The sequence below is a fragment of the Nonomuraea sp. NPDC050733 genome, assembly GCF_040654215.1.
Classification (GTDB): Bacteria; Actinomycetota; Actinomycetes; order Streptosporangiales; family Streptosporangiaceae; genus Nonomuraea.
Window position 1 is genome coordinate 1 of sequence record NZ_JBFAHO010000031.1, and the last position, 55,340, is coordinate 55,340.

General features: G+C 73.0%; 55 protein-coding genes and 1 pseudogene (1 of these 56 running past the window's edge). 27 read left to right on the forward strand and 29 right to left on the reverse strand.

From position 1 onward, the window contains the following. Positions 1–203: 203 nt before the first annotated feature. The 3 genes from AB0H64_RS33390 to AB0H64_RS33400 all read right to left on the reverse strand — a co-directional run bounded on the left by AB0H64_RS33390 (position 204) and on the right by AB0H64_RS33400 (position 1,289). On the reverse strand, positions 204–509 hold the full coding sequence (locus AB0H64_RS33390) for a hypothetical protein (RefSeq protein WP_357632603.1): 306 nt from the start codon (positions 507–509) through the stop codon (positions 204–206). 160 nt (positions 510–669) lie between these two features. Next, a complete protein-coding gene (locus AB0H64_RS33395; protein WP_357632605.1) occupies positions 670–1,056 on the reverse strand; it encodes a type II toxin-antitoxin system VapC family toxin in 387 nt (128 codons plus the stop codon). After that, positions 1,053–1,289, reverse strand: a complete 237-nt coding sequence (locus AB0H64_RS33400) for a toxin-antitoxin system (protein ID WP_357632607.1) — start codon at positions 1,287–1,289, stop codon at positions 1,053–1,055. Before AB0H64_RS33400 ends, AB0H64_RS33395 begins: the two co-directional genes overlap by 4 nt. Positions 1,290–1,356: 67 nt before the next feature. Between AB0H64_RS33400 and AB0H64_RS33405 the strand changes: the two genes are divergently transcribed. Then, positions 1,357–2,127, forward strand: a complete 771-nt coding sequence (locus AB0H64_RS33405) for a GNAT family protein (protein ID WP_357632609.1) — start codon at positions 1,357–1,359, stop codon at positions 2,125–2,127. Positions 2,128–2,183: 56 nt separating this feature from the next. Here AB0H64_RS33405 and AB0H64_RS33410 read toward each other — a convergent pair whose 3' ends face one another. Beyond that, a complete protein-coding gene (locus tag AB0H64_RS33410; protein WP_357632611.1) occupies positions 2,184–2,774 on the reverse strand; it encodes a hypothetical protein in 591 nt (196 codons plus the stop codon). Between the two features lie 616 nt (positions 2,775–3,390). On the opposite strand from AB0H64_RS33410, the gene AB0H64_RS33415 reads away from it, so the two are divergent. Then, positions 3,391–4,104, forward strand: coding sequence for a hypothetical protein (locus AB0H64_RS33415; protein ID WP_357632613.1), 714 nt, complete (start codon positions 3,391–3,393; stop codon positions 4,102–4,104). 161 nt (positions 4,105–4,265) lie between these two features. Here the strand turns inward: AB0H64_RS33415 and AB0H64_RS33420 are convergent, their stop codons facing one another. Together AB0H64_RS33420 and sigJ are read right to left on the reverse strand one after the other, a co-directional pair. Next, the gene (locus AB0H64_RS33420; RefSeq protein ID WP_357632615.1) at positions 4,266–5,117 is read right to left on the reverse strand and encodes an alpha/beta hydrolase; all 852 of its coding nucleotides are present in this window, start codon (positions 5,115–5,117) and stop codon (positions 4,266–4,268) included. Positions 5,118–5,267: 150 nt separating this feature from the next. Continuing rightward, positions 5,268–6,206: an RNA polymerase sigma factor SigJ gene (gene sigJ, locus AB0H64_RS33425; RefSeq protein ID WP_357632617.1), complete on the reverse strand. Its 939-nt coding sequence runs from the start codon at positions 6,204–6,206 to the stop codon at positions 5,268–5,270. A gap of 170 nt (positions 6,207–6,376) precedes the next feature. Between sigJ and AB0H64_RS33430 the strand changes: the two genes are divergently transcribed. Beyond that, positions 6,377–6,994 (forward strand): LUD domain-containing protein, encoded by a 618-nt coding sequence (locus AB0H64_RS33430; RefSeq protein WP_357632619.1) that lies wholly within the window; start codon positions 6,377–6,379, stop codon positions 6,992–6,994. A 73-nt stretch (positions 6,995–7,067) separates the two neighbouring features. Beyond that, positions 7,068–7,742 (forward strand): type 1 glutamine amidotransferase, encoded by a 675-nt coding sequence (locus AB0H64_RS33435; protein WP_357632621.1) that lies wholly within the window; start codon positions 7,068–7,070, stop codon positions 7,740–7,742. An 8-nt stretch (positions 7,743–7,750) separates the two neighbouring features. Here AB0H64_RS33435 and AB0H64_RS33440 read toward each other — a convergent pair whose 3' ends face one another. Continuing rightward, positions 7,751–8,287 (reverse strand): HXXEE domain-containing protein, encoded by a 537-nt coding sequence (locus AB0H64_RS33440; RefSeq protein ID WP_357632623.1) that lies wholly within the window; start codon positions 8,285–8,287, stop codon positions 7,751–7,753. Positions 8,288–8,472: 185 nt separating this feature from the next. On the opposite strand from AB0H64_RS33440, the gene AB0H64_RS33445 reads away from it, so the two are divergent. After that, entirely contained in the window at positions 8,473–11,460 is a 2,988-nt protein-coding gene (locus AB0H64_RS33445) for a bifunctional [glutamine synthetase] adenylyltransferase/[glutamine synthetase]-adenylyl-L-tyrosine phosphorylase (protein ID WP_357632625.1), read from the forward strand. Between the two features lie 64 nt (positions 11,461–11,524). Continuing rightward, positions 11,525–12,571, forward strand: a complete 1,047-nt coding sequence (locus AB0H64_RS33450; protein WP_357632627.1) for a hypothetical protein — start codon at positions 11,525–11,527, stop codon at positions 12,569–12,571. A 39-nt stretch (positions 12,572–12,610) separates the two neighbouring features. Here the strand turns inward: AB0H64_RS33450 and AB0H64_RS33455 are convergent, their stop codons facing one another. Then, positions 12,611–13,438, reverse strand: a complete 828-nt coding sequence (locus AB0H64_RS33455) for a LysR family transcriptional regulator (RefSeq protein WP_357632629.1) — start codon at positions 13,436–13,438, stop codon at positions 12,611–12,613. Between the two features lie 84 nt (positions 13,439–13,522). On the opposite strand from AB0H64_RS33455, the gene AB0H64_RS33460 reads away from it, so the two are divergent. Both AB0H64_RS33460 and AB0H64_RS33465 read left to right on the forward strand, forming a co-directional pair. Further along, complete coding sequence (locus AB0H64_RS33460) at positions 13,523–14,797, forward strand: MFS transporter (protein ID WP_357632630.1); 1,275 nt, start codon at positions 13,523–13,525, stop codon at positions 14,795–14,797. A 118-nt stretch (positions 14,798–14,915) separates the two neighbouring features. Then, positions 14,916–15,155 (forward strand): phenylalanine--tRNA ligase beta subunit-related protein, encoded by a 240-nt coding sequence (locus AB0H64_RS33465; protein ID WP_357632750.1) that lies wholly within the window; start codon positions 14,916–14,918, stop codon positions 15,153–15,155. Positions 15,156–15,162: 7 nt separating this feature from the next. Here AB0H64_RS33465 and AB0H64_RS33470 read toward each other — a convergent pair whose 3' ends face one another. Continuing rightward, positions 15,163–15,396 (reverse strand): DUF6289 family protein, encoded by a 234-nt coding sequence (locus tag AB0H64_RS33470; protein WP_357632632.1) that lies wholly within the window; start codon positions 15,394–15,396, stop codon positions 15,163–15,165. A 125-nt stretch (positions 15,397–15,521) separates the two neighbouring features. After that, positions 15,522–16,946 (reverse strand): type I glutamate--ammonia ligase, encoded by a 1,425-nt coding sequence (glnA, locus tag AB0H64_RS33475; protein ID WP_357632633.1) that lies wholly within the window; start codon positions 16,944–16,946, stop codon positions 15,522–15,524. Between the two features lie 163 nt (positions 16,947–17,109). Between glnA and AB0H64_RS33480 the strand changes: the two genes are divergently transcribed. From AB0H64_RS33480 to AB0H64_RS33505, 6 genes are all read left to right on the forward strand, one after another. After that, entirely contained in the window at positions 17,110–17,571 is a 462-nt protein-coding gene (locus AB0H64_RS33480; RefSeq protein ID WP_357632635.1) for an RDD family protein, read from the forward strand. 64 nt (positions 17,572–17,635) lie between these two features. After that, positions 17,636–18,319 (forward strand): helix-turn-helix domain-containing protein, encoded by a 684-nt coding sequence (locus AB0H64_RS33485; protein ID WP_357632752.1) that lies wholly within the window; start codon positions 17,636–17,638, stop codon positions 18,317–18,319. After that, positions 18,316–19,254 (forward strand): hypothetical protein, encoded by a 939-nt coding sequence (locus tag AB0H64_RS33490; RefSeq protein WP_357632636.1) that lies wholly within the window; start codon positions 18,316–18,318, stop codon positions 19,252–19,254. Before AB0H64_RS33485 ends, AB0H64_RS33490 begins: the two co-directional genes overlap by 4 nt. A gap of 175 nt (positions 19,255–19,429) precedes the next feature. After that, positions 19,430–20,560, forward strand: a complete 1,131-nt coding sequence (locus AB0H64_RS33495; protein ID WP_357632638.1) for an acetyl-CoA C-acyltransferase — start codon at positions 19,430–19,432, stop codon at positions 20,558–20,560. A gap of 59 nt (positions 20,561–20,619) precedes the next feature. After that, positions 20,620–21,387: an SDR family NAD(P)-dependent oxidoreductase gene (locus AB0H64_RS33500; RefSeq protein ID WP_357632640.1), complete on the forward strand. Its 768-nt coding sequence runs from the start codon at positions 20,620–20,622 to the stop codon at positions 21,385–21,387. Positions 21,388–21,443: 56 nt separating this feature from the next. Next, positions 21,444–22,331, forward strand: coding sequence for a LysR family transcriptional regulator (locus tag AB0H64_RS33505; RefSeq protein ID WP_357632642.1), 888 nt, complete (start codon positions 21,444–21,446; stop codon positions 22,329–22,331). A gap of 9 nt (positions 22,332–22,340) precedes the next feature. Here AB0H64_RS33505 and AB0H64_RS33510 read toward each other — a convergent pair whose 3' ends face one another. Both AB0H64_RS33510 and AB0H64_RS33515 read right to left on the reverse strand, forming a co-directional pair. Beyond that, a complete protein-coding gene (locus tag AB0H64_RS33510) occupies positions 22,341–23,975 on the reverse strand; it encodes a long-chain-fatty-acid--CoA ligase (protein ID WP_357632644.1) in 1,635 nt (544 codons plus the stop codon). 134 nt (positions 23,976–24,109) lie between these two features. Further along, positions 24,110–25,012, reverse strand: a complete 903-nt coding sequence (locus tag AB0H64_RS33515; RefSeq protein ID WP_357632646.1) for a LysR substrate-binding domain-containing protein — start codon at positions 25,010–25,012, stop codon at positions 24,110–24,112. A gap of 170 nt (positions 25,013–25,182) precedes the next feature. Between AB0H64_RS33515 and AB0H64_RS33520 the strand changes: the two genes are divergently transcribed. Genes AB0H64_RS33520 through AB0H64_RS33575 form a run of 12 tightly spaced genes read left to right on the forward strand, consistent with a single transcriptional unit; the run spans position 25,183 to position 38,194 of the window. Further along, the gene (locus tag AB0H64_RS33520) at positions 25,183–25,974 is read left to right on the forward strand and encodes a crotonase/enoyl-CoA hydratase family protein (protein ID WP_357632648.1); all 792 of its coding nucleotides are present in this window, start codon (positions 25,183–25,185) and stop codon (positions 25,972–25,974) included. Beyond that, complete coding sequence (locus AB0H64_RS33525; RefSeq protein ID WP_357632650.1) at positions 25,971–27,113, forward strand: CaiB/BaiF CoA-transferase family protein; 1,143 nt, start codon at positions 25,971–25,973, stop codon at positions 27,111–27,113. Before AB0H64_RS33520 ends, AB0H64_RS33525 begins: the two co-directional genes overlap by 4 nt. After that, complete coding sequence (locus AB0H64_RS33530; RefSeq protein WP_357632652.1) at positions 27,110–28,816, forward strand: AMP-binding protein; 1,707 nt, start codon at positions 27,110–27,112, stop codon at positions 28,814–28,816. Before AB0H64_RS33525 ends, AB0H64_RS33530 begins: the two co-directional genes overlap by 4 nt. A gap of 31 nt (positions 28,817–28,847) precedes the next feature. Continuing rightward, on the forward strand, positions 28,848–29,996 hold the full coding sequence (locus AB0H64_RS33535) for an acyl-CoA dehydrogenase family protein (RefSeq protein WP_357632653.1): 1,149 nt from the start codon (positions 28,848–28,850) through the stop codon (positions 29,994–29,996). Continuing rightward, complete coding sequence (locus AB0H64_RS33540) at positions 29,993–31,255, forward strand: CoA transferase (protein ID WP_357632654.1); 1,263 nt, start codon at positions 29,993–29,995, stop codon at positions 31,253–31,255. The genes AB0H64_RS33535 and AB0H64_RS33540 overlap by 4 nt, the downstream gene beginning before the upstream one ends. After that, positions 31,252–32,109, forward strand: coding sequence for a CoA ester lyase (locus tag AB0H64_RS33545; protein WP_357632656.1), 858 nt, complete (start codon positions 31,252–31,254; stop codon positions 32,107–32,109). The genes AB0H64_RS33540 and AB0H64_RS33545 overlap by 4 nt, the downstream gene beginning before the upstream one ends. Further along, positions 32,090–33,244 carry an acyl-CoA dehydrogenase family protein gene (locus AB0H64_RS33550; RefSeq protein WP_357632658.1) on the forward strand — a complete coding sequence of 385 codons (1,155 nt, stop codon included), beginning with the start codon at positions 32,090–32,092 and terminating at the stop codon, positions 33,242–33,244. Before AB0H64_RS33545 ends, AB0H64_RS33550 begins: the two co-directional genes overlap by 20 nt. 7 nt (positions 33,245–33,251) lie before the next feature. Beyond that, positions 33,252–33,992 carry a 3-oxoacyl-ACP reductase FabG gene (gene fabG, locus AB0H64_RS33555; RefSeq protein ID WP_357632660.1) on the forward strand — a complete coding sequence of 247 codons (741 nt, stop codon included), beginning with the start codon at positions 33,252–33,254 and terminating at the stop codon, positions 33,990–33,992. 5 nt (positions 33,993–33,997) lie between these two features. Beyond that, positions 33,998–34,897, forward strand: coding sequence for a MaoC family dehydratase N-terminal domain-containing protein (locus tag AB0H64_RS33560; protein ID WP_357632661.1), 900 nt, complete (start codon positions 33,998–34,000; stop codon positions 34,895–34,897). Beyond that, positions 34,890–36,101, forward strand: coding sequence for an acetyl-CoA C-acetyltransferase (locus tag AB0H64_RS33565; protein WP_357632663.1), 1,212 nt, complete (start codon positions 34,890–34,892; stop codon positions 36,099–36,101). The genes AB0H64_RS33560 and AB0H64_RS33565 overlap by 8 nt, the downstream gene beginning before the upstream one ends. Next, on the forward strand, positions 36,098–36,562 hold the full coding sequence (locus tag AB0H64_RS33570; RefSeq protein WP_357632665.1) for a MaoC family dehydratase: 465 nt from the start codon (positions 36,098–36,100) through the stop codon (positions 36,560–36,562). The genes AB0H64_RS33565 and AB0H64_RS33570 overlap by 4 nt, the downstream gene beginning before the upstream one ends. Before the next feature lie 36 nt (positions 36,563–36,598). Continuing rightward, positions 36,599–38,194, forward strand: a complete 1,596-nt coding sequence (locus tag AB0H64_RS33575) for an acyl-CoA dehydrogenase family protein (protein WP_357632667.1) — start codon at positions 36,599–36,601, stop codon at positions 38,192–38,194. A gap of 100 nt (positions 38,195–38,294) precedes the next feature. Here the strand turns inward: AB0H64_RS33575 and AB0H64_RS33580 are convergent, their stop codons facing one another. The 8 genes and pseudogenes from AB0H64_RS33580 to AB0H64_RS33615 form a co-directional block, all read right to left on the reverse strand. After that, a complete protein-coding gene (locus AB0H64_RS33580; protein WP_357632669.1) occupies positions 38,295–39,068 on the reverse strand; it encodes a crotonase/enoyl-CoA hydratase family protein in 774 nt (257 codons plus the stop codon). A gap of 11 nt (positions 39,069–39,079) precedes the next feature. Continuing rightward, positions 39,080–40,228, reverse strand: coding sequence for an acyl-CoA dehydrogenase family protein (locus AB0H64_RS33585; RefSeq protein ID WP_357632671.1), 1,149 nt, complete (start codon positions 40,226–40,228; stop codon positions 39,080–39,082). 117 nt (positions 40,229–40,345) lie between these two features. Continuing rightward, positions 40,346–41,005, reverse strand: a complete 660-nt coding sequence (locus tag AB0H64_RS33590) for a TetR/AcrR family transcriptional regulator (protein WP_357632672.1) — start codon at positions 41,003–41,005, stop codon at positions 40,346–40,348. Between the two features lie 62 nt (positions 41,006–41,067). Continuing rightward, positions 41,068–42,315, reverse strand: coding sequence for an ABC transporter substrate-binding protein (locus tag AB0H64_RS33595; protein WP_357632674.1), 1,248 nt, complete (start codon positions 42,313–42,315; stop codon positions 41,068–41,070). Between the two features lie 36 nt (positions 42,316–42,351). Next, positions 42,352–43,473 carry a branched-chain amino acid ABC transporter permease gene (locus AB0H64_RS33600; protein WP_357632675.1) on the reverse strand — a complete coding sequence of 374 codons (1,122 nt, stop codon included), beginning with the start codon at positions 43,471–43,473 and terminating at the stop codon, positions 42,352–42,354. Continuing rightward, entirely contained in the window at positions 43,466–44,356 is an 891-nt protein-coding gene (locus AB0H64_RS33605; RefSeq protein ID WP_357632677.1) for a branched-chain amino acid ABC transporter permease, read from the reverse strand. The genes AB0H64_RS33600 and AB0H64_RS33605 overlap by 8 nt, the downstream gene beginning before the upstream one ends. Continuing rightward, positions 44,353–45,165 carry an ABC transporter ATP-binding protein gene (locus tag AB0H64_RS33610; RefSeq protein WP_357632679.1) on the reverse strand — a complete coding sequence of 271 codons (813 nt, stop codon included), beginning with the start codon at positions 45,163–45,165 and terminating at the stop codon, positions 44,353–44,355. The genes AB0H64_RS33605 and AB0H64_RS33610 overlap by 4 nt, the downstream gene beginning before the upstream one ends. Before the next feature lie 146 nt (positions 45,166–45,311). Continuing rightward, positions 45,312–46,028 (reverse strand): annotated as a pseudogene (locus AB0H64_RS33615) (ABC transporter ATP-binding protein); the annotation flags it as partial. Positions 46,029–46,168: 140 nt separating this feature from the next. On the opposite strand from AB0H64_RS33615, the gene AB0H64_RS33620 reads away from it, so the two are divergent. After that, positions 46,169–47,209 carry an LLM class F420-dependent oxidoreductase gene (locus AB0H64_RS33620; RefSeq protein ID WP_357632681.1) on the forward strand — a complete coding sequence of 347 codons (1,041 nt, stop codon included), beginning with the start codon at positions 46,169–46,171 and terminating at the stop codon, positions 47,207–47,209. A 45-nt stretch (positions 47,210–47,254) separates the two neighbouring features. Here AB0H64_RS33620 and AB0H64_RS33625 read toward each other — a convergent pair whose 3' ends face one another. The 9 genes from AB0H64_RS33625 to lpdA form a co-directional block, all read right to left on the reverse strand. Continuing rightward, the gene (locus tag AB0H64_RS33625) at positions 47,255–48,019 is read right to left on the reverse strand and encodes a methyltransferase domain-containing protein (RefSeq protein WP_357632683.1); all 765 of its coding nucleotides are present in this window, start codon (positions 48,017–48,019) and stop codon (positions 47,255–47,257) included. Beyond that, on the reverse strand, positions 48,020–48,700 hold the full coding sequence (locus AB0H64_RS33630; RefSeq protein ID WP_357632686.1) for a DUF4191 domain-containing protein: 681 nt from the start codon (positions 48,698–48,700) through the stop codon (positions 48,020–48,022). Between the two features lie 105 nt (positions 48,701–48,805). Beyond that, entirely contained in the window at positions 48,806–49,735 is a 930-nt protein-coding gene (lipA, locus tag AB0H64_RS33635) for a lipoyl synthase (protein WP_357632688.1), read from the reverse strand. A 62-nt stretch (positions 49,736–49,797) separates the two neighbouring features. Beyond that, positions 49,798–50,859, reverse strand: coding sequence for a hypothetical protein (locus tag AB0H64_RS33640; protein ID WP_357632690.1), 1,062 nt, complete (start codon positions 50,857–50,859; stop codon positions 49,798–49,800). Between the two features lie 58 nt (positions 50,860–50,917). Beyond that, complete coding sequence (lipB, locus tag AB0H64_RS33645) at positions 50,918–51,610, reverse strand: lipoyl(octanoyl) transferase LipB (protein ID WP_357632692.1); 693 nt, start codon at positions 51,608–51,610, stop codon at positions 50,918–50,920. Positions 51,611–51,648: 38 nt separating this feature from the next. Then, on the reverse strand, positions 51,649–52,386 hold the full coding sequence (locus tag AB0H64_RS33650; RefSeq protein ID WP_357632694.1) for a peptidase E: 738 nt from the start codon (positions 52,384–52,386) through the stop codon (positions 51,649–51,651). A 43-nt stretch (positions 52,387–52,429) separates the two neighbouring features. Beyond that, complete coding sequence (locus AB0H64_RS33655; protein ID WP_357632696.1) at positions 52,430–53,323, reverse strand: TIGR01777 family oxidoreductase; 894 nt, start codon at positions 53,321–53,323, stop codon at positions 52,430–52,432. Positions 53,324–53,614: 291 nt separating this feature from the next. Further along, complete coding sequence (sucB, locus tag AB0H64_RS33660; protein ID WP_357632698.1) at positions 53,615–55,102, reverse strand: 2-oxoglutarate dehydrogenase, E2 component, dihydrolipoamide succinyltransferase; 1,488 nt, start codon at positions 55,100–55,102, stop codon at positions 53,615–53,617. A 37-nt stretch (positions 55,103–55,139) separates the two neighbouring features. Beyond that, positions 55,140–55,340, reverse strand: partial view of a dihydrolipoyl dehydrogenase gene (lpdA, locus tag AB0H64_RS33665; protein ID WP_357632700.1) — the final stretch only. The gene runs 1,164 nt beyond the window's last position; the window shows 201 of its 1,365 coding nt (coding positions 1,165–1,365); the start codon falls outside the window, past its right edge; it ends in the stop codon at positions 55,140–55,142.

The following is a 55,340-nucleotide window of genomic DNA, read 5'->3' on the forward strand; positions in this document are numbered from 1 at the left end:
CCCCGCCCATAACCCCCCGGCCCGGTCGGGGCCCACACCAATGGTCGGGGCGGGGCCCCGCCCCCCCCCCCCCCCCGGGCCCCCCCCCCCCCCCCGGGGGGGGGGGGGGGGCCCGGCCGCCCCCCGCGCCCCCGCGCCCCCCGCCGGGCAGCGCCCACGTCCTGACCGCTGCCGCACCTGGACCATCCTGCGCGCACGAAGGCTCAATCAGCGGCTTGAGGGACGGGCGCGACCTCGATCTCGATTGACGCCGCCCAGAGCAGGTCGTCAGCACCGTCCGTGGCCAGCCATTCATGAATGTCGGCCGCAAGCTCTTCCGCGTCATCCTGGTCCGGTACTCCGAGCCGCATGGCAGCCACTTTCAGATTCTGGCCGGAGTACCGGATGATCAGCGAACGGTCATCCCACCTGGTCACCTCGGTTTCCAGCCCGGGACAACCGTGCACTCGCAGGGCGCCGCCGAGGCCCAAGACGAAAGCGCCGTCCGTCAAGCAGTTCCACCATGACATCGGCATCCTTTCCATGACCGAAAAGGACGATCTCCGCTGCTCATGGGCTGATCGTAGCCACGTCATTACTCTATGTCGCGAGATCCGAGACAAGTCGCTGCCTGTGTGGGATGGCCGAGGGCGTGAGCTGCACGGCGGAGACTCACGATTGATCGACAGATCAGCAGAGATCAACGTCGATGTACTTGCGGGCCACCTTGTAGATCTTCTCGTCAGTGGTGACGAGGACACAGTTCAGCGCTTCGGCCAAGGCGACGTAGGTGGCGTCGTAGCCGTTGAAGTTCGCTCGTAGGTCCCAGGCGCGATCGGCCGTCAGGTCGTCGGCGTGGCGGATGAAGGGTAGGCCGGCCTTGACGGTCCGGGCTCCCTCGGCGCGGGCCTCGCTGATCTTCCCCCCGAGGAGTAGACCGCGCATGGCGTTGCGGAACTCATAGTCGAGCAGGTAGGGGATGTTGAGCCGGCTTTCGGCGACGCGAGCGAGCAGTTCGTCTGCGGGGGCGTCTCCGGCCAGGGCTTCGACGAGCGCTGAACTGTCGATGACGATCACGACTCGCGGATCTTCCGTATCTCAGTGACGATGTCGTCGTGGCTGGCCCCGCCGCCGAGCGACCGAAGCGCCTCCAGCCGTTCTCTGATCGTGTCCGGGGCTGGAGTGGCGGCGACCTCGGTGAGGATGTCGGCCACATACGCGGACAGCGACATGCGCTTACGCGCGGCCCGCGCCTTCAGTTCGGCAACCACTTCCGCATCCAGTCCTCTGACCTGCAAGGTGGCATCCATGGTGTAAGCATAATGCTTTTGATGCATGTGAGATATGCGTACAGCTGGCATCACGCAGTTTCCGTGGATGAACGTCGCCACCACGGACCGGGCGGGCGAACGCGCCCAGCACGGTGAGCCGGTGCTGGGAGACGGCGTCCCACAACGCCACCGTGCCGTCCTCGGTCCCGGTCACGAGCGGGGCCCGGTCAGCGTGCTCGACCAGGCTCGGGCAGAGACCTCTCTCCAGGCTTCCGAAGGCGGCGGCCGTGACCAGGTGGGGCACGGCGTCCAGATGGACGTCATGCTTTGGCACGGGAACGAGTGGTCCGATAGCCATGGGCGGGTGATACGTGTGCGCGCGCTCGAACCGGACGACGCCCCCGTCGTGGCGTCGTGGATCGACGGCCCGGAGGCGCTGGTCGTCTGGTCCGGCAAGACGGGGTTCACCTGGCCGTTCAACGGCCGGCAGCTGCTCGACCTGCGAGCCTCCGATCCCGCCCGCCGCCTCCTGGTCGCGACCGGCCCGGACGGGGCCCTGGTCGGCCACGTCGGCCTGCGGGGCGAGCCGGGCGGCCCGTCCGTGCGGCTCGGCATGGTCCTGGTGGCCCCCGCCGCGCGGGGACGGGGGCACGGGGCGGCCATGGTGGAGGCGGCGCTCGGCGTGGCGTTCGCGGACCCCGCCGTCGAGCGGGTGGAGCTGGGCGTCTACGCGCACAACGACTCGGCCAGGCGGATCTACGAACGGCTCGGGTTCCGGGCCGGCCCGGTGCATCCGCGGAGCGTCCTCGTCGGCGGCGAGTGGTGGACGTCGGTCACGATGAGTCTGCCGCGGGAGGCGTGGAGGCCCTCCGCCTGAGCGGTGTGCGGAACTGCTCCGTGGCGTTTGTCAGCTTGTACGGTGACATGGCGCGGTCAGCGAACCGGCAGCATGGCGTTGAGTCGCTCGGCGGTCGCCTGGTAGGCGTTCTCCTGCACCGGTGTGAGGACCACGTCCACGCCCGGCCCGGCCGCCGCCAGCCGTTCGCGCAGCACGATCGACTCGCCCGTGTCGGCGAGGTCGAGCAGGCCGCTGAAGCCGGCCGCGACCGCGACGAGGTCGACGCCCGGCCGGTCGGCCCGGCAGTCCGTCAGAGCCGCACGTACCGGCCCCGCGCCGCTCGCGCCCCGGCCGAGCGCCGCGGCGGCGGCCGACAGGGTGGCCACGTCGATCGGGTCCACGTCCACCAGCCGCACCGGGACGTGCTCGACCCGGCCGCCCGGCGCGTACAGCCTTCCGGCCGGACAGGCGGCGGACCCATGCCGTCCCTGCGTGGGCGCCACCGCACCCCATAACCGCCGCAACGCCGCCAGGGCCGTCCCGCCGGCCAGCGGCTCCGGCAGCACGGCCCCGCCCCGCTCGGCGGCCCCCAACGCCTCGAACAGCGCCCCAAGCGCCTCTATCGCGACCGCCAGCTCCTCACCGAGGTCGGGCACCAGGACCGCGCGGGAGCCGAGCCCGTTCACCGGCCCCCACCACCGAGGTACGGCACCGGGCGGGCCGGGGTGCGGTGAACGAGGCGTCGGGACGTGAAGGGGCGGCGGCCCCGCATGTGAGCTGCGGGCAGCGGGTGGACGCGGGTGCGGGGCGCGGAGGGGCGGCGAACCGGAAGGCGGTGCGCGTGGGAAAGGGTCGCCGGGTCGAGGGCGGAGCGGGGTGGGGGGCTCACACCTGTGACGTTACGCCGCCCGGCCGTCACTCGTCTCCACCCGTGTGCCGCACGCCACGCGAGGAGGCGGATGCGAGAGCCGATTCGAGAAAGCGGATGCGAGCGGGCTTCGCGGAGTGATCAGCGTCACTTCTCACGTCGAAGACACATGCGTGCAATTAAGCGCCCGTATCTTACGGGTACGGCTGTTCCGCCACCCCCAGGAGCCTTCCCAGGAGTCGCGCCGCGGCCTCGTCGTGCTTCGGTACGGCAGGGCGGGAAGGTTCTGGTGGGTCTGGAGTGTTATGTCCTGGTGCAGGCTGGTGGACAGCCATCCCTGCGGACACAGGCCATCCGGATCTCCGGTAATATCGGCCTGCTTTATTTGAAATTTCGGATTTTTCGCTTGTCAGAGCGATATGGGAGGGTGAGGCATGACGACGGCTGCCCTGCAGACCGTGTTGACCGTCCCCGAGCGTTTCCGGGGACCGGTGGGGGTTGCCAACGGCGGCTGGATAGCCGGGACCATGGCGGACGCGTTCAACGACAACCGATCAGCCGTCGAAGTCACCCTCCATGCCCCCACCCCGCTGGAAACCGAGCTGCGGCTGGAGCACGTCGCCAACACCGTCACCCTCTCCGACGGCGACCGGCTGCTCGTCGAGGCCATCCCGGTCGCGCAGGACCTCGACGCCCCCGAGTTCGTCCCGTTCAAGGACGCGGCGCGGGCCGAGGTCGGCTTCGCGGGCTGGAAGGGTCACGCCTTCCCCGAGTGCTTCGCGTGCGGCCTGCGTGAGCCCGGCGACGGCCTGCGCGTCTTCCCGGGTCCGGTCGAGGGCAAGGACGTGGTCGCCGCCGGCTGGCGGGTTCCGCACACGGTGGTGGACGAGGACGGCGTTCCCGGCTCGATCGTGGGCGCGGTGCTCGACTGCGTCTCGGGCTGGGCGCACTTCCAGCCCGGCGAGTCGGCGCTGCTCGGCAGGCTGACCCTGCAGATCCACCGGCGCGTGTACCCGGGCGGCGCCTACTCCGCCGTGGCCCGCGCCACCGGCCGCGAGGGACGCAAGCTGTTCGGCGAGAGCGCGATCTACGAGGTGGACGGCACGCTCGTCGCCGCCGCCCGCGCCACCTGGATCGCTCCACGCTGACCGCACCTCCCGCCTGACGCTCGACGGCCCCGGAACCCTCAGGTTCCGGGGCCGTCCGCGTCTCCGCCCGTCCGCGTCTCCGCCCGTCCGCGTCTCCGCCCGTCCGCGTCTCCGCCCGTCCGCGTCTCCGCCCGTACTCGCCGCAGGCCGGGGCGCGCGGGTCAGTGCGCGGCGGTGAGGCGGGCGGCCACCAGCGACGCGCAGCGCTCGTCGAACAGGATCGTGTAGTGGTTGCAGTCGGCCACCACCTCGTCCTCCAGCCGCGGCAGCCGCGCCGTCCAGGCGGCGGCCAGCTCGTCCGGCAGCATGCCCGTCTCCTGGTCGAGCAGCCCCCGCGGCGCCCGCAGCAGCGAGATGGGGGCCGCGATCGAGGTCAGCGCGGCGCCGATCTCCTCCGCCTCCGTCAGCAGCCAGCGGCCGTCCTCACGGACCGCCTCCTCGGCCGCGCGTGAGCGCAGCGCTCCCGGCGGCCCGGTCAGGTCGTAGCGGACGTACGCCTCGACGTCGTCGTTCCAGGCGTTCACGAAGGCCGGGTGCGACTGGAAGAAGGCCACGTAGTCCTCCGGCGTGGCGAAGGTGCGGGACAGCCGGGCGAGCCCGGGGCCGAGCGTGGCCGCCAGCGCCGTGTCCGGGTCGGTGCCGGCCGGGAGCGGCAGCGGCAGGCCGCCGTCCACCAGCACGACCCGGGCGAACTCCCGCCGGGCCGCCGCCAGCGCCGCCACGTACGCGCCCATGGAGTGCCCCGCCAGCACCGCGCCGCTGTCCGCGCCCACGTGGTCGGCGACGCGCAGCACGTCCTCGGCGTGCCTCGGCAGCCCGTACGGCCCGGGGAGCCCGGCGCTGTGCCCCCGGCCGCGCAGGTCCATCGCCACCAGCGACCAGCCGTCCGGCAGCCGCCGCCCCACCGCCGCCCACGCCATGAGCGACGCGGTGATCCCGTGCACCGCGATGACCACCCGCGGACCGTCCCCGAACCTGGCGATGCGCAGCCCGCCGACCTCGTCCATCCTCATGGACGGGATCCTAGGGAGAGACCGCCCGGTCCGGTACGCCCCGGGCGGCTGGAACGGGAAGTGACACGGGCACGGGCGTGACCATGACCGGTGTCGAGCCCGGTGAAGGTGTCCCGCCGCCGGGCGGACCCGATGGCGGGCGGGCGCGCCTCAGCCCGTCGTCCAGTGACGGAGCTTCTCGGGGTTGCGTACCACCCAGATGTGCTTGATCCGGTCGCCCGCGACGTCGAACGCGAACACCGTCACGATGACGCCGTCCTGCTGGGCCACCAGGCCGGGCTGACCGTTGACCGTGCGCTCCAGGAACGTCATGTCGCCGGGCCTCCGGCGGGCGATCTCGACCCAGGCGTGCGCGACCTGCTCGCCGCCCTCGATGGGGCGCAGGAAGGTGATGGCGCGGCCGCCGCCGTCGGCGATCGCCGTGGCGTCAGGGTCGAGCAGGCCGATGAGGGCGTCGATGTCCTTGGCCTCCCATGCCTGCTTGAAGGCTCTGACGATGCCGGCGCGCTGGGCCGCCGGAGTAGCGGAAGGCCGCGCGGCCCGGATGCGGCGGCGGGCCGAGGAGGCCAGCTGGCGGCAGGCCGCCGGCGTGCGGCCGACGATCTCGGCCACTTCGGCGAAGGAGTGGCGGAAGACGTCGTGCAGGACGAACGCGACGCGCTCGGCCGGGGTCATCGATTCGAGCACGACCAGGAAGGCCAGGTTGACCGACTCGTCCAGGGTGACCCGGTCGGCCGGGTCGGCGGTCGCGCCGCCCGGCCGCCCGCCGATCCACTCTGTACGCTCGGGCAGCGGCTCGGGGATCCATTCGCCCACATAGGTCTCTCTCCGGGCCCGTGCCGAGCCGAGCAGGTTGAGGCAGATGCGGCCGGCGACCGTCGTCAGCCAGGCGCCAGGTGACTCGATGGCCTCCTGCTGCTGCCGGGACATGGCGTACCAGCGGGCGTACGTCTCCTGGACGGCGTCCTCGGCCTCGGCCAGGGAGCCCAGCAGCCGGTAGGCGAGATTGATCAGCTGGCGCCGCTCGCTCATGATCGCGTCCGGGCCGGGGTCGGGCCGGCCGTGTCCTGGCCGGGATGGGGTGGTCATGGTGCCGACGGCTCCCTTGATCGCATGTGTCCTCACCGGTTCGACAAGACAGCGCACCGGAATGTGAGGCCGGTGCGTCGCCTCACATTCCGGGCGGTTGTGCTGTCGGACTGCTCGGACTAACACGTCATCCAGCGAACAGGGAGCTCACAGACATCATGACGACCTCAATGCCCGCACCATCGTTCGCCGCCCCGGTGCCCGCGCAGCGCCTGGAGCGGGCGGCCGCCGCGCTGACCGCACACGGTTTCACCGTGGAGATCCTCGACGACGCCGCCGCCGCGCGTACCCGCGTCAAGGATCTGATTCCCGAGGGGGCCGGCGTGTTCACCGGGGCCAGCGAGACCCTCCGCCTGTCCGGCATCGATGAGGACATCAACGCCGGCGGGCGGTACCAGGCCGTCAAGCCACGCCTCCTGGCCATGGACCGCGCCACCCGGATGGACGACATCCGGCGGCTGAGCGCCACCCCGGACGTCATCGTGGGCAGCGTGCACGCGGTCACCGAAACCGGCTCCCTCGTGATCGCCTCGGGCAGCGGAAGCCAGCTGCCCGGCTACGCCGGCGGCGCCGCCCGCGCGATCTGGATCGTCGGGGCGCAGAAGGTGGTGCCAGACCTGGACACCGCGCTGCGCCGCGTCGAAGACCACTGCCTCCCGCTGGAGACCGCTCGCACCCTGAAGGTCCATGGGTGGCCCAGCGCCGTCAACCGCCTCCTCATCCTCAACGCCGAATTCCAGCCCGAGCGCGGCACCGTCCTGCTGCTCCGCGAAGCCATCGGATTCTGAATCCCCAAGAGCCGCGGAGCGCTGCTGGACCCTGCCGCGCCCGCCGATCCGCGCGTCCTCTAGGTTACGCGGTATGCGGATCACCGTCATCGAGCACGAGGCCGAGGCCGGGCTCGGCTACCTGGCCGAATGGCTCGGCCCGGCCTGCGACGTCGTCCGGCCGTACCGGGGTGAGGAGGTGCCCGAGCGGGCCGCCGACGGGCTGGTCGTGCTCGGCGGCGAGGCCGCCGCCTGGGAGGACGAGCGCTGTCCCTGGCTGCCCGCCACCCGCGAGCTGCTGCGCCGCTCCGTCCTCGACGGCACCCCCACGCTCGCCATCTGCCTCGGAGCCCAGCTCATGACGCTGGCCTGCGGTGGGACCGTCGAGCGCGGCGGCGAAGGGCTGGAGGTGGGGCTCTGCGAGGTGACCGCGCTGCCCGAGGCCGCCTCGGACCGGCTGATGGCCGGGATCGGCACGGCGGTCGCGATCCAGTACCACCAGGACGTGATGTCCCGGCTGCCGGACGGGGCGGTGCCCCTCATGACCGGCTCCCGGTACGCCAACCAGGCGTACCGCCTGGGGGAGAAGGCATGGGCGGTGCAGTTCCACCCGGAGGCCACGCCCGGCATCTTCGCGTCGTGGGCCGGGTCGTCGCCGCTGGAGGGGGCGGAGGAGCTGGTCGCGGCGGTCCGGGCGGCGGAGGACAAGCTGGTGTCGGCCTGGCGGCCCGTGGCGGAGGCGTTCGCGTCCGTCGTCAGAGGCGCCTGAACCCGTTCTCAGTACCAGCGGTCGCGGGGACGCGAGGCGGGCCGGCCGCTCGCGCCCCGGCGGCGGGTGACGGCGTGGGCCGCCGCGTGGACGCCCGCCAGCAGCAGCGGTACGGCCAGTGCGCCCACGGCCGAGGAGCCGCGGGGCGGGGCCGGCACCCCGGCCTCGCGCAGCCGCCGCCGCGCCCACACCGTGAACGGGATCACGACGAGCGGCGCGGTCACCGCGCCGGGCGTGTAGCCGCGGGTGAGCGCCGCCTGCGCCAGATGGACGACGCCGTGCAGCCCGAAGGCCGTCAGCGCCGCCTGGAACGCCGGACTCCGTCCACCGGTGCGCGCCCCCGCGGCCGACAGCGCCGCCACGGCCCCGCCCATGAGCCCGATCGCCACGGTCGCGTGCGCCCGCGACACGTCCAGCCGTTCCCACGGGACGCCCGGGAGACGCCGCCGGAGCCTGGGGCCGGCCCGCCCGGCCCAGCCGGGCATCGTGACGAGCTCCTCGGCGTCGTGCACGGCCCAGGCCGCCAGCAGCCCCCACGTCACCACCGCGGGTACCACCCCCGAAGCCGGATCCGCGCCCGAGGCCGGAGCCGTCGACGTCGGCGCCGCCACCCCGCCTGCGCCGCCATGCCCGTGAGAATTCACCTGTCCGTCCTCCCCATCACTGAAACGCAACGCAACGTTGCGTTTCACTCTATGCCGCTCGCGCACCGGCCTGTCAAGATGGAGGGGTGCCCAGGATCGAGTCCACCGCCGCCAGGCTCGCCAAGCTCGGGTTCGCCGACGGGGCTACCGCCGCGCGGCTCCTCGAACAGGCCGGTGGCGAGCTGGACGACCTGCTCGACGGGCTGGTCGAGGTCGCGGACCCCGACCTCGCGCTGCTGTCGCTGACCCGGCTGGCCGAGCGGGCCCCCGAAGCGGTCGCCGCCCTGCGCGGCGACGAGCTGCTGCGCGAGCGCGCGCTGGCCGTTCTCGGCGTGAGCGCCGCCCTGGGCGACCACCTGGTCCGCCACCCCGGCCACCTCGCGCTGCTGGCCTCCACCGAGCCGGGCGACGCCGGCGCCGACCTGCTGCGCGCCGTCGGCGCCGACCCCGGCGACCCGCTGCCCCGCGCGGCCACGCCCCCCTCTTCCTCCGGCGGCCTCCATCACCCGGGCGACCCGGCCGACCCGGGTGCGCTGGTCGCGCTGCGCGTCGCGTACCGTGGCCGGCTCCTGGGCCTGGCCGCGCGCGACCTGACCGGCCAGGCCACGCTCAGCGAGGTGACCGCCGAGCTGTCCGACCTCGCGGGCGCCGCGCTGGAGGCGGCCCTGGCCATCGCCCGCGCGGAGGTCGACGCCGAGGACGTGCGGCTGGCGGTGATCGGCATGGGCAAGGCCGGCGCGCGGGAGCTCAACTACATCAGCGACGTCGACGTGATCTTCGTGGCCGAGCCGCGCGACGGCGCCGACGAGACCAAGGCGCTGCGCGCCGCGACCCGGCTGGCCCAGACCATGATGCGCGCCTGCTCGGCCGCCACCTCCGAAGGGGCGCTGTGGGAGGTCGACGCGGGCCTGCGCCCCGAGGGCCGCAACGGGCCACTGGTGCGCACCCTGGCCAGCCATCTCGCCTACTACGGCCGGTGGGCCAAGACCTGGGAGTTCCAGGCGCTGCTCAAGGCCCGTCCCATCGCCGGCGACATGGAGCTCGGCGCCTCCTACGTCGAGGCGGTCAACGACCTGGTCTGGTCGGCCGCCACCCGCGACCACTTCGTCGAGGACGTACAGGCCATGCGCCGCCGCGTCGAGGAGCACGTGCGCGCGGAGGGGGAGCGGCAGATCAAGCTGGGGCCCGGCGGGCTGCGCGACATCGAGTTCGCCGTGCAGCTCCTCCAGCTCGTCCACGGGCGGCTCGACCCGCTGCTGCGCCGCCGCGCCACCCTGCCGGCCCTGGCCGCGCTGTCCCGGGGCGGCTACGTCGGCCGCGACGACTCCCGCGGCCTGGCCGAGGCGTACACGTTCCTGCGCCAGGTCGAGCACCTGCTCCAGCTCCACCGGATGCGCCGCACCCACGTGCTGCCCACCGACTCCGCCGACCTGCGCCGGCTGGGCCGCGCGCTCGGCATGCAGGCCGACCCGGTGGGGGAGTTCACCGCCCGCTGGCGCCGTCACGCGCGCGAGGCGCGGCGGCTGCACGAGAAGCTGTTCTACCGGCCGCTGCTCCAGGCCGTGGCCCGGCTGCCCGACACCGAGGCCCGGCTGTCCACAGCGGCGGCCTCGGCCCGGCTGCGGGCCCTCGGCTACGTCGACCCCGACGGCGCGCTGCACCACATCGCCGCGCTCACCTCGGGGGTGTCCCGGCGGGCCGCGATCCAGCGCACCCTGCTGCCGGTCATGCTCGGCTGGTTCGCCGACACGCCCGACCCCGACGCGGGGCTGCTCGGCTTCCGGCAGGTCAGCGACAAGCTCGGCACCACGCCGTGGTACCTCCGGCTGCTGCGCGACGAGACCGCCGTGGCCGCCCGCATGGCCCGCGTGCTCGGCGCCAGCCGCTACGCCACCGGGCTGCTCATGCACGCCCCCGACGCCGTGGCCCTGCTCGGCTCGGACGAGGATCTCGCGCCGCGCGCCCCCGAGGCGCTACGGGCCGAGGCGTCCGCCGCCGTGACGCGGCACGCGGCCGACCCGGCGAGCGCCGTCGCCGCCGTGCGCGCCCTGCGGCGCAGGGAGCTGTTCCGCACGGCCGTCGCCGACCTGTTCGGCCTGGCCGGCATCGAGGACGTCGGCGTCGCGCTGTCGTCGCTCAACGACGTGACGCTCCAGGCCGCCCTCGACGCGGCCGTCGCCAAGGTCCGCGCCGACCGGGGAGCGGAGCCGCCCACCCGGTTCGCCCTCATCGCCATGGGCCGGCTCGGCGGCATGGAGTCGTCGTACGCGAGCGACGCCGACGTCATGTTCGTGCACGACCCGCACCCCGGCGCCGGCGAGCGGGAGGCCGGTGACGCCGCGTTCGCCATCGCCAACGAGCTGCGCCGCCTGCTCAGCCTGCCCGCCCCCGACCCGCCGCTGCTCATCGACCCCGACCTGCGGCCCGAGGGCCGGCAGGGGCCGCTGGTGCGCACGCTGGCCTCCTACCGCGCCTACTACGCGCGCTGGTCCTCGCCGTGGGAGGCGCAGGCGCTGCTGCGGGCCCGCTTCTCCGCCGGCGACGCCGCGCTGGGCGCGGAGTTCACCGCGATGGCCGACGAGCTGCGCTACCCGGCCGGCGGCCTGCGTGAGGAGGCCGTACGCGAGATCCGGCGCCTGAAGGCCCGGATGGAGGCGGAGCGGCTGCCGCGCGGCGCCGACCCCGCCCTGCACACCAAGCTCGGCCCCGGCGGCCTGTCCGACGTCGAGTGGGTCGCCCAGCTCCTCCAGCTCCGCTACGCCGGCGCCGCCACCTCCCTGCGCACCACCCGCACCCTGGAGGCGCTGCGCGCGGCCGTCGCCGAGGGGCTGCTGACGGAGGCCGACGAGGAGGTGCTGGCCGAGGCGTGGCAGTGCGCCTCCCGCATCCGCGACGCCATCATGCTGGTCAAGGGGCGGCCCGGCGACAGCGTCCCGGCCGACGCCCGCGAGCGCATGCGGCTGGCCCGCACGCTCGGCTACCCGCCGGAAGGCTCCGAGGACTTTCTCGACGACTACCGCCGCGTCACCCGCCGTGCCCGCCACGTGGTGGAGCGCGTCTTCTACGGCTCCTGAACCCTTTCCTCCGGAGATGTGAGCCGTTGCGTCCCGCTCCCGGACGGGTGTATCAAGGCGCGGGGTGATCGTTTTGCTGTCGATCTACGTGGATCTGGCCTTAGGTCTCGTGCTGTCGTTCCTGCTGCTGTCGCTGCTCGTCAGCGGGCTGAACGAGGCGTTCGTCCGGCTGCTCGCCATCCGCAGCAAGTTCCTGTGGGCGTACCTGCGCGACACCATGGACGGCAGCGACAAGGACGGCAGGAGCTGGCTGCCGGCCAGCGTGCGGGAGGTGTTCGCCGTGCTGCCGTTCACCCGCGACCCGCGTCCGGTGCACAGCGACCAGCCCGCGCCGGCCGAGGCCGGCGAGCTGCCCGCGAAGGAGACCAAGGCCGAGGACGCCATGATCAACCTGCTCTACCAGCGGGTCCGCGAGATCGACCATCCCAAGCAGGGCCGCACCAGCATCGCCAACCTGCCGCCGGGCCGCTTCGCCGCCGCGCTGATGGAGCTGGCAGCGGCCGAGGACGGCGGCGTCGAGGGGCTGCTGGAGAAGCTGAAGGCCATGGGCAGCCCGCTGCACGGCCACCTCAAGGGCGTGTGGGAGAGCGCCCAGCGCGACATGGAGCGCTTCCGGGCCGGGGTGGAGACCTGGTTCGACGGCGAGATGCAGCGGCTGTCGATGCTGTACCGGCGCTACGTCAAGTGGGTGGTGGCCGCGCTCGGGCTGCTGGTGACGCTGGTGTTCACCATGGACGGGCTGGAGTACGCCAAGACGCTGCTGCGCGACAACGCCTTCCGCGTCTCCGTGACGGCCGTGGCCGAGTCCGGTCCCGAGGCGTACGGTGAGCTCAAGGCGCAGTGCGAGCGCTCGAACCCGGTCCCCTGCATCACCGACACCCTCAGCCAGCCCGCCCTGGTCAAGGTCTTCGACCACGCCCTGGTCAGCCTGTCGATCCCCGAGGAGGGCGACCCGGCCGTCCAGTGGAACGGCGGCACCTGGTGGGACCGGCTCACCACGCTCAGCCACTGGCCGGGCTATCTCATGACGTACGTGGCGCTGCTGTTCGGCGCCCCCTTCTGGTGGGACGTCTTCCGCCGCATCACGGGCCTGCGGTCCCGCCGCCAGTGACGGGCGCCGTCGTCGGCCGCTGAGACGGCCGTGAACGGGTCAGGCGCTCATGGCGTACAGCACGTCGCGCAGGGACTCCTCGCGGCTGCGCAGCCACACCAGCCGCAGCGCCAGCGCCGGCGTGTCGCACTCCAGCGCCACCAGCGCGCCGGAGTCCAGCTCGGAGCCCAGCGCGAAGTCGGGCAGCAGGGCACGTCCGAGGCCCTGCCTGGCCCACTCGCGGGCGGCGGCGATGCTGGTCAGCTCCCTGCGCGGCACCGACGGGCCGAACACCTGGTCGGCCGCGAGCCTGATCGAGCAGCCCGTCGGGCTCACCAGCAGCGGGTCGCGCTCGCCGCCGGGGGAGGCGACCAGCAGCAGGCCGACCTCGCCCACGTCCAGGAAGTCCAGCTCGGGCGGCGGGAGGAAGCCCAGCCCGCCGAGCCGGGGGCCGAGGTCGAGCAGGAGCGCGGCGTCCACGTCCCCGGCGGCGACCTCGGCCAGCAGGTCCCGGCGGGTGAGGGAGCGTACGTCGACGTCGAGGTCGGGGCGGCGTTCGGACAGGCGGCGGATCACGGCGGGCAGCCGGGCGGCGGCGAGCATCTCCAGCGCTCCCACGCGCACCTTGCGGCGCTCGCCGGTGACCGCGCGGCGCACCTCCTCGGCGTGGTCGAGCAGGCCACGCGCGCGTGCCAGCAGGGTCGCGCCGGCCCCGGTCAGCCGCATGCCCTGGGGCGTACGCTCGAAGAGCGCGACGCCGAGGCTGCCCTCCAGCCTGCGCACCTGCTCCGACACCGACGCGGGGGCGAGGCCGAGCGCGTTCGCGGCCCCGGTGACGGTTCCCGCCCCGGCCACGGCGACGAACCCCCGCAACTGACGCAGATCCATACACGAGAGCATACGGCTTTCCCGAACGCCCCGTGCGGTCGCGCCTGTTGAGCCGGCACGTCGCGGATCAGCAGGCTGGCGGGCATGAAGATGTTCGGCTTCTCCCTCGCCTACTTCCTGGTGATCCTCGACACGACCGTGCTGACGATCGCGCTGCCCGACCTGCGTGCCTCGCTCGGCGGCTCGCTGGCCGGCCAGCAGTGGGCGGTCAACGCCTACACCGTGGCCTTCGCCGCGTCGTTGCTCGTCGGGGGAGCGGTCGCCGACCGGTACGGCGCGGCCCGGGTGTTCAGGGCCGGGGTGGCCGCGTTCGGCGCTCTGTCGCTGCTCAGCGCGGCCGCGCCGGACCTCGGCGTGCTCGTCGCGCTGCGCGCCCTGCTCGGCGTGGCGGCGGCCCTGTGCACCGGCGGCTCGCTCGGCCTGCTCGCCGAGATGTTCCCCGTGCCCGCCGCGCGCGCCCGCGCCACCGGCGTCTGGGCGGCGATCACCGGCAGCGCCCTCGCCGCCGGCCCCCTGCTCGGCGGCCTCCTGGTCGACCTGTACGGCTGGCGCGCGGTGTTCCTCGTCAACGTGCCCGTCGCCGTGGTCAGCCTGCTCCTCATGCGCCGCGTCACCTCGCCGCGCGGCGCCCGGCGCATCGACTGGACGGTCCAGGCCCTGGCCTGCGTGCTGCTCGGGCTGGTCGCCGAGGCCCTGATCGACTCCTCCCCGCTCGCGGGCGCGCTGGCCGCCGCGGCCCTGGTCGCACTCGTGCTGGTCGAGCGCCGCAGCCAGTCCCCGGCGCTGCCCGGCGGCCTGCTCGCCGCCACCTGGCCGGAGCTCCTCGCCGGAACGGTCGCCAACTTCGCCTTCTCCGGCGCCCTGTTCGTGCTCACCCTGCTCCTGCAGGACACCCGGCACCTGTCGCCGATGGCCGCCGGGCTCGCCTTCCTGCCGCTCACCCTTCCGATGACGGTGAACCCGCTGCTCACCGGCCGTCTCGTGGCCCGGTTCGGCCCTCGCCCGCCGATCCTGGGCGGCCTCGCGCTGCTCGCGGCCGGTCTCGCCGGGGTCACGTTCACCGACGTGCTCGCGCCGTGGCTGGTGGTGACGGGGTTCGGGCTGTCGTTCGTGTTCCCGGCGCTCATGGCGGGCATGGTGAACGCCGCCCCCGCCGGGACCGCGGGCGCGGCGGGCGGCGTGCTGAACGCCTCCCGCCAGGTCGGCGCCACGCTCGGCGTGGCCGTGCTGGGCGTCGTCGGCCACCCCCTGCAGGTGGCGGCCGCGCTGACGGCGGTGACCTGCGGCTGCTACGCGCTGGCCGCCGCGCGCGCCCGGCACGTCGCGCGGAGCCGCAGGGAGGCCGCCGCAGTGTCGTGAGCCGCACGAGCCCGACGACCGGCGAGGTGACAGTGCGTTTCCAGCATTCCGACGACATCTGGCGGGACTTCCCCGCCCTCGTCCCCTGTGCGTTCCACGTGGAGGGCCCCTGATCGACCTGTGCAACGCGGTTTCGATCGCCTTCGCCGTGCCGGTGGCGGTCTTCGAGGTCTCCCGCGTCTCGGGCTTCGTCGAGGTCCGGTACGCGACAGGCGACGAGACGTACCTCACCTTCTCCGGCGAGACGGAGAACCCGGCCGCCGGAGAAGTGATCTTCGCGGACGCGGAGGGCCGGGCGCAGGGGCGAGGCTGGACCAACCGCCAGAGCGGCCTGTCGGCGGTGCGCTTCGACTTCTGAGCCGGGCTCAGCAGGGCGTGAAGTAGACCTTCAGGACGCCGTCGGTCGTGCCCCACTGCCCGGCGGGCTGGCCGCAGCCGTACCAGCGCTGGCCGACGACCTGGTCGCCGCTGTAGTAGGTGAAGACGATGAGGGTGTCACCGCCCGGCGGCGGTGGCGGGATCGCGTGGGCCGGGGCCGAGCCGAGCACGAGCACGAAGGCGGCCAGCACCGCCGATAAGACCCCTCGCCTGATCGTCATGAAGTCCCTCCAGAGCCGGTTCGTACGGTCTGGGATCACGGTAACCGCGCCGGCCGCCCCCGGCCAGACACGGGAACGGCCCGGCATCGCGAAAGATCGCGGCCGGGCCGTTTCCTGGATGTCTGTCACACGTCGTAGTACAGCTCGAACTCGTGCGGGTGCGGGCGGAGGCGGATCGGGTCGACCTCGTTCTCCCGCTTGTACGCCACCCACGTCTCGATGAGGTCGGGCGTGAACACGCCGCCCTCCAGGAGGTAGTCGTGGTCGGCCTCCAGGGCCGCGAGCACCTCGGGCAGGGAGCCCGGCACCTGGGGCACCTGGCGGGCCTCCTCCGGCGGGAGCTCGTACAGGTCCTTGTCGACCGGCTCCGGCGGCTCGATCTTGTTGCGGATGCCGTCGAGGCCGGCCATGAGCATGGCGGCGAACGCGAAGTACGGGTTGCACGACGGGTCGGGCACCCGGAACTCGATGCGCTTGGCCTTCGGGTTGGAGCCGGTGATCGGGATGCGGACGCAGGCGGACCGGTTGCGCTGGCTGTAGACCAGGTTGACCGGGGCCTCGTAGCCGGGCACCAGGCGGTGGTAGGAGTTGACCGTCGGGTTGGTGAAGGCCAGCAGCGACGGCGCGTGCCGGAGCAGGCCGCCGATGTAGTAGCGGGCCGTGTCGGACAGCCCGGCGTAGCCGACCTCGTCGTAGAACAGCGGCGAGCCGTCCTTCCACAGCGACTGGTGGCAGTGCATGCCGGAGCCGTTGTCACCGTAGAGCGGCTTGGGCATGAACGTGACCGTGTGGCCGAACTCCAGGGCCGTGCTCTTGATGATGTACTTGTAGAGCATCAGGTTGTCGGCCGTCTTGAGCAGCGTGCCGAACTTGAAGTCGATCTCGGCCTGGCCGGCGGTGCCCACCTCGTGGTGCTGCATCTCGACGTCGATGCCGCACTCGATGAGGTTGCGGACCATCTCGGAGCGCAGGTCGGTGAAGTGGTCCATCGGCGGGACCGGGAAGTAGCCGCCCTTGTAGCGCGGCTTGTAGCCGAGGTTGCCGCCTTCGGTGGCCTTGCCGGTGTTCCAGGCGCCCTCGATGGAGTCGATGTAGTAGTAGCCGGCGTTCTGCTTCGTCTCGAAGCGGACGTCGTCGAAGATGTAGAACTCCGCCTCGGGGCCGAAGTAGACCGTGTCGGCGATGCCGGTGCCCTTGAGGTACTCCTCGGCCTTGCGGGCGACGTTGCGCGGGTCGCGGCTGTAGGCCTCGCCGGTCAGCGGGTCGTGCACGAAGAAGTTGATGTTCAGCGTCTTGTGCTGACGGAACGGGTCGAGCACGGCGCTGGACGGGTCGGGCAGCAGCAGCATGTCCGACTCGTGGATGGCCTGGAAGCCGCGGATGGACGAGCCGTCGAACATGAGCCCGTCGGTGAAGACGCTCGCGCTGAAGTTCTCTACCGGGAAGGTGAAGTGGTGCGTCGTCCCCGGCAGGTCGGTGAACCTGACATCGACGAACTGCACCCCTTCGTCGCTGATGAACTTCAGGACGTCGTCGGCGGAGTTGAACACTCTCGAACCTCCCTGGGGACCTGGCTATCTGGCCGACGCTAAGTCGCGGCCGTTTCCGCTCGGTGTCCCGATTGTTTCGCATATGTTAAGCGGCGGAGGGGTGGGAAGGGTCTGCGCCACTCCGTGTGAGCGACCGGGCCACCCGCCGGATACCGTGGTGGACATGAGCGGCAATGAGCCCCGCTGGACACAGACCTGGCTGGGCGGCGTGCGGGCGGCGGGTGTCGATCTCGGCTATCCGGGCGAGCGGCTGGGCCTGCCCGAGGAGGGCGGCGGCTCGGTCGCCGGATGGGGCCGGCGTATCGCCGCACTCGTCATCGACTGGATGATCTGCACCTGGGTCATCACCCAGCTTGTCCTGCGGATCAACCCCGCCGAGTCGCCGTGGGTGCCCGCCGTCGTGTTCGCCGTGCAGTACCTCGTGCTGGTGGCGTTCATGGGGCAGACGTTCGGCCACCGGCTGGCCGGCATCAGGGTGGCGGCCATGGACGGCGGCGACCCGCGGCTGGTGCCCACGCTGACGCGCACCGCGCTGCTCGCCCTGGCCGTGCCCGCGCTGATCTTCGACCGCGACCACCGCGGGGTGCACGACCGCGTGTCCAACACCGTCGTCGTCCGTATGTGACACCCGCTCGCACCCGAAAAAGCGTACCCGGTTCGTTTTTGAACCGGGTACGCTTTTTTGGGTGATGGCAGGACTGAGGGAGCGCAAGAAGGAGCAGACGCGGCGGCGCATCGCCGAGGTCGCGCTGCGCCTGTTCGCCGAGCGGGGCTACGACGCGGTCACCGTCAACGAGGTCGCCGAGGCGGCCGGGGTCGCCAAGGTGACGCTGTTCAGCTACTTCCCGAGCAAGGAGTCCCTGGCCCTGGAGGGCGTCAAGGACGACATGGCGCGGGTCGTGGCCGAACGGGCGCCCGGGGTGACGCCGCTGGCCGCGCTGCGCGCCCACTACCGGGGGCTGGCCGCCGGCGGCGCCGGCGAGGTGGACGTGGAGGCGCTCCTGGCGCGGGTGCGGGTGATCTCCTCCAGCCCGGCGCTGCTGGCGGGCCTCCAGCAGTCGTACGCGGAGGAGCGCGAGGAGCTCTCCGCCGCCCTGGCCACGAGCGCCACGAGCGCCACGAGCGCCAAGCGCGCCACGAGTGCCGCGAGTGCCGCGAGCCCCGTTCCGGAAGGGGAGGTCGACCTGGTGGCCCGTGTCATGGCGGCCCAGATCACCGCCACGGTCACCGCTCTCCAGGAGACGTTCTTCTTCCGCCTGTCCTGCGGGACGCCCCTCGCGGAGGCGGGCCGGCGCCTGGCCGAGGACGTAGAGCTCGCCTTCGACCTGCTGGAACACGGCCATGGTCACGTCGACGACAAGGATGGATCATGAAAAAGGGCATCAACTACGACACCGGCTTCCTCAACGGGCCCGAGCGGTCCCGCAAGGCGTTCGACCGCGAGACCGCCCGCCGCGAGATGCGGGTCATCGCCGAAGACCTGCGCTGCCGGGTGGTGCGCGTCTCCGGCGGCGACCCGGAGCGCCTCGGCGTCGCGGCCGAGGAGGCCGCCGCGGCCGGCCTTGAGGTGTGGTTCGCGCCCTTCCCGGTGGACCTGCCGCGCGAGGAGACGCTCGCCCTGTACGCCGACTGCGCCGCCCGCGCCGAGACGTTACGGCGCGGCGGCGCCGAGGTGGTCCTCGTCACCGGCTGCGAGACCAGCGCCTTCGGACCCGGCTTCATGCCGGGCGACACCTACCGCGACCGGCTGCAGCTCATGATGGACGGCGACCTGGCCTGGTGGCAGTCGCTCGGCGAGATCATGTCCCGCTACAACGTCTTCCTCGCCGAGGCGGCCGCCACGGTCCGGCCCCTGTTCGGCGGCCGGGTCACCTACGCGGCCGGGCCGTGGGAGTTCGTCGACTGGAGCCCGTTCGACCTGGTGGGCGTGGACGCCTACCGGGCCGCGTACAACGCTCCGAACTTCCGCGAAGAGCTGCGCGAGCACTTCCGGCACGGCAAGCCGGTCGCCGTCACCGAGTTCGGCACCTGCGCCTACCGGGGCGCGGGCGAGCGCGGCGGCACGGCCTGGATGGTGCCCGACGGGGCCGTCCCCGACGAGGACGAGCAGGTGCGCTACCTCACCGAGCTGCTCGACGTGTTCGAGGAGGAGGGCGTGGAGACGGCGCTGTGGTTCACCTTCGCCACATACAACCGCACGGGAGCGGACGACATCGGCGCCTACGGCGTGATCCGGCTGCTCGACGAGGCCCGCTGGGAGCCCAAGAAGGTCTTCCACGCCATGGCCGCCCGCTACGCCGGGGGCTGAGCGCCGCCAGGGCCGCCCGGGGCGGACCGCCGAGGTCATATAGGTATGGGCGATAGCCCTGATCGCCATCAGGGCTTTGTGCCGTGCCGGAGGCGTGTGATTGATTCGAGACCGCTCTGGCAGGCCTGTTCCCAGCAGCGAATCCCCCTCCACGACCCCAGGTGAGGAGCAGCGCGTGAGGGACGCGGTCATCGTCGATGCGGTTCGCACTCCCGTCGGAAAGCGCGACGGAGCCCTGGCCGGCATTCACCCCGTACACCTGTCGGCACACGTGCTGAAGACGCTCGCCGAGCGGACCGGAGTGGAGCCGGCGGAGATCGACGACGTCATCTGGGGCTGTGTCAGCCAGGTCGCCGACCAGTCCGGCAACGTCGGCCGGACCGCCGTCCTCGCGGCGGGCTGGCCCGAGTCGGTCCCCGGCACGACGGTCGACCGTCGCTGCGGCTCCAGCCAGCAGGCGGTCCACTTCGCGGCGGCGGGGGTCATCGCCGGGCACCACGACTTCGTCATCGCCGGCGGCGCCGAGTCGATGAGCCGCGTGCCCATGGGCTCGGCCGCGCGGGACGGCCGCCCGTACCCGGACGACGTGCTGGAACGCTACGGCGTGACCGGCTTCAACCAGGGCATCGGCGCGGAGATGATGGCCGGACGGTGGGGCCTGTCCAGGCGGCGGCTCGACGAGTACGCGGCCCGGTCGCACGAAAGGGCCGCGGCGGCCGTCGACTCCGGCGCTCTGGACGGACAACTCGCCCCCGTGGGAGAGCTGCGAACCGACGAAGGCATCCGCCGCGGGTCGTCGGTCGAGACGCTGGCCCGGCTGCGGACCGCCTTCCGCGACGACGGCGTGATCACCGCCGGCAACTCCTCGCAGATCTCCGACGGCGCCGGCGCCCTGCTCATCACCTCCAGCGACACCGCCCGGGCACGGGGCCTGCGGCCGATCGCCCGCGTGCACACCGTCGCGCTGGCCGGCGACGACCCGGTCATCATGCTGACCGCACCCATCGAGGCCACGGCCAAGGCACTGAAGAAGTCCGGGCTGCGCATCGACGACATCGGAGCCTACGAGGTGAACGAGGCCTTCGCGCCCGTCCCGCTGGCCTGGCAGGCGGAGACCGGAGCCTCCGGCGAACGGCTCAACCCGCTGGGCGGCGCGATCGCCGTGGGTCACCCGCTGGGCGGTTCGGGGGCCGTTCTGATGACACGTCTGCTGCACCACATGAAGGACCAGGGCCTCCGTTACGGCCTGCAGACCATGTGCGAGGCGGGCGGCATGGCCAACGCCACCATCCTCGAGCTGCTCTGAGCGGCACCCAAGAAGAGGCCCCAAGAAGAGGCCCCAAGAAGACGAGAGGAGCCGCACGCATGCGTGTGGAAGGACTGTCCATCGCCGTCACCGGAGGCGCGTCCGGACTCGGGCTGGCGACGGCCCGGCGGCTGGTGCGGGCGGGCGGCCGGGTCACCGTCATCGACCTGCCCGCCTCCGGCGGCGCCGACGTCGCCAGGGAGCTCGGCGTGACGGCTCGGTTCGTCGCCGCGGACGTCACCGACGCGGACCAGTTCGCGGCGGCGCTCGACGTCGCCGACGAGTCCGGCGGCCTTCGGGGTCTCGTGCACTGCGCGGGCGCCGGCCGCAGGCTCAGGCTGCTGGACAAGGCGGGCGCCCCGGGCTCGCTGGAGGACTTCGAGTGGGTGATCAGGCTCAATCTGGTCGGCTCGTTCAACGCCCTGCGCCTCGCCGCGGCCCGCATGGCCCGCCATGACGAGCTCGACGGCGGCGAACGCGGCGCCATCGTGCTGACCGCGTCGGTCGCCGCCTATGAAGGCCAGATCGGCCAGATCCCGTACACCGCGGCGAAGGCCGGGATCGTCGGGATGACCCTGACGGCGGCGCGCGACCTGGCCGGCCGGGCGATCCGGGTGTGCACGATCGCCCCGGGAATCATGGACACGCCCCTGCTGTCCCGGCTGCGGGAGGATGTGCGCTCCTCCCTCGAGGCCAGTGTCCCCAACCCCGCCCGGCTCGGCCGAGCGGACGAGTTCGCGCAGCTCGCGTGCCAGATCCTGGAGAACGGCTACCTCAACGGCGAGACCATCCGGCTCGACGGCGCCATCCGCATGGCACCGCGCTGACGGCCGGCCCGCGAGCGGCCCGTGAGCGGCTGAGGGCCCGGGGATACAGTCGGCCCGTGGACCTGCACCAGATCCAGTACTTCCTCGCGGTCGTCGACCACAACGGCGTCAACGCCGCGGCGACCGTGCTCGATGTCGCCCAGCCCACCATCTCGCACGCCATCCAGGGGCTGGAGCGCGAGCTGGGTGTCCCGCTGTTCCACCGCATCCGCCGCGGCATGGTGCTCACCTCGGCCGGGCACAGCCTGGTGGGACCGGCGCGACGCGTCCTGCGCGACGTCGTGGCCGCGGAGGGCTCACTCGTCGACGCGGCCGGGCGACCGCGGGGCCGGCTGGACGTCTTCGCCATGCCCGCGCTGTCGGCGGATCCGGTGGCGCGCCTGGTCGGCGCCTTCCGCAGAGAGTTCCCGAAGGTCTCCATCCGCATCGGAGACCTGCGCGACGAGGCGATGGCGACGTCCCTGATCAGGGAGGGGCACTGCGAGATCGTGGTCTGTCATCTGCCGGCGACGGATCCCGCCGGCCTGGACGTCCACGAGCTCGGCGTGCAGGAGTACTGGCTCGTCCTTCCGCCCGGATCGCCCGTGCCTGCGGACGATCCGCTGCCGCTGTCCGAGCTGCCCGACATCCCGCAGGTCACCGTGCCGCGAGGCAGCTCCCTGGCGGTCGGCGAGATCGAGCAGGCGGTCGCGGCGGCGGGCCGCGCCATCAGCCCGTCCGTTGTGGTGGAGCACCGCGAGGCGCGGCTGCCGTTCGTCCTCGCCGGTCTGGGCGCCACGTTCCTCGAACGGTCGATGGCCGAGGCCGCCGCCGCCCGCGGGGCCGTGGTGCGCTCACTCAAGCCGGGGATCAGCCGGGCCTACGGCCTGGTCTACGACTCCGGCGCGCTGTCCCCGGCGGGCCGCGCGTTCGTCGAGCTGGCCCGGGCGAGCGCCGGTACGTGAGCCCAGGCCTCAGCCACCGCCTTCCGGCGCGGACACCAGCGAGCGGGCGCGTTCGCGCAGCTCGTTCTTGCGCACCTTCCCGCTCGCGTTGCGCGGCAGCTCGGGGAGCACGGCGAGGTGCCGCGGCACTTTGTACGCCGCCAGCCGGGACCGGCACCACTGGCCGATCTCCTCGGCCGTCGGCGAGTCCGACGAGCGGGCGGGAACCACGACGGCCAGCGGCGTCTCGCCCCACCGGTCGTCCGGCACCCCCACCACGGCGACCTCGGCCACCTTCGGGTGGGCGGAGATGGCCTCCTCCAGCTCGGCGCAGTATATGTTCTCACCGCCAGAGATGATCATGTCTTTCAGGCGGTCGACGACGTAGATGTAGCCGTCCTCGTCCTGGCGGACCAGGTCACCGGAGTGGAACCAGCCGCCGGCGAAGGCCTCCGCGGTCTCGGCCGGCTTGTTCCAGTAGCCGCTCATGATCGACGGCCCACGGTAGACGATCTCGCCGATCTCCCCTTGCGGCACGTCGTTCATCTGCTCGTCCACGACGCGGACCTCGACATTGAGCATCGGAGTCCCCACCGATCCGAGCTTGCGCAGCGCGTCCTCCCCGCGGAGCACCGTTGTCACCGCGCTGCACTCCGTCTGCCCGAAGGTGCTCGACAGCTTGGCGTCCGGAAACGTGTCGATCATCCTGTGCAGCAGGGTCCTGGTCGCGGGTGCGCCGCCCCACGAGATCATCCGCAGGGACGACAGGTCCCTGTCCTTGATTCCCGGGACGTCGCAGACCGCCTGCCACTGGGCGGGGACGAGGAAACAGAAGCCGATGCGCTCCCGTTCGAGCAGGTCCACGGTCCCGGCCGGGTCGAAGCGGCCCGACCTGGCGATCACGGTCCGCGCGCCGAGCAGGACGCTGGACAGCAGGGCGGCCAGGCCCCCGATGTGGAAGAGCGGGGTGTTGATCAGCCAGGTCCGGCAGTCGGGCGGCAGCCCGACGTGGGCGATCCTGCTCATGGTCTGGATGAGGAGGTTGTAGTGCGTGAGCACGGCGCCCTTGGGCCGTCCCGTGGTGCCGGAGGTGTACATGATGAAGGCGGGCGCGTGGAGGTCGGCCACCACGTCGACGTCGGTCGCGGGCGCGGCGCGCAGCGCGTCCTCGTAGCGCTCGATGTTCCCGGCGGGCTCGCCGCCCTCCCCGGCCACGAGGCAGTGGCGCACCGCCGGCGCGTCCTTCCACGCCTGGGCGAAGGCCGGGACCAGCGCGGCCTCGACGACGGCGAGGACGGCCCCGCTGTCGGCGAGCTGGTAGGCCACCTCGTCGGCGTGCAGCCGGAAGTTGAGCGGGACGCAGACGGCGCCCAGCCTCGCGCAGGCGAAGTAGGTCTCCACCGTTTCGAGCCCGTTGAACGTCAGCACCGCGACCCGGTCGCCCCGGTCGACGCCCCGTTCCCGTAGAGCGTGGGCGAGCCGGGTGACCCGCGCGTCCACCTCGCGGTACGTGCGATCGACACCGTCCATGCGCAGTGCCACGGCGTCGGGGGTGGACCGGGCGTGCCGGGCGAGCTGGTCGCTGATCGTCATGCCCGCGGAGGCCGGAGGCGGCGCCGTCATCACCGCGCCCTCCCGTCCGGGCAGGCCGTCGGCGAACTCCATCGGGAGGCACTGTTCATGCCGGTACTCCTTCGCAACCCCACGATCGCAGGCGTCCGTCTTCGACTGCCTGAGAGTGGACCATCCACCGGGCCGTGGCGCAAAGACCGAATGTCGCATCGTCGGATAGGCCGAACCTATGCGTCGCCCGGCGCAGGCCGGGCATGGTGCTGCCGGCTCAGTTCCTCCGCGACGTTCAGGAACGCCGTGGCGGCGGGGGACAGCGGCCCTGGCCGGAACACCAGGCGCACCATGCGCCGGACCGGCGGCGACGTGGATCGCACCACCACGTTCCGCAGCTCCGTCTCGGCGATCCGCCGGGGCAGGAAGGTGGCGCCCGCCCCGTGCATGACCAGCTCCCAGATCGCCTGCCTGTGCGCGCACTCGACGGCCACGAAGCCGACGGCCTGACCCAGCGCGTCGTCGATGGCGGCCCGGCCCCCCGGGTCCGAGGACTCCAGCACCAGGGGGATCTCGGCGACCGCTTCCAGCGGGACCGGGTCGGGGAGTGCGGCGGCCAGATCGGGCGGCAGGACGAGGGCGATCTCCTGCTCCCAGAGCTCGCGGGTCCGCAGCATCTCGCTCTTCACCGGGAAGTCCGTCAGCCCCAGCTCGGCCTGTCCCTGGCGGACCTGGCTCACCACACCGGACGAGCTGCCGGGGTCGAGGACGGTGACCAGGACGCCCGGGTGCAGCCGGTGCAGCCTGCTGGTCAGCTCCGGCAGCGGATCGGCGGACAGCGTGGACAGCACCGCGATCTCCAGGCGTCCGGAGACCAGGTCCCGGACGGCGTGCACGCGGCGCTTGGCGCGCTCGAGGTCGGCCAGGATCTGCCGGGCCGGCCCGGCGAACGCCCGCCCGTCGGCGGTCAGGGTGAGTCCGCGGCCGGTCCGGTCGAACAACTGGGTGCCGAGCTGACGCTCCAGGCTGCGGATCGCCTGGGACAGCGACGGCTGGGCGATGTACAGCTCCTTCGCGGCCTTGGTGATGCCGCCGTGGTCGATGACCGCTACGAAGTACGCGACGAGCCGCAGATCCATGCCCGCACGATAGCGCCTGACCTCCGGCCATAGGCATGGTCGATAGATCCATTCGCGCTCTGGTCTTGGCGCCGACCTGCCCGGCGGTGATGCAGTCGGGTGTGCCGGGACGCCGCCTGGGTGGCGCGTCGTGGCAGACCTGTTCCCCGGCCCGCTCAGGAGCTCGACAGATGACAACGGACAGCGGCACGACGGCCGCCGGCGATGAGGTGCTGGTGCGTCACGAGTCGCGCGTCGCGGTGATCACCATCAACCGGCCGCACGCCAAGAACGCCGTCACCCGGGCGGTGTCCGAGGGCATCGCCGCCGCGATCGACGAGCTCGATCGCCGCGACGACCTCTCCGTCGGCGTCCTGACCGGGGCCGGGGGCTGCTTCTGCGCGGGCATGGACCTGAAAGGGTTTCTGCGCGGAGAACGGCCGAGCATCGAGGGCAGGGGATTCGGGGGCCTGACCGAGGCGCCGCCGAAGAAGCCGCTGATCGCCGCGGTCGAGGGCTACGCGCTCGCGGGAGGCTGCGAGATGGTCCTCGCGTGCGATCTCGTCGTCGCGGGGCGGACGGCCAGGTTCGGCATCCCGGAGGTCAGGCGCGGACTGGTCGCCGCCGCCGGTGGGCTGTTGCGCCTGCCGCACCGGGTTCCCGAACAGGTCGCCATGGAGCTCGCCCTGACCGGTGACATGATCACGGCTGAGCGCGCGTACGAGGTGGGGCTGGTCAACCGGCTCGCCGACGACGGCGACGCCCTCGACGCCGCGCTCGCCATCGCCGCCCGCATCGCGGAGAACGGCCCGCTCGCCACCCTCGTCAGCAAGCAGGTGATCAAGGAGCACGGGCGGTGGCCGGAGGCGGAGAGGTTCGCCCGCCAGCGCCTGCTCATCGAGCCCGTCTTCGCCTCGGAGGACGCCCGGGAAGGCGCCCGCGCGTTCGCCGAGAAGCGCCGGCCGAACTGGCGGGGCCGATGAGCCCGGACGGCCCTCTCGCCGGAGTGCGGGTCGTCGAGCTCGGTGGCATCGGGCCCGTGCCCTTCGCCGCCATGGTGCTGGCCGACCTGGGGGCGGAGGTCGTCCGCGTCCACCGCCCCGCCGACCGCGGCACGCGGCCGAACCCGGTGCTCGACCGCGGGCGCCGATCGCTGGTCGCCGACCTGAAGGACCCCCGCGGAGCCGCCGTCGTGCGGGCCCTGGTCGACAGGGCGGACGCGGTGCTGGAAGGCTTCCGCCCGGGCGTGGCCGAGCGCCTGGGATTCGATCCCGCGACGCTCGCCGAGCGCAACCCGCGGCTGGTGGTCGGCCGCATGACCGGCTTCGGCCAGGACGGGCCGCTGGCCATGCGGGCCGGCCACGACATCAACTACATCGCCCTCTCCGGCGCGCTCGGCGCGATCGGCCGGCCCGGGCAGCCGCCCACCCCGCCGCTCAACCTGGTCGGCGACTTCGGGGGCGGAGGCATGCTGCTCGCCCTCGGCGTGCTGGCCGCGGTGCTGAACGCCAGGACGTCAGGGCGCGGCCAGGTCGTGGACGCGGCGATGGTCGAGGGCTCGGGCCTGCTGATGTCGATGATGTACGGCCGCTTCGCGCAGGGCACGTGGACGGTCGAGCGGGGCGAGAACCTGCTCGACGGCGGCGCCCCCTTCTACGACGCCTACGAGTGCGCCGACGGGCGGCACGTGGCCGTGGGCGCCATCGAAGGCCGGTTCTTCGCCGCCCTCGTGGACGTCCTCGGCGTGGCCGACGCGGTCGACGTCGCCGCCCAGCGCGACCCGGGCACCTGGCCGGCGATGCGCCGGACCTTCGCGAAGGCGTTCCTGACCGCCTCGCGCGACGAGTGGGTCGCGCGGTTCGCCGGCATCGACGCCTGCGTCACACCGGTGCTGACCATGGACGAGGTCGCCGCGCACCCCCACAACGCCGCCCGCGGGAGCTTCTTCATCGATGCGGAAGGCGCCGTCCATCCCGGGCCCGCGCCGCGCTTCGCCGGCACCCCCTGCGCGCGGCCGGCGTCCGCGCCGCTCCCCGGCCGGGACACCCGCGCGATCCTCGCCGAACTGGGACATACGTCCGAGGAGATCGAGAGCCTGCTGAGGGAAGGTGTCGTGCTGTGAGCACGTACTGGCCCGAGGGAATGCCGACCTCGCTGGACTATCCCGAGCTGACCGTGGGAGAGCTGCTCACCGCGGCGGCGGACCTGTACGGCGACCGGACGGCCGTCGTCGACGGAGACGAGCGGCTCACCTTCACCGAACTGGGCGAGCGGGCCGCCGCGTTCGCCCACGGCGTGCGGGACGCCGGCGTCCGCGACGGCGACGTCGTCCTCCTGCACCTGCCCAACAGCGTCTGGTTCCTGGTCGGCTACTACGGGGCGCTGCTCGCCGGGGCTACCGTGTCGCCGGCCAACCCGTTGCAGCCGGCGCCGGCCCTGCGCGCCCAGCTCCTCGACACCGGAGCGGTGCTCGCCGTCGGCCATCCCGCCCACGTCGCCACGCTGCGGGAGGCCGGCGCGGGGTCGGCTCTGCGGACGATCGTGGTCGTCCCGCCGAGCGCCTGCGCGCCGTCCGCGGAGCCCCCTGCCGGCGGCGACGGCCTGGCCGCCCTCGCGGACTTCGTCGCGGACCGGCCCACCGTCGCTCCGGAGAGCGGCGTCACCGCGGACGGCGTGGCCCACATCGCCTACACGGGCGGCACCACCGGCGTCCCCAAAGGCGTCCGGGTCCTGCACCGCAACGTGGTCGCCAACGTCACCCAGATGACCGCCTGGCGGGCCGCTCACCTGGTCACCGTCACGGGGAGCGGCGACCTGCGGCTCCGCCCGATCCCGGGCCCGCACGACGCGGGAGTGCGGCCCGGGGCCGGGGTCACGGTCCTCGTGCCGCCCCTGTTCCACGCGCACGCGCTCATCCACCTGAGCTTCCTGCTGCTGTGCGGGACCACCATCGTGCTCACCGGCCGGTTCTCCCCGGAGCTGCTGCTGGAGGCGGTCGAGCGCCACCGCGCCACCTATGTCACCGGCAGCCCGGCCATGTGGCACGCGCTGCTGGACAGCCCCGTACTGCATGCCCGGGACGTGACGTCCGTCCGGGTGATCTCCTCGGGCGCCGCGCCGATCGACCCGGCCACCCTCCGGGCGCTCGCGGCAGCCTTCCCCGGCGCGATGGTCAGCGAGGGGTACGGGCTGACCGAGGGAACGTGCCTGGTGGCCGCCGGGCCGCTGCTGCGCGGCGCCAGGAGCAGACCCGGCAGCGTCGGCCTGCCGATGTTCGACACCACGGTCGAGGTCCGCCCGGTCACCGGCGGCGCGACCGCGCTCGGCGCGAACGAGGCCGGCGAGCTCTGGGTACGCGGCCCCCAGGTCACGGCGGGCTACCTGAACCAGCCGGAGGCGACCGCCGAACAGTTCGCCGGCGGCTGGCTGCGCACCGGGGACATCGGTCACCTCGACGAGGAGGGCTTCGTCTTCATCGCCGACCGGGCCAAGGACATGCTCATCTACAAGGGGTACAACGTCTATCCGCGTGAGCTGGAGGACGTCCTGCACGGCCATCCCGGCGTGGCGAGGGCGGCGGTCGTCGCCCGGTCCGTCCCGCGCGTCGGGCAGGAGCCGGTCGCCTTCGTCGTGCCGCGGCCCGGCGTCGCCGTCGACCCGGGCGAGGTCATGGCGTTCGTCGCCGAACGCGTCCTTCCGTACAAGAGGATCCGTGCCGTCCACGTCGTGGACGCGTTGCCCACCTCCGCCGCGGGCAAGATCCTCAAGGCCGAGCTGCGCGCGCTCGTCGCGTGGGACGACCCGCCCGCCCCCTCTTCCCGCTGACCCCGCCCACGACCGCGTCAGGAGACAGACAGTGGAGACCGAAGCGTTCCAGGCGGTGCTCGCCGCCGTCCGCACCTTCGTGCGCAAGGAGGTCGTGCCCGCCGAGGACGTCATCGAGCAGACCGACGAGATCCCCGAGGCCATCCGCGCGAAGGCGGCCGACATGGGCCTGTTCGGCTTCGCGCTGCCCGAGGAGTACGGCGGTCTCGGGTTCTCGATGACCGAGGACGTCCAGCTGGCGATGGAGCTCGGCTACACCACGCCGGCCTTCCGCTCGATGCTCGGCACCAACAACGGCATCGCCGGCCAGGTGCTGGTGAACTTCGGCACCGACGAGCAGAAGCGGCGCTACCTGCCCGGCCTGGCCACCGGCGCCAGGATCGCATCCTTCGCCCTCACCGAGTCCGAGGCGGGCTCCGACCCGAGCGGGCTGCGGACACGGGCGGTCCGGGCCGACGGCGGTTACCGGCTCACCGGCCAGAAGCGGTTCATCACCAACGCGGACCGTGCCGACGTGTTCATGGTCTTCGCCAGGACGAACGCCGACACCGAGGGCACCCGGGGCATCTCGGTCTTCGCGGTCGAGTCGGACACCGAGGGGGTCAGCGTCGGGCCCAAGGACGACAAGATGGGCCAGCGCGGCGCGCACACCGCCGAGGTGTTCCTCGACGACGTCCTCGTGCCCGAGTCCGCGCTGATCGGCGGGGTCGAAGGCGAGGGCTTCGCGGCCGCCATGCGCTCGCTCGCGCGTGGCCGGATGCACATCGCGGCGGTCTGCGTCGGGCTCGCCCAGCGGCTCGTCGAGGAGAGCGTCGGCCACGCCGCGGCGACCCGGCAGGGCGGCCGCCCCATCGTGGAGTTCCAGCAGGTGCAGGCGATGCTCGCGGACTCGCAGACCGAGCTCCTCGCGGGCCGGGCGATGGTGCTGGAAGCGGCGAGGGCGTACGACGACGGCAGCGACCGCCGCATGGCCCCCTCGTGCGCGAAGCTCTTCTGCTCCGAGATGGTCGGCCGGGTGGCCGACCGCGCCGTCCAGATCCACGGCGGCATGGGCTACATGCGGACGGTCCCGGTCGAGCGCTTCTACCGCGACGCCCGCCTGTTCCGGCTGTACGAGGGCACCAGCGAGGTGCAGAAGGTCATCATCGCCAAGCAGCTGCTCAAGGCGGCGGGGCGGTGACGGGGCGGGCCGCGCCAGCCGGCCGGCGCTCCCGGCCGCTGCGCGGCATGCGGATCATCGAGATCTCCGGCTACGTGGCGAGCCCGCTGGGCGGGATGACGCTGGCTCAGCTCGGCGCCGACGTGATCCGGGTGGAGCCGATCGGCGGCGCCGCCGACCGTACCCGCTGGCCGCTGGCCCCGAGCGGGACGAGCCTGTACTGGTCGGGCCTCAACAAGGGCAAGCGCGCCGTCGAGGTGGACCTGTCCCGCGAGGAGGGACGCGAGCTCGTCGCCGGCCTGATCGCCAGCGGGGGAGAGCGCGGAGGGATCGTGATCACGAACTCCGAGCGGTACCCGGAGCTGACCTTCGAGGCGCTGAGCGAGCGCCGCCCCGACGTGATCCACGTGCTGCTCACCGGCCGCCGGGACGGCGCGGCCGCGGTGGACTACACCGTCCAGGCGGCGACCGGCTTCCCCCTGCTGACCGGCCCGGAAGGCACGGCGGGGCCGGTGAACAGCGTCGTGCCCGCATGGGACGTCGCCGCCGGGCTCTACCTGGCGGTCGGACTGCTGGCGGCCGAGCGGCACCGGCTGCTGACGGGCGAGGGGCAGCAGGTGCGGGTCGCCCTGGAGGACGTCGCGCTGGCGACCGCAGGCAACCTCGGCCACCTCGCCGACGCGCAGCTCGGCGGCACGCCGCGGGAACGGGACGGCAACCACGTGTACGGCACCTTCGGCCGTGACTTCGCCACCGCCGACGGCGGGCGGCTGATGGTCGTGGCGCTGACCGCCCGGCACTGGCGCGACCTCCTGGCCGCGACCGGCCTCACCGAGGTGGTCTCCGCGCTGGCCTCGGCGCTCGGGGCGGACCTCGGCGAGGAGTCGGAACGCCATCGGCACCGCAAGGTGCTCGGCGAGCTGCTCGCGGGCTGGTTCGAGACCCGTACCCTGGCCGAGGCGGAGGCGGCGCTGCGGGCCACCCGCGTGCTGTGGTCGGCGTACCGGAGCTTCGCCGACCTCGCCGCCGGCGACGCGCGCCCGCTGCGGGAGAGCCCGCTGATGGCGCAGCTCACGCAGCCCGGCGTCGGCGCGCACCTGGCGCCGGGATCACCGCTGGTGATGGACGGGCAGCAGTCTCCCCCCGAGCCGGCGCCGCCCGTGGGCGGACACACCGGCGAGGTGCTGCGGGCCGAGCTGGGGCTGTCCGCGGCGGACCTCGCGGCGCTGGGGGACAAGGGCGTCATCCGGACGCGCGACATCGGGCGGGACACCGGATGACGCCACTGGTCGAGCAGGTCAGGGACGCGCGGACACTCCTGTTCGTCCCGGGGAACCGCCCGGAGCGGTTCGCCAAGGCCCACGCGTCGTCGCCGGGGCTCGTCGTCCTCGATCTCGAGGACGCGGTGCCGGCCGCGGACAAGGCCGATGCCCGCCGGCAGGTGACCGGCTGGCTGGCCGCGGGACACACCGGGGCGGTGCGGATCAATCCGCCCGGCACCCCGTGGCACGACGAGGACGTGCGGGCGGTCGCCGCGTACGGCTGCGCGGTGATGGTGCCCAAGGCCGAGGACGCCGGAGCGCTCCGGGACCTGGCCGGCCGGCTCGCCTGCCTGATCGCGCTGGTCGAGACCGCGCGCGGGGTGATCGAGGCACCGCGGATCGCGTCGGCGCCCGGCGTGGAGCGGCTGGCCTTCGGGAGCTTCGACCTGGCCGCGCAGCTCGGCGTCGCCCCCGATGATCGAGGCGCCCTGGCCTCCTCGCGCGGCGCCCTGGTGCTCGCCTCCGCCGCCGCCGGCATCGCCCCGCCGGTTGACGGCGTGACCGGCGACGTGCGCGACCCGGAGCCGCTGCGCGACGACGTCCGCCACGCCCGCCGGCTCGGCTTCACCGGAAAGCTGTGCGTCCACCCCGGTCAGGTCCCGGTGGCCGAGGAGGCGCTGCGGCCCGCCGACGAGGAGGTGCGCTGGGCGCGGTCGGTCGTCGAGGCCGGGGGAGCCGGCGGCGTCGTCGTTCTCGACGGGCGCATGGTGGACAAGCCCGTGGTGGACCGGGCCCGTCGGATACTGCGGACGAGCCGTCCGCGCACGAGCCAGGACAGAGTGGAGAGCAGTCATGAGCGCACTGACCGATGAGGAGCGGGAGATCGTCGCGCTGGCCGGCGAGTTCGTGGACGAGCGGGTGCGGCCGCGGGTGCGGGACTACGAGCCGGTGGACAAGTACCCGGCCGAGTTCATCGAGGAGATGAAGAAGCTGGGCTTCTTCGGCCTCCTGACGCCGGCGGAGTACGGCGGCGTGGACGTCGGCGCCGCGTGCTTCGCACGGGTGACCGAGGAGCTGGCCCGCGGCTGGATGAGCCTGGCCGGCGCCATCGGCGGACACTCGGTGATCACCTATCTGATCGGCACGTTCGGCACCCGGGAGCAGCGGGAGCGGTACCTGCCGCGGATGGCCGACGGCAGCGTCCGGGCGACGATGGCGCTCACCGAGCCGGGCGGCGGCAGCGACCTGCAGGCCATGCGCACGCACGCCGTCGCCGACGGCGGCGAGCTGGTGATCACCGGGTCGAAGACCTGGATCTCCAACGCCCGGCACTCGGGCCTGATCGGTCTGCTGTGCGTGACCGACCCGGACGCGAGCCCCGCGCACCGGGGGATGAGCGTGCTCCTCGTCGAGCCCGGCGACGGCCTGCACATCTCGAAGAACCTGCCGAAGCTCGGCTACCGCGGGGTCGAGGCGTGCGAGCTCGTCTTCGACGGGATGAGAGTCCCCGCGTCCGCCGTGCTCGGCGGCGAGCCGGACCAGGGGTGGGCGCAGATGATGCGCGGGCTGGAGGTCGGCAGGATCCAGGTGGCCGCGCGCGCGGTCGGCGTGGCACAGGCCGCGCTCGACGACGCGGTGAGGTACGCGCAGGAACGCGAGTCGTTCGGCAAGCCGATCTGGAAGCACCAGTCGGTGGGCAACCTGCTGGCCGACATGGCGACCAAGGTCCAGGCGGCGCGGCTGCTCACCGGGGACGCCGCCCGCCGGCTCGACGAGGGCGGCCGGGCCGACATGGAGGCCGGCATGGCCAAACTGTTCGCCTCCGAGGCCGCGATGCAGGTGACACTGGACGCCATGCGGGTGCACGGCGGATACGGCTACTCCAAGGAGTTCGACGTCGAGCGGTACTTCCGGGACGCCCCGCTGATGATCCTCGGCGAGGGCACCAACGAGATCCAGCGCAACGTCATCGCGGCGCAGCTGATCGCACGCAACAGAATCGGGTGAGAGAGTCATGACGCTACTCGACGGCAGGACGGCGGTCGTCACCGGCGGCGCCCAGGGCATCGGCCTGGCCATCGCCGAGGTCTTCGTCAAGGAGGGCGCCAGGGTGGTCCTCGGCGACCTCAACCTCGACGCCGCCGAGGCCGCGGCCAAGGAGCTGGGCGGCCCCGCGGTGGCCCGGGCGGCGCGGTGCGACGTCACGAACGCCTCCGACGTGGACGCCCTGCTCCGGACGGCCCTGGACGCCTTCGGCCCGCTGGACGTCATGGTGAACAACGCCGGGATCACCCGCGACGCGACGATGCGCACGATGACCGAGGACCAGTTCGACCAGGTCGTGGACGTCCACCTCAAGGGCACCTGGAACGGCACGCGCAAGGCGGCGGCGATCATGCGGGAGCGGCGGAGCGGCGCGATCGTGAACATCTCCTCGCTGTCGGGCAAGGTCGGCATGGTCGGCCAGACCAACTACTCCGCCGCCAAGGCCGGCATCGTCGGCCTGTCCAAGGCCGCCGCCAAGGAGCTGGCGCACCACGGCGTGCGGGTCAACGTCATCCAGCCGGGCCTGATCCGTTCGGCCATGACCGAGGCCATGCCGCGGAAGGCGTGGGACCAGAAGATGGCCGAGATACCGATGGGGCGCGCGGGCGAGGTGGGCGAGGTCGCCACCGTCGCGCTGTTCCTGGCCTCCGACCTGTCCTCGTACATGACCGGCACGGTGCTGGAAGTGACCGGCGGAAGATTCATGTGACGCCGATGGGCTGGGAACCGCACACCCTCACCACCACCGAGACGGTCGACCCGCATCCGGTGGCGGCGCTGTCCGCGCTGTTCGACGACGGCACGCCCGCGCCCGGCCCGGGAGACCCCCTGCCGCCGCTGTGGCACTGGCTCGCCCTGGCCCGCTGGCCCGCCTCCTCCACGCTCGGGGCCGACGGCCATCCGGCGCGCGGGACGTTCCTGCCTCCCGTCGAGCTGCCGCGCCGGATGTTCGCCGGCGGCGAGGTCGTCTTCCACGGCCCGCTCACGGTGGGCGGCACGGTCCGGCGTGAGGCGCGCGTGGAGTCGGTCACCGAGAAGTCCGGCCGCTCGGGGAAGCTGGTCGTCGTGGCCGTCGTCACCAGGCTGTACGACGAGGGCGACCGCCTGGCGATCGAGGAGCGGCAGGACCTCGTCTACCGGGACGTCCACCGGGACGTCCACCGGGGCGCGGGAGCCGTCGCCTCCTCCGAGGTCCCGGCCGAGCCGGCGGCCCGCCTGGCCCCCACCGGCGCCCCCCTCACCCGGGCGGGGGAGTGGGCCTGGGACCTCGCCACGGATCCGGCCCTGCTGATGCGGTTCAGCGCGGCGACGTCGAACCCGCACCGGATCCACTACGACTGGCCGTACGCCACCCGGATCGAGGGCTACCCCGGCCTGGTGGTGCACGGACCCCTGATGACGCTCGCCCTCGCGGAGGTCCTGCGCCTCGAAGGGCAGCACGCCCCGGTCTTCCGCATGCGGCACAGGAACCGCAGACCGCTCTTCTGCGGCCAGGCCGCGCGGCTGCTCCGGGTCGATGACGCCCCGCTCACCCTGGGCCTGTGCGGCCGGGATTCCGGCGAGCCCCGTACCACGTTGACGATCGAGTTCCAGGAAGGCGCCGGCCATGCGTGAAGCCGTCATCTGCGAGCCCGTCCGCACCCCGATCGGCCGCTACGGCGGGATGTTCAGGAGCCTGACGGCGGTCGACCTCGGGGTGACCGCCCTCAAGGGCCTCCTCGACCGCACCGGCGTCGCGCCGGAGGCGATCGAGGACGTCATCCTCGGCCACTGCAACGCCAGCGGCGAGGCGCCCGCGATCGGCCGGGTCGTCGCGCTCGACGCCGGCCTGCCCGTCACCGTCCCCGGCCTGCACCTCGACCGCCGCTGCGGCTCGGGCCTGCAAGCAGTGATCTACGCCGCCCTTCAGGTGCAGACCGGGGCGCACGACGTCGTCGCCGCGGGCGGCACCGAGAGCATGAGCAACGCCGCGTTCTACTCGCTCGACATGCGGTGGGGCGCCAAGAACGGCGTCGCGATCCACGACGGCCTCGCACGCGCCCGGCAGACCGCCGGCGGCAGGAGCCACCCCGTGCCCGGCGGCATGCTGGAGACCGCCGAGAACCTGCGCCGCGCGTACGCGATCCCGCGCGAGGAGCAGGACGAGCTGGCCCTCCTGTCCCACCGGCGGGCGGTCAGGGCCCAGGCGGACGGGATTCTGGCCGAGGAGATCATCCCGACCGCGGTGCGGGTCAAGGGCGGTGAGGCGATGATCGACACTGACGAGCACCCGCGCGCCGACACCTCGCTGGAGTCGCTGGGCAGGCTCAGGCCGATCCTGCTCGGCTCCGACCCGGAGGCCACGGTCACGGCGGGCAACGCCAGCGGGCAGAACGACGCGGCCGCCATGTGCCTGGTCACCACCCCCGAGCGCGCCGAGCGCCTCGGGCTGCGCCCCCTGGTCCGCCTCGTGTCGTGGGCCGTGGCGGGAGTCGAGCCGAAGACCATGGGCATCGGGCCGGTCCCCGCCACCGCGGCCGCCCTCGGCCGCGCCGGCCTGTCCCTGGCCGACATGGACCTCATCGAGCTGAACGAGGCGTTCGCGGCCCAGGCGCTGGCCGTCATGAGGGAGTGGAAGTTCGGCGAGAAGGACCTGGAACGCACGAACGTCCACGGCTCCGGCATCTCGCTCGGCCACCCGGTCGGCGCGACCGGCGCGCGGATGCTCGCGACGCTGTCCCGCGAGCTGCACCGGCGCCAGGCCCGCTACGGCCTGGAGACCATGTGCATCGGCGGAGGCCAGGGGCTGGCCGCCGTCTTCGAGCGGGTGACGGCATGACCGCGCTCGTCGTCTTCGCGTCCCTGGAGGAGGTGGAGAGCGCCCTCGGCCGCCCGATGGGGCCCAGTGCCTGGCTGGTCGTGGACCAGGAGCGCATCGACGCCTTCGCCGACGCCACCGGCGACCACCAGTGGATCCACGTCGACGCCGAACGGGCCGCCGCCGGACCGTTCGGCCGCACCGTCGCGCACGGATACCTGACCCTGTCGCTGATCCCCCACTTCGGTCAGCAGCTCTTCCGCCTGGACCTGGGGCAGGCGCGCGTCAACTACGGCGTCAACAAGGCACGCTTCCCCGCTCCCGTGCCCGCCGGATCACGCCTGCGCGCCCGGGCCAGCTTCGCCGAGCTGCGGGAGACCGCCGCGGGAGCCGCCCTCACGACGCGCTACACCATCGAGATCGACGGGGCACCGAAACCCGCCTGCGTCGCCGAGACCGTCACCCTCGTTCTCCCCGGCTGACGAACACTTCTGAGACACACGCCTGAGGATCGCCAGATGGAGCATGACCCGTCGAACCTCGCCCGCGCGCGTGCCGTCGTGGAGGCGCTGCGGGCCGTCGTCGGCGGAGCCGCCGCGCACCTCGCGTCCGCGCCGGAGGACGAGAGCCAGACCGTGGCCTACGACGTGGCCTCCATGTCCTCGGCGGTCGCCGCGGCGGGGGAGCTCCTCGCGTACGGCGCCGCCGGCCAGGCCGAGGCGGACCTCGCGCTGCTCTACGCCGCCGACGTCGCCGCGGACCTGGCCGGCCGCCTGACCGGCCGGGAGGCCCTGTGGGGCGCCGACCGGACGGCACTGGACGGCGTCGCCGCCCACGTCGCGGCGGGACGCGACCCCGCCTTCCTGGAGCGTGTGGCCGGACGGGTCCTGGACAGCCGCGAGGCCGGGCCGCGGCACCTGTCCGACGAGCTGCAGCTGGTCCGCTCCGCCTTCCGGGAGTTCGCCACCGACCGCGTGCTCGCCGCCGCCGGCCGGATCCACCGCGACGACGAGGACGTCCCCGCCGACATCATCGAGGGACTCGCCGGCATGGGCTGCTTCGGGCTGTCGATCCCGGCCGCGTACGGCGGCTACGCGGAGGGCGGAGCCGACGAGCTGCTGGGCATGGTGGTGGTGACCGAGGAGCTCTCCCGGGCCTCCCTCGGCGCCGCCGGCTCGCTCATCACGCGTCCCGAGATCATCGGCGCCGCGATCGCCCGAGGCGGCACCGAGGAGCAGAAACGGCGCTGGCTGCCGCCCATCGCCTCGGGGGAGAGGCTCTGCGCGGTCGCGGTGACCGAGCCGGACCACGGCTCCGACGTCGCCCGCATCACCACCACCGCGACCCGCGACGGCGACGCATGGGTCCTGAACGGCGTCAAGACCTGGTGCACCTTCGCCGGCCGCGCGCACCACCTCCTGGTCCTGGCCCGCACGGGTCCGGCCGGCCATCGGGGCCTGTCGCTCTTCGTGGTGGACAAGCCCTCCTTCTCCGGGCACGGATGGAGCCTCACCCAGGAGGGCGGCGGGTCCGTCGAGGGGCGGGCCATCCGCACGCTCGGCTACCGGGGCATGCACTCCTTCGAGGTCAGCTTCGACCGCTGGCGCGTTCCCGCGGCCGACCTGATCGGACAGGACGACGGCCTGGGCCGCGGGTTCTACCTGCAGATGCAGGCGTTCGCCAACGCGCGGCTGCAGACCGCCGCCCGCGCCGTCGGAGTCATGCAGTCGGCGCTCGAACTCGCAGTGGACCACACGCGGCAGCGGCCGGTCTTCGGCCGCCCGCTCGCCGGCCACCAGCTGACCCGCGCCAAGCTCGCCAGAATGGCGGCCTTGATCGTCGCCTGCCGGGCCTTCGCGTTCGCGGCGGCGCGGGCGGTGACGGCCGGAGACGGTCAACTGGAGGCCGCGCAGGTGAAGCAGCTCGCCTGCCGGGCGGCCGAATGGGTCACCCGGGAGGCGCAGCAGCTGCACGGCGGCTACGGATACGCGGAGGAGCACACCGTCTCACGGCTGTTCGTGGACGCCCGGGTGCTGTCCATCTTCGAGGGCGCCGACGAGGTTCTCGCCCTGCGCGTCATCGCCCGCCGGCTGGCGACGCCGCCGAGGACCTGACCGTCTCCCGCGGCCGGTCCCGCCAACGCTCGCGCCGCGACCCTCCGCGACGCGCCGGTCGTCACCGAGGTGGACCGCGACTTCGCCGGCGCGAGCCCGTTCATCGGTCTCGCCAGACCGGCGCCCGCTTCTCGGCGAAGGCGCGGGCGCCCTCCAGCGCGTCGGCGGACGCCGTCACAGCGGCCCACACCTTGCGCTGCTCCGCGAACGCCTCCTCGTCGGTGTAGCGCACCGACGAGGAGAGGATCTGCTTGGACGCGCGCACCGCGAACGGCGCGTTGGCGGCGATCCGCGCGGCCAGCGCCCGCGCTCCTTCGAGCGCGCCGCCCGGCTCGGTGAGCACGTTGACCAGCCCGTACGCGTGCGCCGTCGTCGCCGGCAGCGGGTCGCCGGTGAGCACCAGCTCCATGGCCACGTGGTACGGCAGCGCCTTGGCCACCCGCAACAGGCCGCCGCCCACCGCGATCAGGCCCCGCTTGACCTCGGGCAGCCCGAACGTGGCGTCCCGGGCCGCGACCACGAGATCGGCGGCCAGCGCCAGCTCGCAGCCGCCGGCGATCGCCCATCCCTCGACCGCGGTGATCAGCGGTTTGGCCGGAAGACGCTCGGTGATGCCGGCGAAGCCACGGCCCGGCAGGGCGGGCTTCTCGCCGCGCGCGAACGCCTTCAGGTCCATGCCGGAGCAGAAGGTGCCGCCGGCGCCGGTGAGGATCGCGACCAGCAGCTCCGGCCGCGACTCGAACTCGTCGATCGCGGCGGCGAGCTCGATCGTCGTCTCCAGGTCCACCGCGTTGCGCGCCGCGGGCCGGTCGATGGTGATGACCGCCACGCCGTCGGCGGACTCCATCAGCACGGTCTTCATGTCCGTGTTCATCTCCGTCCCCTTCAGAGGCCGATGGACTTGGCGACGATGGTCTTCATGACCTCGCTGGTGCCGCCGTAGATGCGGGTGACCCGGGCGTCGGCGTACATGCGGGCGATCGGGTACTCCAGCACGTACCCGTAGCCGCCGTGCAGTTGGAGGCACTTGTCGACGACCCGGGACTGCACCTCGGTGCAGAACAGCTTCACCTTGGCCGCGTCGGCCGCGCTCAGCTCGCCGGCGTCGTGCTCCTCCAGCGCGCGGTCCACCAGCGCCTGGCCCGCCTCCACCTCCGTGGCGCACTCGGCGAGCACGAACTTGGTGTTCTGGAAGCCCGACAGCGCCTTGCCGAACACGTTCCGCTCGGTCACGTACGCGACGGTGACCTCCAGCGCCGCCGTCGCCGCCGCCTGCGCGTTCACTGCGATGGACAGCCGTTCCTGCGCGAGGTTGTGCCCCAGGTACTCGAACGCGCGGCCCTCCTCGCCCAGCAGGTTCGCCGTGGGCACGAGGACGTCCTCGAAGGAGAGCTCGGCGGTGTCCTGCGCCTTGAGACCGATCTTCTCCAGGTTGCGGCCCACCGTGTACCCGTGTGACGGCGCCTCCACGACGAGGATGCTCAGGCCCGCCCGGCGCTCGCCCGACGGCGCGGAGGTGCGGGCGACCACGAGCACGAGGTCGGCGTTGACGGCCCCGGTGATGAAGGTCTTGGCCCCGTTGAGCACGTAGTGGTCCGCGTCGCGGGTCGCGGTCGTGGTGATGCCGGCCAGGTCTGACCCGGTGCCGGGCTCCGTCATCGCGATCGCGGTCATCAGCTCGCCGGAGGCCACCCCGGGCAGCCATCGCCGCTTCTGCTCCTCGTCGGCGTAGCGCAGCAGGTACGGCAGCACGATGTCGGTGTGCACCCGGATCGGGCCGAGGGCCGTCTTCGCGTGCGCGAGCTCCTCGTTCACCACGGCGTTGAACTTGAAGCTGCGCTGGCCGCCGCCCCCGTACTCCTCCGGGACCTGCAGGCCGAGGATGCCCAGCTCGCCCAGCGACCGGTACAAGTCGCGGGGCGCCGCCCCCGCCTTCTCCCATGCGGGGAAGAGGGGGACGACTTCCCGCGCCAGGAAGTCGCGGACGACGGCCCGGAACGCCTCGTGGTCCGCGCCGAAGATGGTGCGTCGCATATTCCTCCTTCGCCGGCAAGCCGTGTCCCTCCGGACTGAACTTGTCGGACGATCGTTAAGTAAGAGACGTGGGCCCGGCGGTGCCACGGTCCTCGTCGTGGTGCTGCGGCGTGCGTCTCAGCGGGCGGGCGGAGCGGGCGCGCCGGGGGAGTGGTGCTGCACGAGCGCGAGCGACAGGTGCACGTACCGCTCCACCAGGTCGCTGACGCGCATGTCGCCGTCCGGCTGGTACCACTGGGCGATCGCGTTGCACATCGCGAGGATCGCCCGCTGCGCCTCGTCGGGGTACGGCGTGACGAAGACGCCGCGCGCCACGCCGTCGGCGACGATCTCCCGCAGCAGCCGGGGGAGCGCGTCGCGCCGCTCGACGAACCGCTCCAGCCGCTCCGGCTCCAGATTCCGGATCTCCCGCAGGGCGAGCAGACTGTCGACCTGGCGCCGCACCCGGTACTCCACCGTGGCCCGCACGAAGGCCCCCAGCCGCGCCGCCGGGTCGTCCCCGGCGCTCGCCAGGGCCGTCTGGCAGCCGTGGAAGCAGTCGGTGAGCGCGTCCTCCAGCAGCGCGTGGAGCAGCTCCTGCTTGCCGGCGTAGTAGTGGTACAGGGCCGACAGGCTCACACCCGCGTCCTTGGCGATGTCCCGGATCGACGCGCCGTGGTAACCGCGTTCGGCGAAGATCTCGCGAGCCGACCGCATGATCGCGGCGAGCCCGTCACCCCGGGCCACCGCCCGGGGCTGCCGCTCCGCCGCCGCGCCGGCCGTGCCGCGTGTCGCCATCGTCACATCCTATTCCACACATCGAACGGTGATCATCCGTGCCGGGACAGCCGCCCGGCGCCCTACCCCGCCTTCACCTGGTACTCCTTGGCGAGGTCGGACACCTTGAAGCCCTCGACGAGTTTCATGCCGGCGTAGACGCCCTTGTCGGGGCGGTGGATCTGGCTCTCCCGCGAGGTCGGCTGCGCCGGGTCGGACAGGTCCAGCGCCGGCCCGAGCCCGTCCATGCTGAACCTGGTCACCTTGGTGCGGGCCGCGAGCACGCCCTTGCGCGTCAGGTCGCCGCACGTCCCACTGATGATCTTCGCCCACAGGTGGGTCGTCACGTAGGCGAGCACGACCGCGCCGCCCGACTCGGGCTGCTGCGCGCCGAACTTGGCCTTCCACTTGTCGGCGAGCTTCCGCACCGCGGGCGTGTCCGCGCTGAGGAGCCCGACGCCCGACACCCGGTAGTACTGCTTGAGCAGCGCCGGCGCGGCCGCCGTCGACAGCAGGCTCGTGGCGAACGTCGCGACGTTGCCCACGATCGGCACGTCCAGCCCGGCGGCCTGGGCCGCGCTGGCCACCGCCGCGGTCTGCTTCGCCGTGGAGTCGAGCAGGATCGCCTTGGCGCCGGCCGCCTTCACCGCGTTCACCTGGCTGGTGAGGTCGGCGTCGGTGGGCTTGATCTGCCGGCTCACCAGCTTCAGCCCCAGCTTGCCGGTGGCGAACGTGCTGCCCTTCAGGGTGTTCTCACCGATCTCTCCCTGCAGGTAGATGTGCCCGAGGGTGTCACCGCGCTTCAGCATGCCCTGGCGCACCATCCAGTCGACGCTGTTGACCGCCTGGACGTCGTACGTGGCGCCGACCACGATGAGATGCGGGTCGCCGAGCAGGGTGGGCGCGAACGCCGTCAGACCGACCAGCATGTCGTTCGCGGTGATCTTGTCGCGCAGCGCCGAGGTGATCGCCGAGCCGTAGACGTTGAGGAACCCGAGCACCTGCGGCGCGACCTCGTCGTAGGCCGTCACCGCCTTCTGCACGTCGTACGCGTGGTCCCGGACGACCAGCTCGATCTTCCGGCCGCACACGCCGCCGGCCGCGTTGATCTCGTCGACGGCGAACTGGCTGGCGGCGTTGCTGGTCTTGCCGGAGGTGGCGAACGCGCCGGACAGGTCCTGCAGCATGCCCAGCTTGATGACGGAGTCGCTGACTCCGGGGGCGGTGGCGGCGGTGCCCGAGGAGGTGGTGGCCTTGCTCGAGCACCCGGTGACGGCCAGGGCGAGGGCGAGGGCGGCCGCGGAGAGGCCGCGCGGACGGGACCGGTTCATGTGGTTCTCCTGGCGTGGAGGGGGTGGGGCGTGGGTTCAGTGCGCGGCCGGCCTGCGCCGGTTCCGGAGGGTGTGGACCAGGGCGCGCAGCCCGCCGGGCTGGGTCAGCATGACGACCACGACGAGCGCGCCGTAGACGAACTGCGCGGCGATGGACGCCTCCAGCCCGTCCTGGCCCGGCCCGGCGACGAGGGGCAGGACGTCCGCGTACCGGGACAGCACGATCGGCAGCGCGACCACGAAGGTGGCGCCGACGATCGCTCCGGACGTCGAGCCGAGCCCGCCCAGGATGATCATCGCGAGGAAGTCGATGGAGAGGTGGAGGTCGAAGTAGTCGGGGACCGCGCGCTGGAAGGCCAGCGCCGTCAGCACACCGGCGACGCCGGCGTACATCGAGGACAGGACGAACGCGGCCGCCTTGGTGCGCTGCACCCGCACGCCCATCGCGGCGGCGCCCACCTCGCTGTCGCGCATGAGGCGGAACGCCCGGCCGGGCCGGCCCCGCAGCACGTTGCGTGCCACCAGCGTCGCCACGACGGTCACCGCCAGGAACAGGTACCAGAGGCTCTCCACCGCCCCGAACGGCACGCCGAGCACGACGAGGCCCGCGGAGTCGGAGAAGGCGAACCCGCCCACCGCGAACGGCTCGACCGAGCGCCCGTCGTAGCCCCCGGTCACCGGCCGCAGGTTGAGCAGCAGGTGATGGCCGAGGAAGACCAGGCCCAGGGAGGCGATCCCGAGATAGATGCCGCGCAGGCGGCCGGCGACCGGGCTGAACAGCAGGCCGCACACACCGGCCAGCAGGGTCGCGAGCACACCCGCCACGAGCGGGGGCAGCCCCAGGCCGGTCAGGTGGCCCGCGTCGCCGCCGGCGAGGAACGCGTACCCGTACGTGCCGACCGCGACGAAGAACGCGTGGCCGAGCGACAGCTGCCCCGCGGCGCCGAACAGGATGGTCAGGCCGACCGCCCCGACCGCGGAGGCCATCGCGAACAGGCCGATGCGCAGCCAGAACGCGTCCACGTACAGCGGCAGCGCCAGCAGCACGACGATCGCGGCGCCCAGGGCGACGGCGGCGAGCAGCCGGTGCGGCAGCGTCCGCGCCGGCGCCGCCTTCGCCGCCGCGGGGCGGCCAGGTGCGAGGGTGTCCTCAGACACGGCTGAACTCCTTCGACCCGAACAGTCCGGACGGCCGCCACAGCAGCACGACGATCATCACGAGGTACGCCACGACGTCACCGACGCCGAGCCCGAGGAAGGCGAGCGCGTCCTGGTGGCCGGCCACGAGCACCTGGACGACCCCGACGATGAGCCCTCCCGCGATGGCCCCGCCGAGCGAGTCGAACCCGCCGATGATGGCCGCGGGGAAGGCGGCGATCGCGACGGACTCGATGCTCAGGCTGACGCCGGGGCTCGGGAACGAGGCCAGCCCGATGCCGGCCGCGGTGGCCAGCAGCCCGGCCAGCGCCCACGCGGTGGCGGAGACCCGGCGCAGGCGGATGCCCACCAGCGCCGCGCCCTCGGCGTCGGCGATGGACGCGCGCATCGCCAGCCCCCAGCCGGTCAGCGTGAGCAGCGCGGTGAGGCCGCCGATCAGCACCGGGACGGCCGCCACCGTGATGACGACCGTGAGCGGAAGGGTCAGCGGGCCGAGGCGGACCACGTGGCCGTCCCAGGGCGCGCCCAGCGGCAGCACCTGTTCGCCCAGGCGCCGGGTCAGCTCGGCGGTCAGCACGACGTTGAGGCCGATCGTGAGGATCGCCATCGCGTGGTGGTCGTGCCGGTCGACGCGGGCCATCAGCAGCCGCTCGGTCGCCAGCCCGAGCAGGCCGGCGACGGCGAGCCCGAGCAGCGCCGCCGCGGCGAACCCGATCCGCGGCTGGAGCGCGGCCACCACGTACACGCCGAGCAGCAGGAACGACGCGTGCGCGAAGTTGACCACCCGGGTGGCCTTGAAGACGATGACGAACCCGAGCGTGATCAGCGCGTACAGCAGGCCCAGGGAGACGCCGTTGACGAGCAGCTCCAGCAGACGGGTCATCGGGGCGTCCTCTCCGCCTCGGGGCCGGCCAGGGGCCCGGCGGGCTCTTCCGGTGCGCCGAGGTAGGCGCTGACCACGGTCGGGTCCCGGCGCACCTCGTCGGGTGCGCCCTCGGCGACGACCCGGCCGAAGTCGAGCACCGTGATGCGGTCGGCGATCGACATGACCACGCCCATGTCGTGCTCCACGAAGACCACCGTGAGGCCGAGGGCCTCGCGTGCCGCCAGGACGAGCCGCCCCAGCTCCCGGCTCTCCGCGGTGTTCAGGCCGGCGACCGGTTCGTCGAGGATCAGCAGGCGCGGCTCCATGCAGAGCGCCCTGGCGAACTCCAGGCGCTTGAGGTCGCCGTAGGCCAGCAGCCCGGCGGTGGCGTCCAGCCGCGCCGAGAGGCCGACGAACGCGGCGATCTCCCGCACCCGCGCCTCGTGCCGCCGCTGCTCGCGGCGGCCCAGCCACAACGCGGTCGCGACCAGGCCGGCGCGGGTCAGCCGATGCCGCCCGACCAGCAGGTTGTCCAGCACCGACTCCCGCGGCGAGACGACGATGTTCTGGAACGTCCTGCCGACCCCCAGCGCCGCCACCCGGTCCGGCCGCAGCCGGGTCACCTCGTGCTCGTCGAGCAGGATGCGCCCGCCGGTCACGGGGTAGATGCCGCACAGCGCGTTGAGCAGCGACGACTTGCCCGCTCCGTTGGGGCCGATGACCGCGTGCACCGTGCCCGGCTCGACGGTGAACGACACCGAGTCCAGCGCCGGCAGGCCGCCGAACGTGACGCTCACCGCGTCCACGGCCAGACGGGGCGGGCTCATCCCGCCCACCGGGCCAGCTCGGGCGTGGCCTGACCTTGCCCCTGACCTGGCCGCGCGTTCCCGGCCGTGTCTCCGCCCGCGCCTTCGCCCGCGTCCGCGCCCAGATCCGCGCCCAGATCCGCGCCCAGGTCCGCGCCCAGGTCCTCGCCCAGGTAGAGCCGGCGGACCTCGTCGCTGCGGGAGAGCTCGCCGGCCGGTCCGCTCAGCACCACCCGGCCCAGCTCCAGCACGTACGCCCGATGGGCGACGGACAGCGCCATCGCCGCGTTCTGCTCGACCAGGAGCACGGGCACGCCCTCGCGGCTGATCTCGCGTACGGTCTCGCCGATCTGCTTGACCAGCAGCGGTGCCAGACCGAGCGACGGCTCGTCCAGCAGCAGGAGCTTCGGCTGGGACATCAGCGCGCGGGCGATGGCCAGCATCTGCTGCTCGCCGCCGGACAGCGTGCCGGCGCGCTGCCGGCGCCGCTCGGCGAGCCGGGGGAACATCTCGAACATCTGGCGGCGCGTGCGCGCCCGTGCCTCCCGGGAGCGGACGGTGACGGCGCCCGCGTCGAGGTTCTCGTCGACGGTGAGCGCCCCGAACACGTGCCGTCCCTCCGGAACCTGCACCAGCCCGCCGGCCACGGCGGTGGCGGGGTTCGCTCCGGCGATGTCCCGCCCGAGGAAGCGGATCGCCCCGGCGGCGACCGACCCTCCGTGTAACGGCAACGTGCCCGAGACGGCACGCATGAGGGAGGTCTTGCCCGCGCCGTTGGCGCCGAGCAGCGCGACCACGCCCGCCTCGGCGACCGTGAGGCCGACCCCGTGAAGTACCGGCTCGCGTGCGCCGTAGCGGACGACGAGCCCTTCGATGTCGAGCATCCGGCCTCCTTGCTGTGCCGAGCCGTGCAGCGACTGTTCGTTCCGTGCCGATTGCCACTATCGGACGTTCGTTAAGTACGCGTAATGTAGGTGAGCGATGTCACACGCGTCAACAGACGGCGAGATCCTGGAGGTTCGCTATGCGGATCGGCACGACCCTCGGCTACAGCGGTGGTTTCCAGCAGGCGGCGGCGAGTCTGCGCGACCTCGAAGCCGCCGGGGTGGAGATCGCCTTCGTGGCAGAGGCCTACTCCTTCGACGCCGTGAGCCAGCTCGGGTACCTCGCGGCGGTCACGGACCGGATGCGGCTGGCCTCGGCGATCCTGCCGATCTACACCCGGACGCCGTCGCTGCTCGCGATGACCGCGGCCGGGCTGGACCACGTCTCCGACGGCCGGTTCACGCTCGGCCTCGGCGCGTCCGGGCCGCAGGTCGTCGAGGGCTTCCACGGCGTGCCGTACGACGCGCCGATCGCCCGGACCCGCGAGATCGTGGAGATCTGCCGCCAGGTGTGGAGGCGCGAGGAGGTCGTGCACCAGGGCGAGCACTACGAGCTTCCGCTGCCGGCCGGGCGGGGGACCGGGCTGGGCAAGCCGCTGAAGCTCATCAACCACCCGGTGCGCGAGCGCATCCCGATCATGCTGGCCGCCATCGGTCCCAAGAACGTCCGGCTGGCCGCCGAGATCGCCGAAGGTTGGCTGCCGATCTTCGTGCATCCCGGCATGCTGCGTGAGGTGTGGGGGCCGTCGCTCGACGCCGGGCAGGCCCGCCGTGACCCGAGCCTCGGCCCGCTGGACATCGTGGTCACCATGGGCCTGGCCATCGGCGACGACGTCGAGTACCTGCTCGACCGGGGGCGACCGCAGCTCGCGCTCTACATCGGCGGGATGGGCGCCCGGGGCAAGAACTTCTACAACGACCTCGCCCGCCGGTACGGCTACGAGCGCGAGGCCGAGCTCGTCCAGGAGCTCTACCTGTCGGGGCGCAAGCGTGAGGCGGAGGCCGCGGTGCCGGAGGACCTGCTGCGCGCCACGTCGCTCGTCGGCCCGAAGGAGTACGTGGCCGAACGGGTCGCCGAGCTCCAGGAGTGCGGCATCACCACGGTCAGCGTGAAGCCCCTCGCGGACGACGCGGCCGAGCGGGTCGCCGCGATCGAGCAGCTACGGGACCTCATGCCCTGACGTCACCACCACACGGCCCCGGGAGCCACCGGGAGCCGGGCGGCGTCAGGGCCGCTCGGCGGTGAAGATGGCGGTGCCCGGGATGTGCCGGCCGCGCAGCGGGCTCCAGCCGCCCCACACTCGCTCGTGGCCCTCCGGCCACTCCGGCTCCAGCAGCCCGGTCACGCTCAGCCCGGAGGCCACGACCAGGCCCACCCAGTCGCCCATGGTGCGATGGTGCTCGACGTACGTGGGCACGCCGTCCTCGTCGCTCTCCACGTACGGCGTGCGGTCGAAGTACGACCGGTCGGACGTCAGCCCGCGCGGCCCCGGGTCGTCGGGGAAGGCCCACCGGATCGGATGACTCACCGAGAACACGAACCGCCCGCCGGGCCGCAGCACCCGGCGCACCTCCCGGAACACCGCCGCCGGGTCGGCCACGAACGGCAGCGCGCCGAAGGCCGAGCACGCGAGATCGAACGACCCGGCGGCGAACGGCAGCGCCTCGGCGTCGGCCTGAACCACCGGCACCGGCACACCGGTCTCCATGTCGATGCGCCGGGCATGGCGGAGCTGGCGGTGCGACAGGTCGAACGCGGCCACCTCGGCGCCCTGCGTCACCAGCCAGCGCGCGCACTGGGCCGCGCCGCAGCCGATCTCCAGCACCCGCCGCCCGCGCACGTCGCCCAGCAGGCCCGCCTCGGCCTCGTCGAGGCCCTCCGGGCACCAGACGAACCCGGTGTCACGCAGGAAGTCGCCGTGCTCGACCTGGTAGTCGTCGGCGTTGCCGTCCCACCAGCCGCGGTTGGCCCGTGACGAGGAGGACGGCATCTAGCGCATCTTGGGGCCGCGCGGCATCCGCGAGCCCTTGGGCATCGGGCCCTTGGGCATCGGAACGTTCTTCGGCAGCGACCGCAGGCGGTCCTTGACCTCGTTGACCGCGGGCTTCTTCAGGTTGCGCGGCAGCTTCATGATGTGGCGCTGCAGCTTCGACAGCGGCACCTGGCCCTCGCCGTCACCGCACTGGATGTCGTAGATCTCGATGCCCAGCACCACCCGCGCGACCCGCTTCTTCTCGGCGGCCAGCATCCGCGCCACCCGGTTGCCCGGGCCCTCCGACACCAGCACCACGCCCGGGTAGCCGACCACCATGTGCACGAGGTCCTGGTCGCGGTTGACCGCGATGGCCGGGGTGACCTGCCAGCTGCCGCGCATGCCCTGCAGCACCGCCGCGCCCGCGCCGGTCTGGCCGTGCAGGATGGAGTACTGGGCCCGCTGGGCGAGCTGGCCGAAGACGACCAGGCCCACGGTGAGCCCCAGCATCACGCCGAGGAACACCGAATACCACAGGAAGCCCGTGACCATGCCGATCACGACGACCACAGCGAGCGTGCCGATCGCCGACAGGAACACGATCGGCAACCCCTTGGGGTTGGCCTGCTGGATGACCTGCGCGATCATGCGGAGCTGCTTGATGCGCCCCGGCTTCTCTGGGTCCACGGACTTCGCCATGTTCGCAAGGATACAAACCAACCGGTCCTGAAAGGAAAACGTGACCTTACCGGCCAGGACACGGCGCGGCGCCCCCCACCGGGAGGCGCCGCGACAACCCGTGCGTCAGGCGCTCTGCCGCGCCTCGATCGCCTGCTGGTAGAGCCGGCCCGCGCGGTACGACGAGCGCACCAGCGGCCCGGACAGCACGCCGGCGAAGCCGATGGCCTCGGCCTCGGCCTGCAGCTCCACGAACTCCTCCGGCTTGACCCACCGCTCCACCGGGTGGTGGCGGGGGGTCGGGCGGAGGTACTGGGTGATGGTGAGCAGGTCGGTGCCCGCCGCGTGCAGGTCGCGCATGGCCTCGACGACCTCCTCGCGCGTCTCGCCCATGCCCAGGATCAGGTTGGACTTGGTCACCAGGCCCGCCTCGCGCGCCATGGTGATCACCGACAGGGACCGCTCGTAGCGGAACGCCGGCCGGATCCGCTTGAAGATCCGCGGCACGGTCTCGACGTTGTGCGCGAACACCTCGGGCTTGCTGGAGAAGACCTCCTCCAGCTGCCCGCGGTCGCCGTTGAAGTCCGGCACCAGCAGCTCGACGCCGCAGCCGGGCAGCAGGGAGTGGATCTGCCGCGCGGTCTCGGCGTACAGCCAGGAGCCGCCGTCGGGCAGGTCGTCACGGGCCACGCCGGTCACCGTGGCGTAGCGCAGGCCCATCTGCTGGACCGACTCGGCCACGCGGCGCGGCTCGTCCCGGTCGTACTCCTTGGGCTTGCCCGTGTCGATCTGGCAGAAGTCGCACCGGCGCGTGCACTGGTCGCCGCCGATGAGGAACGTCGCCTCGCGGTCCTCCCAGCACTCGTAGATGTTGGGGCAGCCCGCCTCTTCGCAGACCGTGTGCAGGCCCTCCCGGCGCACGAGCGATTTCAGCTCGGTGTATTCGGGGCCCGTCCTCAGCTTGGTCTTGATCCACGGGGGCTTGCGCTCGATAGGGGTCTCGGCGTTGCGCACCTCCAGGCGGAGGAGCTTTCGGCCTTCAGGAGCAACGGTCACCAGCCCAGCTTACGTCTCGCCGGGACCTGGACCACGCCAGGGGTGGATTCCCGCGGGGGGTATCAGGCGATCAGGCCGAACCCGCGGATCGCCCGGGTGTAGTGCCGCAGCAGCTCGTCGTCGATCCGGTGCGACTCGGCCGCGCCGAGCAGCTCCGAGCCCGCGTCCGAGCCCCGGCCAGAGCCCCGGCCAGAGTCCCGGCCCGAGTTCTGGCCGGAGCCCTGTTCCCGGCCCTGTTCCCGGCCCTGTTCGGGGCCCGCGGACGGCAGCGCGGCCCGCGCCAGCGCCTGCTCCCGGATGGCCGGCACGCTCTCCCCGCGCAGCGCCGCGGCCTGCATCGGCGCCAGGTACCGGCCGCTCGCCAGCAGCCCGCGCACCTCCGCGAGGTCGCGCGCCGGCACGACCCGCCGCGCCAGGTCCTCGCGCCGCCGCTCGACGCGGCCCGCGTCCGCCCGCGCCAGCCGGGTCAGCCCCCGCTCCAGCAGGAGCAGCGGGCTCCCCAGCACCCGGCCGAGGAGACGGCCCAGCAGCCCGGCCGCCTCGTACCCGGTACCCGGCTGGTGGAGCGGGCCGAGCGACGAGGCGAGCACCTTCGTCTGCGCCTCGTGCCGCACCTCCAGCGGCGCCGCGCCCAGGAGCGCCTCGCGCCACTCGCCCAGCGTCGCCAGCGCGCCGTCCACGACCAGCTCCTCGACCGTGGGCGTCTCCGCGTACGCCAGGGCCAGCGCCGCCGCCCGCTGCCGGGGCGACAGGGCCAGCCACAGCGGCAGCCCCACCACGAGCACGGGCCTGCGGAACGGGCCGACCCGCAGCAGACGGGAGACCGGGTCGAGGTCGCGCACCGCCACCTCACGCGGGCGCGGCCCGCCGGCCCGGTCCGCCACCCGCTCTGCGAGGCCGTACAGCTCTGCGGCGGCCTCGCGGCCGAGGACCTCGGCGTCGGCCGGCAGCCGCCCGCCCAGCCGGGGACGCAGCATCCAGCCGAGCGCCACCAGCACGCCGCCCACCAGCCAGCCGAAGACCATCTCGGCGTTGACGGCGGCGATCCACACCCCGGTCACGACGAAGGCGAGAGTGACGGCGTGTACGAGGACCGCGAGGAGAAGAGTGATCAGCCGGTTCACGGCCTGAGCGTAGACGCCCGTCCCGTCCCCGGCCATCCCCTTCGCGGCACCGGGGCCGCTACTTCCGCATGAGGTCCTCTTCGTGCAGGTCGAACGGCTGCATGCCGAGCGACTCCGCCAGCCGCTTCTCCGCGATCGGCATGACCTCGTCCACCACGATCCGGCGGCCCGTCTCCGCCGACAGCGACGTCACCCCCACGTCGGGGATGCCGCACGGCAGGATCCGGTTGAACCAGCGCGGGTCGTTGGCGCAGTTGAGCGCGAACCCGTGCATCGTGACGCCGCGCGACACCCGGATGCCGACCGCGCCGATCTGCCGGTCGGGCACCCCCAGACCGGGATCGCCCGACGCCCACACGCCGGCCCGGCCGCTCACCCGGCGGGCGACGACCCCGAAGTCGGCGCAGATCTGGATCATCGCCTCCTCCAGGCGGCACACGTACGTCGTCACGTCGCCGATCGCCACGATCGGGTACGCGACGAGCTGGCCAGGACCGTGCCAGGTGACGCGCCCGCCCCGGTCGACGTCGATCACCGGCGTGCCGTCGGCCGGCCGCTCGTGCGGCGCGGCGCGCCTGCCGGCCGTGTAGACCGGAGCGTGCTCCAGCAGGAGCACCGTGTCGGTCAGCTCGCCGGCGACCCGTTTGCCGTGCACCTGGCGCTGCAGCGCCCAAGCCTGCTCATAGGGGACGTCGACACCGAGGCGGACGATGGCGAGTGGGAGGGGATCGACCCCGTGCCTGGGGCGCATGGGTCCATTGTGCCGTTCCGTCACCCTTGAAGGGTAATTCAGGAGGTCAGCAGGCGCGGCTCGATCCTGAACTCCTTCACCCCGCCGTCGCCGTCGTGCTCGACCCGGTAGGCGTACGCGCCGGGCCTCGTGCTGACCGCCTGGATGAACTCGGTGCCCACGTAGTGCAGCCCCACGCCCTCGTCGGCCGCGTAGCCGCCGGGCATCTCGCCGCTGGCCACCGAGCCCTGGAGAAGCGCGCGCCGCTGCGGATCGGAGTCGTAGTGCACCCCGCACGCGTAGGGGAGCAGGGCCAGGCCGTCGGCCCACACCCGCAGCTCCGGCCCGAAGGAGTCGGTGTTGCCGCCGACGTGCCAGCACAGGGCGCCCGCGCTCTGCCCGGACAGCACCACCCCGGCCCGCCACGCCTCCTCGAAGGCCTCGTCCAGGCCGTGCAGCCGCCACAGCGCCATCAGGTTGGCCACGCTGCCGCCGCTGACGTAGATGACGTCCTGCTCCAGGATCCAGGCCCGGGGATCGGCGACGTTGGGCATGGGGAAGACGGTCAGGTGGCTCACCTCGACGTCCCACCCGGCGAACGCCCCGTACATCTTCAGCAGCCAGTCGGCGTCGTCGCCCGTCGCGGTGGCCAGCAGGCCCAGGCGCGGCCGGTCCTGACCGGTCAGGTCGAGCGCGTAGCGCAGCAGCGGGCTCGCCTGGAGGAAGCCGTGGCGCTCGGTCGGAACGAACGATCCGCCGCCGATGGCTAGGATGTGCGACTGCCCTGACCTGCTCATGCCGGTGCCTCCCCTAGGTGCCGATGCTGCGACGAACAGCACCCTAGAGTACGGCGCGCAGCGCCTCGTCGAGACTGGTATGGGCGAAGCCGTACCCGGTGTCCTCCAGCCGGCGCGGCAGGACGCGGTGCCCGGGCAGCAGCGCCTCCCGGGCGAACTCCCCGATCCCCAGGCTGAGCGCGAACGCCGGCACCGGCATCGGCACCGTGCCCTTGCGCAGCGCCTTGCCCAGGGTCCGCGTGAACGCCTCGTTGGTGACAGGCGCGGGCGAGGTGAGGTTCACCGGGCCGGACGCCTCACGGTGGTCCAGGACGTGCAGCACCGCGCCCACCCAGTCGGTCTCCGAGATCCACGACCAGTACTGCCGGCCCGAGCCGAGCGGGGCGCCGAGCCCCATCCTGAAGATCGGCAGCATCCGGCCGAGCGCGCCGCCCCGCCGGCTGAGCGCCAGCCCGGTGCGCAACTGCGCCGTCCGGACCCCCAGCGACTCCGCCTCCCTGGCCTCGCGCTCCCAGCGACCGCACAGCTCCGCCAGGAACCCCCGTCCCTGACCCGCGCTCTCGTCGATCGGCCGGTCGCCCGTGTCGCCGTAGAAGTCCACCCCGGAGGCCGACAGCAGCGCCTCAGGCGGCCGGGACAGCCCTCTGAGGGCCGCCACCAGGGTGCGGGTGCCCTCGATCCGGCTGCGGACCAGCTCGCGCTTGTAGGCGGGGCTCCAGCGCCGGTCGCCGATGGGCGCCCCGGCGAGATGGACCACCGCGGTGGCGTCCTCCAGGGCCGTGGGATCCAGCACGCCCGCGGACGGGTCCCAGAACCGCTCGTCCGGGCCCGCGGGCGGGCGGCGCACCAGCGCGACGACCCGGTCGCCCCGCTCCCTCAGGGCCCCGGCCAGCGCACTGCCCAGCAGCCCCGACGCCCCGGTCACGATGATCGCCATCAACCCACCCTACGCCGAGCCCTCGCCGGTCACGGAGCAGCACGCCGGGGGTGTACCGGCCCCGCCAGGCGGGAGTGTCTCCGATGCCGGGTTCAGGTCTCGTCCACGGGGCCGGGTCGTCCACGGTGACGGGCAAGAGTGGCGGCGTCACGGCGGTCCGCCACCACCCGGTCAGCGGGCGTCCTCCTGGAGGCCCTCAGCCCCGTGCGGCGGGTGGCGGCCGGCTCGGCCGTGCCGTGACTCCGTGAAAAAGGCCCGGACGGAAAGAATCCGTCCGGGCCTCTACCCGAATCAGGCCAGGCCGAGCTGGGCCTCGAAGCGGCCCTCCTCCAGACGGCGCTTGACCGTCGTCAGGAAGCGGGCGGCGTCGGCGCCGTCCACCAGGCGGTGGTCGTACGTCAGCGCGAGGTACACCATCGAGCGGACCGCGATGACCTCGCCCTCCGGAGTGTCCACCACCACGGGACGCTTGACGACGGCGCCGGTGCCCAGCATGCCGACCTGCGGCTGGTTGAGGATCGGCGTGTCGAACAGGGCGCCGCGGCTGCCGGTGTTGGTCAGCGTGAACGTGCCGCCGGTGATCTCGTCGGGCGTCACCTTGTTGGCGCGGGTGCGCTCGGCCAGGTCTGCCGTCTTACGGGCCAGCCCGGCGAGGTTGAGGTCGCCGGCGTTCTTGATGACCGCCGCGATCAGGCCGCGCTCGGTGTCGACCGCGATGCCCAGGTGCTCGACGTCGAAGTACGTGACCTCCATGGTCTCGTTGTTGATCGTCGCGTTGAGCTTGGGGTGCTGCTTGAGCGCCTCGATCGCGGCCATCTCGAAGAACGGCATGAACGACAGCTTGACGCCCTCGCGGCGCAGGAACTCGCCCTTGGCCTGGTCACGCAGCCGGGCGATCTTGGTGACGTCGACCTCGACGACCGTGGTGAGCTGCGCCGCCGTCTGCAGCGACTCGACCAGCCGCTTGGACATGGTCTGCCGCAGGCGCGACATCTTCTCGGTGCGGCCGCGCAGCGTGGTGTCGACCTCGACGGGCTCGGGCGCCGCGGCCGGGGCCTGCGCCGCCGGGGCCTGGGCGGCCGGAGCCGCGGCGGCCGGCTGGGCGGCGGGGGCCTGGGCGGCCGGCTGGGCCTGCTCGCGCTGCGCCTTGGCGGCCTCCAGCACGTCCTGCTTGCGGATGCGGCCGCCGACGCCGGTGCCGGTGATCGACTCCAGGTCGACGCCGTGCTCGTTGGCGAGCTTGCGCACCAGCGGCGTCACGTACGGGCTCTCACCCGTGGACGGGGCGGCGGGCTCGGCCGGAGCCTGCGCCTGCGGCGCCTGCGGAGCCGGGGCCTGAGGCGCCGGGGCCTGCGGAGCCGGAGCGGGGGCCGGCGCGGGCGGGGCCTGCTGCGCCTGCGGGGCCGGAGCCGGCTGCGGCGGAGCGGCCGGCTGGGCCGGCGCGGGCTGCGGGATCGACGAGGCCGGGGCGGGCTCCGGCTCGGGCTGCGCGGCGGGGGCCGGAGCCTCCTCCTGCGCGGGGGCGGCACCGCCGGCCTGGCCGTTCTCGTCGATGATGGCCAGCTCGGCGCCGACCTCGACGGTCTCGTCCTCCGCGACGACAATCTTGGTGATGACACCCGCGGACGGCGACGGGATCTCGGTGTCGACCTTGTCGGTCGACACTTCGAGGAGCGGCTCGTCGGCCTCGACGCGCTCGCCCTCCTTCTTCAGCCAACGGGTTACCGTGCCCTCGGTGACGCTCTCGCCGAGCTGGGGCATCTGTACGGAGACCGGCATCGTTATCTTCTCTCGCGTTCTGATCTCGAGGGCTGGACTAGTTGTGAACGTGCAGCGGCTTGCCGGCCAGTGCCAGCATCGCCTCACCCATGGCCTCGGACTGGGTCGGGTGTGCGTGGATGAGCTGGGCGACCTCTGCGGGCAGCGCCTCCCAGTTGTAGATCAGCTGACCCTCGGTCACGAGCTCGCCGATCCGGCGGCCCACCATGTGGACGCCGACGACGGGCCCGTCCTTCTG

Excerpts from the sequence above, each read along its gene's own strand:
- AB0H64_RS33390 (WP_357632603.1), bottom strand. The coding sequence starts at position 509 with ATGTCATGGTGGAACTGCTTGACGGACGGCGCTTTCGTCTTGGGCCTC.
- AB0H64_RS33400 (WP_357632607.1), bottom strand. The coding sequence starts at position 1,289 with ATGGATGCCACCTTGCAGGTCAGAGGACTGGATGCGGAAGTGGTTGCC.
- AB0H64_RS33405 (WP_357632609.1), top strand. The coding sequence starts at position 1,357 with ATGAACGTCGCCACCACGGACCGGGCGGGCGAACGCGCCCAGCACGGT.
- AB0H64_RS33415 (WP_357632613.1), top strand. The coding sequence starts at position 3,391 with ATGACGACGGCTGCCCTGCAGACCGTGTTGACCGTCCCCGAGCGTTTC.
- AB0H64_RS33420 (WP_357632615.1), bottom strand. The coding sequence starts at position 5,117 with ATGAGGATGGACGAGGTCGGCGGGCTGCGCATCGCCAGGTTCGGGGAC.
- sigJ (WP_357632617.1), bottom strand. The coding sequence starts at position 6,206 with ATGACCACCCCATCCCGGCCAGGACACGGCCGGCCCGACCCCGGCCCG.
- AB0H64_RS33430 (WP_357632619.1), top strand. The coding sequence starts at position 6,377 with ATGCCCGCACCATCGTTCGCCGCCCCGGTGCCCGCGCAGCGCCTGGAG.
- AB0H64_RS33435 (WP_357632621.1), top strand. The coding sequence starts at position 7,068 with ATGCGGATCACCGTCATCGAGCACGAGGCCGAGGCCGGGCTCGGCTAC.
- AB0H64_RS33455 (WP_357632629.1), bottom strand. The coding sequence starts at position 13,438 with ATGGATCTGCGTCAGTTGCGGGGGTTCGTCGCCGTGGCCGGGGCGGGA.
- AB0H64_RS33460 (WP_357632630.1), top strand. The coding sequence starts at position 13,523 with ATGAAGATGTTCGGCTTCTCCCTCGCCTACTTCCTGGTGATCCTCGAC.
- AB0H64_RS33470 (WP_357632632.1), bottom strand. The coding sequence starts at position 15,396 with ATGACGATCAGGCGAGGGGTCTTATCGGCGGTGCTGGCCGCCTTCGTG.
- AB0H64_RS33480 (WP_357632635.1), top strand. The coding sequence starts at position 17,110 with ATGAGCGGCAATGAGCCCCGCTGGACACAGACCTGGCTGGGCGGCGTG.
- AB0H64_RS33485 (WP_357632752.1), top strand. The coding sequence starts at position 17,636 with ATGGCAGGACTGAGGGAGCGCAAGAAGGAGCAGACGCGGCGGCGCATC.
- AB0H64_RS33490 (WP_357632636.1), top strand. The coding sequence starts at position 18,316 with ATGAAAAAGGGCATCAACTACGACACCGGCTTCCTCAACGGGCCCGAG.
- AB0H64_RS33500 (WP_357632640.1), top strand. The coding sequence starts at position 20,620 with ATGCGTGTGGAAGGACTGTCCATCGCCGTCACCGGAGGCGCGTCCGGA.
- AB0H64_RS33510 (WP_357632644.1), bottom strand. The coding sequence starts at position 23,975 with ATGGAGTTCGCCGACGGCCTGCCCGGACGGGAGGGCGCGGTGATGACG.
- AB0H64_RS33515 (WP_357632646.1), bottom strand. The coding sequence starts at position 25,012 with ATGGATCTGCGGCTCGTCGCGTACTTCGTAGCGGTCATCGACCACGGC.
- AB0H64_RS33520 (WP_357632648.1), top strand. The coding sequence starts at position 25,183 with ATGACAACGGACAGCGGCACGACGGCCGCCGGCGATGAGGTGCTGGTG.
- AB0H64_RS33525 (WP_357632650.1), top strand. The coding sequence starts at position 25,971 with ATGAGCCCGGACGGCCCTCTCGCCGGAGTGCGGGTCGTCGAGCTCGGT.
- AB0H64_RS33545 (WP_357632656.1), top strand. The coding sequence starts at position 31,252 with ATGACGCCACTGGTCGAGCAGGTCAGGGACGCGCGGACACTCCTGTTC.
- AB0H64_RS33550 (WP_357632658.1), top strand. The coding sequence starts at position 32,090 with ATGAGCGCACTGACCGATGAGGAGCGGGAGATCGTCGCGCTGGCCGGC.
- fabG (WP_357632660.1), top strand. The coding sequence starts at position 33,252 with ATGACGCTACTCGACGGCAGGACGGCGGTCGTCACCGGCGGCGCCCAG.
- AB0H64_RS33560 (WP_357632661.1), top strand. The coding sequence starts at position 33,998 with ATGGGCTGGGAACCGCACACCCTCACCACCACCGAGACGGTCGACCCG.
- AB0H64_RS33565 (WP_357632663.1), top strand. The coding sequence starts at position 34,890 with ATGCGTGAAGCCGTCATCTGCGAGCCCGTCCGCACCCCGATCGGCCGC.
- AB0H64_RS33570 (WP_357632665.1), top strand. The coding sequence starts at position 36,098 with ATGACCGCGCTCGTCGTCTTCGCGTCCCTGGAGGAGGTGGAGAGCGCC.
- AB0H64_RS33575 (WP_357632667.1), top strand. The coding sequence starts at position 36,599 with ATGGAGCATGACCCGTCGAACCTCGCCCGCGCGCGTGCCGTCGTGGAG.
- AB0H64_RS33580 (WP_357632669.1), bottom strand. The coding sequence starts at position 39,068 with ATGAACACGGACATGAAGACCGTGCTGATGGAGTCCGCCGACGGCGTG.
- AB0H64_RS33585 (WP_357632671.1), bottom strand. The coding sequence starts at position 40,228 with ATGCGACGCACCATCTTCGGCGCGGACCACGAGGCGTTCCGGGCCGTC.
- AB0H64_RS33590 (WP_357632672.1), bottom strand. The coding sequence starts at position 41,005 with ATGGCGACACGCGGCACGGCCGGCGCGGCGGCGGAGCGGCAGCCCCGG.
- AB0H64_RS33595 (WP_357632674.1), bottom strand. The coding sequence starts at position 42,315 with ATGAACCGGTCCCGTCCGCGCGGCCTCTCCGCGGCCGCCCTCGCCCTC.
- AB0H64_RS33605 (WP_357632677.1), bottom strand. The coding sequence starts at position 44,356 with ATGACCCGTCTGCTGGAGCTGCTCGTCAACGGCGTCTCCCTGGGCCTG.
- AB0H64_RS33610 (WP_357632679.1), bottom strand. The coding sequence starts at position 45,165 with ATGAGCCCGCCCCGTCTGGCCGTGGACGCGGTGAGCGTCACGTTCGGC.
- AB0H64_RS33620 (WP_357632681.1), top strand. The coding sequence starts at position 46,169 with ATGCGGATCGGCACGACCCTCGGCTACAGCGGTGGTTTCCAGCAGGCG.
- AB0H64_RS33625 (WP_357632683.1), bottom strand. The coding sequence starts at position 48,019 with ATGCCGTCCTCCTCGTCACGGGCCAACCGCGGCTGGTGGGACGGCAAC.
- AB0H64_RS33630 (WP_357632686.1), bottom strand. The coding sequence starts at position 48,700 with ATGGCGAAGTCCGTGGACCCAGAGAAGCCGGGGCGCATCAAGCAGCTC.
- lipB (WP_357632692.1), bottom strand. The coding sequence starts at position 51,610 with ATGCGCCCCAGGCACGGGGTCGATCCCCTCCCACTCGCCATCGTCCGC.
- AB0H64_RS33650 (WP_357632694.1), bottom strand. The coding sequence starts at position 52,386 with ATGAGCAGGTCAGGGCAGTCGCACATCCTAGCCATCGGCGGCGGATCG.
- AB0H64_RS33655 (WP_357632696.1), bottom strand. The coding sequence starts at position 53,323 with ATGGCGATCATCGTGACCGGGGCGTCGGGGCTGCTGGGCAGTGCGCTG.
- sucB (WP_357632698.1), bottom strand. The coding sequence starts at position 55,102 with ATGCCGGTCTCCGTACAGATGCCCCAGCTCGGCGAGAGCGTCACCGAG.